The organism is Ruegeria lacuscaerulensis, assembly GCF_013031245.1.
Classification (GTDB): Bacteria; Pseudomonadota; Alphaproteobacteria; order Rhodobacterales; family Rhodobacteraceae; genus Ruegeria; species Ruegeria lacuscaerulensis_C.
The window spans coordinates 57,672-115,342 of sequence record NZ_WPZL01000012.1 but is presented as its reverse complement, the minus strand read 5'-3'; the positions used below and the strand labels follow the sequence as shown (position 1 = coordinate 115,342).

45 protein-coding genes and 1 tRNA gene (2 of these 46 cut by a window edge) are annotated in these 57,671 nt (G+C 56.0%); 21 read left to right on the top strand and 25 right to left on the bottom strand.

All coding sequences use genetic code 11. From position 1 onward, the window contains the following. From GOX66_RS15200 to GOX66_RS15175, 6 genes are all read right to left on the bottom strand, one after another. Positions 1 to 692, bottom strand: partial view of an SDR family NAD(P)-dependent oxidoreductase gene (locus tag GOX66_RS15200; protein ID WP_170763582.1) — the 5' portion only. 76 nt of this gene lie to the left of the window's left edge; only the first 692 of its 768 coding nucleotides appear in the window; its start codon is at positions 690 to 692; its stop codon lies off the left edge, out of view. After that, positions 692 to 2,398 (bottom strand): IlvD/Edd family dehydratase, encoded by a 1,707-nt coding sequence (locus tag GOX66_RS15195; RefSeq protein WP_170763581.1) that lies wholly within the window; start codon positions 2,396 to 2,398, stop codon positions 692 to 694. Before GOX66_RS15195 ends, GOX66_RS15200 begins: the two co-directional genes overlap by 1 nt. Before the next feature lie 58 nt (positions 2,399 to 2,456). Then, positions 2,457 to 3,797 carry an alpha-glucosidase/alpha-galactosidase gene (melA, locus tag GOX66_RS15190; RefSeq protein WP_170763580.1) on the bottom strand — a complete coding sequence of 447 codons (1,341 nt, stop codon included), beginning with the start codon at positions 3,795 to 3,797 and terminating at the stop codon, positions 2,457 to 2,459. A 21-nt stretch (positions 3,798 to 3,818) separates the two neighbouring features. After that, a complete protein-coding gene (locus tag GOX66_RS15185; protein ID WP_170763579.1) occupies positions 3,819 to 4,667 on the bottom strand; it encodes a carbohydrate ABC transporter permease in 849 nt (282 codons plus the stop codon). Position 4,668: 1 nt separating this feature from the next. After that, positions 4,669 to 5,595: a carbohydrate ABC transporter permease gene (locus tag GOX66_RS15180; RefSeq protein WP_170763578.1), complete on the bottom strand. Its 927-nt coding sequence runs from the start codon at positions 5,593 to 5,595 to the stop codon at positions 4,669 to 4,671. A 92-nt stretch (positions 5,596 to 5,687) separates the two neighbouring features. Beyond that, positions 5,688 to 6,947, bottom strand: a complete 1,260-nt coding sequence (locus GOX66_RS15175; RefSeq protein WP_170763577.1) for an ABC transporter substrate-binding protein — start codon at positions 6,945 to 6,947, stop codon at positions 5,688 to 5,690. A gap of 139 nt (positions 6,948 to 7,086) precedes the next feature. Here GOX66_RS15175 and GOX66_RS15170 point away from each other — a divergent pair, with 139 nt between their 5' ends. The 8 genes from GOX66_RS15170 (at position 7,087) to GOX66_RS15135 (ending at position 16,974) form a co-directional block, all read left to right on the top strand. Continuing rightward, complete coding sequence (locus tag GOX66_RS15170; protein WP_170763576.1) at positions 7,087 to 7,893, top strand: IclR family transcriptional regulator domain-containing protein; 807 nt, start codon at positions 7,087 to 7,089, stop codon at positions 7,891 to 7,893. After that, positions 7,890 to 8,948, top strand: coding sequence for an ABC transporter ATP-binding protein (locus GOX66_RS15165; RefSeq protein ID WP_170763575.1), 1,059 nt, complete (start codon positions 7,890 to 7,892; stop codon positions 8,946 to 8,948). The genes GOX66_RS15170 and GOX66_RS15165 overlap by 4 nt, the downstream gene beginning before the upstream one ends. A gap of 157 nt (positions 8,949 to 9,105) precedes the next feature. Continuing rightward, positions 9,106 to 10,065 (top strand): dihydrodipicolinate synthase family protein, encoded by a 960-nt coding sequence (locus GOX66_RS15160; protein WP_170763574.1) that lies wholly within the window; start codon positions 9,106 to 9,108, stop codon positions 10,063 to 10,065. After that, positions 10,056 to 10,988, top strand: coding sequence for a 4-hydroxyproline epimerase (locus GOX66_RS15155; protein WP_170763573.1), 933 nt, complete (start codon positions 10,056 to 10,058; stop codon positions 10,986 to 10,988). Before GOX66_RS15160 ends, GOX66_RS15155 begins: the two co-directional genes overlap by 10 nt. Next, entirely contained in the window at positions 10,985 to 12,223 is a 1,239-nt protein-coding gene (locus GOX66_RS15150; RefSeq protein WP_170763572.1) for an FAD-dependent oxidoreductase, read from the top strand. Before GOX66_RS15155 ends, GOX66_RS15150 begins: the two co-directional genes overlap by 4 nt. Before the next feature lie 9 nt (positions 12,224 to 12,232). Beyond that, positions 12,233 to 13,258, top strand: coding sequence for a trans-3-hydroxy-L-proline dehydratase (locus tag GOX66_RS15145; protein ID WP_170763571.1), 1,026 nt, complete (start codon positions 12,233 to 12,235; stop codon positions 13,256 to 13,258). Positions 13,259 to 13,383: 125 nt separating this feature from the next. Next, positions 13,384 to 14,526 carry a tetratricopeptide repeat protein gene (locus GOX66_RS15140; protein ID WP_170763570.1) on the top strand — a complete coding sequence of 381 codons (1,143 nt, stop codon included), beginning with the start codon at positions 13,384 to 13,386 and terminating at the stop codon, positions 14,524 to 14,526. 234 nt (positions 14,527 to 14,760) lie between these two features. Next, a complete protein-coding gene (locus GOX66_RS15135) occupies positions 14,761 to 16,974 on the top strand; it encodes an NADP-dependent isocitrate dehydrogenase (RefSeq protein ID WP_170763569.1) in 2,214 nt (737 codons plus the stop codon). A gap of 334 nt (positions 16,975 to 17,308) precedes the next feature. Here GOX66_RS15135 and GOX66_RS15130 read toward each other — a convergent pair whose 3' ends face one another. The 12 genes from GOX66_RS15130 to GOX66_RS15075 all read right to left on the bottom strand — a co-directional run bounded on the left by GOX66_RS15130 (position 17,309) and on the right by GOX66_RS15075 (position 33,081). Continuing rightward, positions 17,309 to 18,418: a transporter substrate-binding domain-containing protein gene (locus GOX66_RS15130; RefSeq protein WP_170763568.1), complete on the bottom strand. Its 1,110-nt coding sequence runs from the start codon at positions 18,416 to 18,418 to the stop codon at positions 17,309 to 17,311. A gap of 43 nt (positions 18,419 to 18,461) precedes the next feature. Continuing rightward, positions 18,462 to 19,724, bottom strand: a complete 1,263-nt coding sequence (locus GOX66_RS15125; protein ID WP_170763567.1) for a transporter substrate-binding domain-containing protein — start codon at positions 19,722 to 19,724, stop codon at positions 18,462 to 18,464. 22 nt (positions 19,725 to 19,746) lie between these two features. Next, positions 19,747 to 20,532, bottom strand: a complete 786-nt coding sequence (locus GOX66_RS15120; protein ID WP_170763566.1) for a PP2C family protein-serine/threonine phosphatase — start codon at positions 20,530 to 20,532, stop codon at positions 19,747 to 19,749. 3 nt (positions 20,533 to 20,535) lie between these two features. Then, positions 20,536 to 21,537: an FHA domain-containing protein gene (locus GOX66_RS15115; RefSeq protein WP_170763565.1), complete on the bottom strand. Its 1,002-nt coding sequence runs from the start codon at positions 21,535 to 21,537 to the stop codon at positions 20,536 to 20,538. 188 nt (positions 21,538 to 21,725) lie between these two features. Beyond that, positions 21,726 to 23,873 carry a serine/threonine protein kinase gene (locus GOX66_RS15110; protein ID WP_170763564.1) on the bottom strand — a complete coding sequence of 716 codons (2,148 nt, stop codon included), beginning with the start codon at positions 23,871 to 23,873 and terminating at the stop codon, positions 21,726 to 21,728. Between the two features lie 337 nt (positions 23,874 to 24,210). Continuing rightward, positions 24,211 to 25,497 (bottom strand): dynamin family protein, encoded by a 1,287-nt coding sequence (locus GOX66_RS15105; protein ID WP_170763563.1) that lies wholly within the window; start codon positions 25,495 to 25,497, stop codon positions 24,211 to 24,213. Further along, positions 25,494 to 27,536 (bottom strand): dynamin family protein, encoded by a 2,043-nt coding sequence (locus GOX66_RS15100; protein ID WP_170763562.1) that lies wholly within the window; start codon positions 27,534 to 27,536, stop codon positions 25,494 to 25,496. The genes GOX66_RS15105 and GOX66_RS15100 overlap by 4 nt, the downstream gene beginning before the upstream one ends. Positions 27,537 to 27,606: 70 nt before the next feature. Next, positions 27,607 to 28,467, bottom strand: a complete 861-nt coding sequence (locus tag GOX66_RS15095) for a hypothetical protein (RefSeq protein WP_170763561.1) — start codon at positions 28,465 to 28,467, stop codon at positions 27,607 to 27,609. A 23-nt stretch (positions 28,468 to 28,490) separates the two neighbouring features. Next, positions 28,491 to 28,892 (bottom strand): hypothetical protein, encoded by a 402-nt coding sequence (locus GOX66_RS15090; protein WP_170763560.1) that lies wholly within the window; start codon positions 28,890 to 28,892, stop codon positions 28,491 to 28,493. 21 nt (positions 28,893 to 28,913) lie between these two features. Further along, entirely contained in the window at positions 28,914 to 30,653 is a 1,740-nt protein-coding gene (locus tag GOX66_RS15085; RefSeq protein ID WP_170763559.1) for a dynamin family protein, read from the bottom strand. An 8-nt stretch (positions 30,654 to 30,661) separates the two neighbouring features. After that, complete coding sequence (locus tag GOX66_RS15080) at positions 30,662 to 32,671, bottom strand: dynamin family protein (protein WP_170763558.1); 2,010 nt, start codon at positions 32,669 to 32,671, stop codon at positions 30,662 to 30,664. A gap of 2 nt (positions 32,672 to 32,673) precedes the next feature. Further along, positions 32,674 to 33,081 (bottom strand): hypothetical protein, encoded by a 408-nt coding sequence (locus GOX66_RS15075; protein WP_174822755.1) that lies wholly within the window; start codon positions 33,079 to 33,081, stop codon positions 32,674 to 32,676. Positions 33,082 to 33,845: 764 nt separating this feature from the next. On the opposite strand from GOX66_RS15075, the gene GOX66_RS15070 reads away from it, so the two are divergent. From GOX66_RS15070 to GOX66_RS15025, 10 genes are all read left to right on the top strand, one after another. After that, positions 33,846 to 33,930 (top strand) — tRNA-Leu (locus GOX66_RS15070). Between the two features lie 550 nt (positions 33,931 to 34,480). Then, positions 34,481 to 36,631, top strand: a complete 2,151-nt coding sequence (locus GOX66_RS15065) for a hypothetical protein (protein WP_170763556.1) — start codon at positions 34,481 to 34,483, stop codon at positions 36,629 to 36,631. A gap of 75 nt (positions 36,632 to 36,706) precedes the next feature. Then, positions 36,707 to 37,027, top strand: coding sequence for a hypothetical protein (locus tag GOX66_RS15060; protein WP_170763555.1), 321 nt, complete (start codon positions 36,707 to 36,709; stop codon positions 37,025 to 37,027). Positions 37,028 to 37,188: 161 nt separating this feature from the next. Beyond that, positions 37,189 to 38,115 carry a glycosyltransferase gene (locus tag GOX66_RS15055; protein ID WP_170763554.1) on the top strand — a complete coding sequence of 309 codons (927 nt, stop codon included), beginning with the start codon at positions 37,189 to 37,191 and terminating at the stop codon, positions 38,113 to 38,115. After that, complete coding sequence (locus GOX66_RS15050; protein WP_170763553.1) at positions 38,112 to 40,163, top strand: glycosyltransferase; 2,052 nt, start codon at positions 38,112 to 38,114, stop codon at positions 40,161 to 40,163. Before GOX66_RS15055 ends, GOX66_RS15050 begins: the two co-directional genes overlap by 4 nt. 4 nt (positions 40,164 to 40,167) lie before the next feature. Further along, positions 40,168 to 40,602, top strand: a complete 435-nt coding sequence (locus GOX66_RS15045) for a hypothetical protein (RefSeq protein WP_170763552.1) — start codon at positions 40,168 to 40,170, stop codon at positions 40,600 to 40,602. Between the two features lie 190 nt (positions 40,603 to 40,792). Then, positions 40,793 to 42,298 carry a trimethylamine methyltransferase family protein gene (locus GOX66_RS15040; RefSeq protein WP_170763551.1) on the top strand — a complete coding sequence of 502 codons (1,506 nt, stop codon included), beginning with the start codon at positions 40,793 to 40,795 and terminating at the stop codon, positions 42,296 to 42,298. A gap of 11 nt (positions 42,299 to 42,309) precedes the next feature. Further along, a complete protein-coding gene (locus tag GOX66_RS15035; RefSeq protein WP_170763550.1) occupies positions 42,310 to 42,744 on the top strand; it encodes an SRPBCC family protein in 435 nt (144 codons plus the stop codon). A 2-nt stretch (positions 42,745 to 42,746) separates the two neighbouring features. Then, complete coding sequence (locus GOX66_RS26195; protein ID WP_170763549.1) at positions 42,747 to 43,451, top strand: aspartate racemase/maleate isomerase family protein; 705 nt, start codon at positions 42,747 to 42,749, stop codon at positions 43,449 to 43,451. After that, on the top strand, positions 43,452 to 45,860 hold the full coding sequence (locus GOX66_RS15025; protein ID WP_170763548.1) for a GcvT family protein: 2,409 nt from the start codon (positions 43,452 to 43,454) through the stop codon (positions 45,858 to 45,860). It abuts the gene before it with no gap. On the opposite strand, the gene GOX66_RS15020 is transcribed toward GOX66_RS15025, so the two are convergent. Both GOX66_RS15020 and GOX66_RS15015 read right to left on the bottom strand, forming a co-directional pair. Further along, positions 45,857 to 46,777 carry a LysR family transcriptional regulator gene (locus GOX66_RS15020; protein ID WP_170763547.1) on the bottom strand — a complete coding sequence of 307 codons (921 nt, stop codon included), beginning with the start codon at positions 46,775 to 46,777 and terminating at the stop codon, positions 45,857 to 45,859. The two genes, GOX66_RS15025 and GOX66_RS15020, sit on opposite strands and share 4 nt — an antisense overlap. A 257-nt stretch (positions 46,778 to 47,034) precedes the next feature. Beyond that, positions 47,035 to 48,069, bottom strand: coding sequence for a zinc ABC transporter substrate-binding protein (locus GOX66_RS15015; protein ID WP_170763546.1), 1,035 nt, complete (start codon positions 48,067 to 48,069; stop codon positions 47,035 to 47,037). Positions 48,070 to 48,125: 56 nt separating this feature from the next. Between GOX66_RS15015 and GOX66_RS15010 the strand changes: the two genes are divergently transcribed. Genes GOX66_RS15010 through GOX66_RS15000 form a run of 3 tightly spaced genes read left to right on the top strand, consistent with a single transcriptional unit; the run spans position 48,126 to position 50,178 of the window. Then, positions 48,126 to 48,638 carry a transcriptional repressor gene (locus tag GOX66_RS15010; RefSeq protein WP_170763545.1) on the top strand — a complete coding sequence of 171 codons (513 nt, stop codon included), beginning with the start codon at positions 48,126 to 48,128 and terminating at the stop codon, positions 48,636 to 48,638. A gap of 2 nt (positions 48,639 to 48,640) precedes the next feature. Further along, positions 48,641 to 49,381 carry a metal ABC transporter ATP-binding protein gene (locus tag GOX66_RS15005; protein WP_170763544.1) on the top strand — a complete coding sequence of 247 codons (741 nt, stop codon included), beginning with the start codon at positions 48,641 to 48,643 and terminating at the stop codon, positions 49,379 to 49,381. After that, positions 49,381 to 50,178 carry an iron chelate uptake ABC transporter family permease subunit gene (locus tag GOX66_RS15000; protein ID WP_170763543.1) on the top strand — a complete coding sequence of 266 codons (798 nt, stop codon included), beginning with the start codon at positions 49,381 to 49,383 and terminating at the stop codon, positions 50,176 to 50,178. The genes GOX66_RS15005 and GOX66_RS15000 overlap by 1 nt, the downstream gene beginning before the upstream one ends. 115 nt (positions 50,179 to 50,293) lie before the next feature. Here the strand turns inward: GOX66_RS15000 and trhA are convergent, their stop codons facing one another. The 5 genes from trhA to GOX66_RS14975 all read right to left on the bottom strand — a co-directional run. Next, complete coding sequence (gene trhA, locus GOX66_RS14995) at positions 50,294 to 50,968, bottom strand: PAQR family membrane homeostasis protein TrhA (protein WP_170763542.1); 675 nt, start codon at positions 50,966 to 50,968, stop codon at positions 50,294 to 50,296. A 70-nt stretch (positions 50,969 to 51,038) separates the two neighbouring features. Further along, entirely contained in the window at positions 51,039 to 53,429 is a 2,391-nt protein-coding gene (locus GOX66_RS14990) for a fatty acid cis/trans isomerase (RefSeq protein WP_170763541.1), read from the bottom strand. Between the two features lie 191 nt (positions 53,430 to 53,620). After that, entirely contained in the window at positions 53,621 to 55,477 is a 1,857-nt protein-coding gene (locus GOX66_RS14985; RefSeq protein WP_170763589.1) for an SLC13 family permease, read from the bottom strand. Between the two features lie 436 nt (positions 55,478 to 55,913). Next, on the bottom strand, positions 55,914 to 56,702 hold the full coding sequence (locus GOX66_RS14980) for an SDR family NAD(P)-dependent oxidoreductase (protein ID WP_170763540.1): 789 nt from the start codon (positions 56,700 to 56,702) through the stop codon (positions 55,914 to 55,916). A 12-nt stretch (positions 56,703 to 56,714) separates the two neighbouring features. After that, on the bottom strand, positions 56,715 to 57,671 hold the 3' portion of the coding sequence (locus GOX66_RS14975; RefSeq protein ID WP_170763539.1) for a TIGR03571 family LLM class oxidoreductase. It continues 12 nt past the right edge of the window; the window shows 957 of its 969 coding nt (coding positions 13–969); the start codon falls outside the window, past its right edge — the gene reads right to left on this strand; its stop codon occupies positions 56,715 to 56,717.

Below are 57,671 nucleotides of genomic sequence, written 5' to 3'. Positions count from 1 at the left end.
AACAGGGTCGGTGCGATCATGTCCTCGGGCGTCAAATGTTCCTTGAGACACTGGCGCTCCATATGAGAGGCCAGATCTTCCGGCGTCGCCCACATATCCAGCTGCTTCTGTGTCAGAACCCAACCAGGGGCCAGTGCATTCACGCGGATGTTCTGCGGACCCAGTTCGCGCGCCAGCGAACGGGTCATTCCCGTGATCCCGGCATTCGACGTCGTGTAGATCGGATAGCCGGAGTTACCCATCATGTAGCTGATTGAGCTGAAGTTCACGATCGAACCGCCGGTGCCCTGCATTTGGCGCGCCGCCTCCTGACAGGCGAAGTAATAGGCCTTTAGATTAACCTCGATCATCCAGTCCCAGAACTCGGTAGTGGTTTCCTTGAGCGAATGGCGCTGGTCATTGGCAGCGTTGTTGATCAGAACGTTCAAAGATCCATGCGCCTCGGCTGCTTTCGCCATCGTCGCATGGAGCAATTCAGTGTCCGTCATGTCACCCTGCATGAACAGCGGCGTGCGACCATGTTTGTCGCGCATCTCATCGACAAAGGCGGTGGCGTCCGACCGACCTATAAAGGCGACATTCGCGCCCTGAGCCAGGAACCCGTCGGTTAACGCAGCCCCGACACCTGACCCTCCGCCGGTGATATAGACGGACGCACCTTTCAGGTCGTGGAATGTGGCTGGCTGATCCATCAATGGCTCTCTCTGGTCACAAGGCGGGTGTCTTTGCCGACAAGGAAATCAAGGTCTGCGCCCTGATCGGCCTGCAGCACGTGGTCGATGTAAAGTTTGGCGTAGCCGCGTGTATAGTGCGGGTCATCCGGTTGCCATGCGGCACGGCGGGCGTCCAGTTCCTTTTCATCGACCAGCAACTCCAGTTCACCTTTGCCGGCTGAGACGCGGATGCGATCGCCGGTTTTTACCAGCGCCAGCGGACCACCCGCCTGCGCCTCGGGGCTGACATGTAGGATGACGGTGCCGAACGCGGTGCCGGACATGCGCGCGTCCGAAATCCGGATCATGTCGCGCACGCCCTCCTTCACCAGCCGGGCCGGGATTGGCATGTTGCCGACCTCTGGCATGCCGGGATAGCCTTTGGGACCGCAGCCTTTGAGCACCAGGATGGTTTCTGGCGTCACTGGCAGGTCGTCGCGGTCGATATTGGCTTTCAGATCTTCTATATTTTCGAAGACATAAGCCTCGGCCTCGGTTTCCAGCAAGGCGTCGGTTGCAGCCGAAGGTTTAACAATGGCACCGTTCGGCGCAAGATTGCCGCGAAGAACACGCAAGCCGGCAGCGGGTTTCACCGGGTTACTGATACCGTGAATGACATTGCCGTTGAAGCACTCGGCACCGTCATAGTAGGCCGAGATATCTTTGTTCAGAACGGTTCTGGCCGGGCGCAGAAAGGGTTTGAGTTCGGACAGAACGACCGGCATGCCGCCTGCATAGCAGAAATCCTCCATCAGGTATTGGCCCGAAGGCATGCAGTTTACCAGAAGGGGAATTTCCGACCCGATTTCGAAATCTTTGAGCGTCAGATCAATGCCAATGCGTCCCGCCAGCGCCAGCAGGTGCACAACCGCATTGGTGGACCCGCCGACAGCCGCATTGGCCAGAATGGCGTTTTCAAAGGCTTCTTTGGTCAGAATGTCGGAAGGTTTCAGGTCTTCGTCCACCATCTCGACGATCCGTTTGCCGGTCAGATGCGCCAATGCCATCCGTCGGGCGTCGACGGCGGGCAGGGCGGCGTTGGTGGGCAGGCTCATACCCATCGCCTCGACCAGTGAGGCCATGGTGCTGGCGGTGCCCATGGTCATGCAGACCCCGGCGCTGCGCGACATGCCGGATTCTGCGTTCATGAAGTCCTGCAGAGTCATCTCGCCCGCGCGCACGGCTTCGGAGAATTTCCAGACATCCGTGCCCGAACCGATATCCTGACCGCGATACTTGCCGTTCAGCATTGGGCCGGAACTTACTACGATGGTCGGCAGATCGACCGATGCCGCGCCCATCAACTGCCCCGGCGTGGTCTTGTCGCAGCCTCCCAGCAACACAACGCCGTCGATGCCATAGGCGCGGATCGATTCCTCGACATCCATCGCCAGCAGGTTGCGGAACAGCATAGCGGTGGGTTTCATCTGTGTTTCGCCCAACGACATGACCGGGAATTCAACCGGGAAGCCTCCAGCCTCCCAGACACCGCGTTTGACGCCCTCGGCAAGGTCGCGCAGGCCCGAGTTGCAGGGGGTCAGTTCCGACCAGGTATTGCAGATGCCAATGATGGGGCGCCCATCAAAAGCGTGATCTGGAAAGCCCTGATTTTTCATCCACGACCGGTGGATAAACCCGTCCTTGTCGAGTTTACCATACCAATGCTGAGAACGTCGTTTTGTCATATGCGGCGGTGCTTTTCGTAGTTGGTGTTGGAATTGAGTATTTTTGAAAAGATGAAGATCAGGCGGCGCGGGCCGGGACGCACCAGTTCGGCAGCCAGTCGGCATGCGCGATGAGCAGGTCATCAACAAGACTGCGGATTTGGCGCAGGTCCAGTTCGGCGGCGGTGTGCGGATCCATCATGGCAGCATGATAGATGTATTCCGGGTTTTGATCGACCAATGCACGCACGGTCAGTTCCTGCACGTTGATCTGTGTGCGCATCAACGCGATTAGTTGCGGTGGGATGTCGGTGACGACCGAGGGCTGCACGCCGTTGTTGTCCACCAGACAGGGGGTTTCGACTGCGGCGCCCGGAGGCAGTTGCGGGATCTGGCCGGTATTGGGCAGGTTGCCATAGGCCACGTAAGGCGTGTCTGTGACGATGGCATTCATCAGGTCAGCCGCAAATTCGTGACTACGAGTGACTTCGATTTCACGCCCGTCGGTCAGGGTTTTGGCCTGTTCCTTCCAACTGTTGAACTGTTCTTCGCACCGGGTTGGGTATTCATCCAGAGGGATGTTGAACTGATCAATCAGGTCCTGCCGCCCGTCCTTGATGAACCAGGGCACGTACTCCGCCAGATGCTCGGAACTCTCTGTGCAGAAGTAACCCAGGTGGTCCATAACTTCGTACCGGACTTTGTTCGGACAACGCAGCATCAGCTGCGGTGGTTTGGGAAAGCGCCCGCTGGCGTATCCCCGACGAAGCGCAGGGTAGAGATCACGCCCCTCGTGATTCAGTCGCAGGAAGAATGCGACGTGATTCACACCGGCGACTTTGTAATCGATTTTTTCTTTTGGCAGATTCAGATCATGGGCCAGTTCCTCGACCGTATTCTGTACAGAGTGGCATAGCCCCACGTGTCTCAAAGCCGGAAACTGTTCGGCCAATGCCCAGGTGTTAATGGCCATCGGGTTTACATATTGCAGCAGGGTTGCGTTTGGGCAGAGTTGCATCATGTCCTGCGCCACATCCCATAGCACCGGCACCGTTCGCAGGCCGCGCATGATGCCGCCGACCCCCAGTGTGTCGGCAATGGTTTGGCGCAGGCCGTATTGCTTGGGGATCTCAAAATCCGTCACAGTGCAAGGTTTGTAACCACCAACCTGAAACGCCGTGATAACAAAATCGGCCCCGTCCAACGCGGCGCGACGCTCTGTATGAGTTGACACAGTGGCACCGGCCCCGACCGAGCGGATCATCGCCTTTGCAACAGCCTCGCTTTCGGCCAGACGCACCGGGTCGATATCCATCAACGCGAAATGGCTGTCGGCCAGGGCAGGCTTTAGCAAGGCATCCCCCACGATGTTCTGCATGAAAATCGTGGAACCCGCACCAATAAAGGTGATCTTGGTCATGTAACGAACTCCGGTTCGAAGTTATTTGACGGCACCGAGGGTCAGACCCGCGATGAAGTGTTTCTGCATCAGGAAGAACATGGCCACCGGCGGCAAGGCCGCAACGATGGAGCCTGCGCTCATTAACTGATAGGCGGCCCGGAACTGGGCGTTAAAGCTGGTGATCCCTGCGGTGACAGGCTGGCTTTCAGCGCCCTGGGTCAGGACAACGGCCCAGAAATAATCGTTCCAGATGAAGGTAAAGATCAACACGCTGAGCGCGGCGATTGCCGGCTTCATCAGCGGCAGAACCACGTACCAGAAGATACGCCATTCGGTGATCCCTTCGACCCGTGCGGCCTCGATCAGTTCGAAAGGTAGGGCGCGAATGAAGTTGCGCATGAACAGAGTGCAGAACCCGGTCTGGAACGCGATGTGGAACAGGACCAGTCCGGTTTTGGTATTATAAAGCCCCAGTTGTAGGGTCAGATCCCGCACTGGCACCATCAGGATCTGGAAGGGCACGAAGTTGCCCGCTACAAACATGAAGAAGATCCAGAGGTTTGATTTAAACTTGTAGATCCCCAGCGCAAAACCGGTCATGCAGCTGATTGCGACCGCCCCGATCACCGTGGGAACAGTGATCAGGAACGAGTTCATCAGGTAACGCGGCATGTCCGAGTTAAAGAACACCTGACCGTAGTTGAACGCGCCCTCAAAGCTGGACGGCATGCCCCAGTAGTTCGCATTGGTGAAGTCTGCTGCTGGTTTAACCGAGAACAGGGCGACCGCCAGCAACGGACCCAGCCACAGCAGCAGCGCCAGAGGCAGCATAGCCTGATAGGTGATCTGAGCTGCTCGGGGTTGTTTTTCGATGGGTTTGGGAAACATCTCAGTGCCCCCTTTCTTCGCGGTACATCGACCAAAGGAAATAGGCGATGAAGCAGAGCATGATCAGGAACAGGATCACCGCGATGGCGGCACCATATCCCATGCGGAAGCCGTATTCTGAGAGGGCGACCTCGAACATGTAATAGGCCAGCACGCGTGACGAACCGAACGGGCCGCCTTGGGTCATGATTGAGATCAGGTCAAAGGACCGAAGTGCGCCGATAATAGTCACGACAAAGGCGATGAAGGTGGCCGGGCGCAGTTGTGGCAAGATGATATGCCACAGCATCCGCGCGCCTTTTGCGCCATCCAGGCGCCCGGCCTCGATCTGTTCGGGGTCCACAGCGTTTAGTCCGGTCAGATACAGGATCATGCAATAGGCCGTTTGCGGCCAGAGACCGGCAAAAATGATGCCATAGGTGACGAACCGCTCGTCGCCCAAAACGTTCAGAGGCTCCACCCCAAACAGCCCGAGAAACTCATTCAGCAGGCCAAACGTTGGGTCATAGAACCACGTAAACACAAGGCCCACGACCACCTGTGAGATGACAAAGGGGAAGAAAAACAGAGATTTGTACAGGCGGATGCCCCAGACTGTCTGGTTCAGGAACAGCGCGATGAACAAACCTGCCGGAATCGCAAGAAGATACAGGATCAACCAGATCAGGTTGTTTTTGAGCGACACATAGAAGGCGTCCCTGTCAACCCATTCCCAATACAGGTCTTCGTAGTTGCGAAAGCCGATGTATTCGGCCGCCCCCAGTCCATCCCATTCGTAGAGAGAGAGGTTGAAGGACTGAAACACCGGGATGATCACATAGACCATAAAGAACAGCAGACCCGGGGCCAGAAACAGCCAGGGGGCAATGCGCTGTTGGTTTCGGTGGAACCAGCTTTCCTGTTCCGGGGCGTCTATGGCGACTGTCATGGCAAAACTCTGGTTTTGAAGGGCAGGCGGACCGTAGCCCACCTGACATTTGTCTTAAGCGCGGTCCGGGAGGCCCGGGCCGCAGCCTTTGATCAGTTTTCGTAGATCCGCTGACGTGCGCGTTCCAGCTTGGACAAGATGCGGTCAACGTTGTCCGGCTTGACCATGAATTCCTGAAAACCTTCCATCGACACCTTGGCCATTTCAGCAGGCGAATCACGGTCCCAGAACTGGGCCACGCCGCCGGGGCTGTTTGACGACAGCATGGTGAAACCTTGCTGCAGGAACTTGTCATCATCCACTGAGGACTGTGCATTGACCGGCAACTGACCGAGGTTCTTACCATTGTTGATCTCGGTCTGTTCGCCCGGAGAAACCACAAAGCGCAGGAACTCACGCGCGGCTTCCTTGTTCGACGCGTTGGCCGGGATATGGAACGTGTCGGTCGGTGCGTCTTCGGCCAGTTCAACGTCGGGGTTGATGGCGACGAACTGGTAGAAATCCAGCTGGTCGTCGCTCAGTCCGGCCTCGCGCAGCGGCGCAACGGCGAAGTTGCCCATCAGATAGGCTGCGGCCTCACCATTGACCATGAAAGGTAGGGCTTCCTGCCAGCTATAGGTCTGGTGGTTGTCGATGAACGCGCCCATGTCGATCAACTGTTTCCAGTTGGCAAAGGTCTGCTTGACCCGGTCATCCTCCCAACTGACCTCGCCATTTGCCAGTTGCTGGTGGAAGTCAAATCCGTTGGTGCGCATGTTAAGGTAGTCGAACCAGCCGCCCGCGGTCCAAAGGAACTTGGTCCCGATTGTATAGCAGGCCCGGCCGGAATCGACGATCTTCTGACAATTTGCCAGCTCTTCCTCCCAGGTGGTGGGCTCGCTCAGGCCCAGTTCGTCAAAGATGTCTTTGCGGTAGTAGACGCCCCATTGATAGTAGCTGTAGGGCACACCCCACTGCTTGCCGTCGATGGTCATGGCGCCTTTGGTCGAGCCAAGATTGTCGGCAATTGCGGGCTCGGCCCACAGGTCGGACACGTCTTCGAATAGGCCCGCCTCGACATAGGGCTTCATCCGGTTGGCGGCGTACCAGGTTGCGACGTCCGGTGTGTCTGCCGTCAGGAAATTGCGGATTTGCGTCTTGTACGCCTCGCGGTCGATCACAGTAGTTTCAATATCCAGCCCGGGGTGCTGTTCCGCGAACCGGTCGATCATCGCCTCCATCGTCGCGCGCGGCGCCGGGTTCGATGTGTCGAGGAATATTCTTAACTCGCCGGTGAGTTCGGCAGCAACAGGTGCAGCAAGTGCCACACTGGCCGCCAAAGCCGCTGCAGAGCGCTTGAAGATGGAATGCATGGTTTCCTCCCTTAGCTTCCATTTCAGTTCCAATTATTGAAACTAAGTTTTATATATTGAAAACTACACATCGACTCGGTTAGTCTTGTCAAGACCCTCGTGCAAACTGCCGTGGGAAAACGGAGGAGAACACACGCCCGTGTCTGGTGACGGAACAATAGGAAAGGCATGTGATGTACTGGATCAGGTAGCAGCATTTGCGCGCCCGGTCCGGTTTGCTGAGTTGCTGGACAGCAGCAACTTTCCCAAGGCAACGCTGTACCGGTTTCTGCAAACCCTGACCAATCAGGGTATGCTGTCATACGATCCCGAACGGCAGACCTATACCCCTGGTCTGCGGCTGGTCCGGCTGGCCCATGCAGCGTGGACGCAAAGCTCGCTGGCGCCTATTGCGCGGCCTTTTCTGGATGCGCTCAGTCAGGAAACCGGGGAAACGGTGCATCTAGCGCAGCTCGATTCCAATCAGGTGTTGTATGTCGACAAACGCAATGCAGCACGGCCGGTTGAAATGTACTCTCAGGCGGGCAAGGTTGGCCCGGCCTATTGCACCGGGGTCGGCAAAGCGATGATGGCGTTTCTGGACGATGCCGCGCTGAACAAAGCAGTTTCGCAGCAAAGCTACCACCGGTTCACGGACAAAACGTTGACTTCGGAAGAAGCGTTGCGAGCAGATCTCGAGCTGATCCGCAGCCGCGGTTACGCCATCGACGATGAAGAGCACGAGCCCGGCATCATCTGCATCGCCTGCCCGATCCTGACGTCAGGCGGGCGGATGCTTGGGGCAATTTCCGTGACCGGATCGACCGAACGTATGAATTTCGAACAACTGGAAACCTGGATTCCCCGCGTTCGCCGAGTGGCCGAACAGATCGGAGCCGAAGCACAGACGTGGCGGTTCCCGGAGGCTCGCCGGAACGCCAATAACGACAGGATACAAGCGACATGACGGGTGTGACACTGAACCAGGCGATAAAGCGATATGGCCAGACGCAGGTTATTCATGGCATTGATCTTCAAATCGAGGACGGCGAGTTTTGCGTGTTTGTCGGACCGTCGGGCTGTGGAAAATCCACCTTGCTGCGGATGATTGCAGGGTTGGAAGAAACCACGGAGGGCCAAATCCACATCGGATCGCGCGAGGTGACTCATGTGGACCCGGCAAAGCGGGGGGTGGCGATGGTGTTCCAGACCTACGCGTTGTACCCGCATATGTCGGTGGCTGAAAACATGGGTTTCGGCCTGCGTATGAATGGCGTCGCCAAAGGCGAGATCGACAAAAAGGTACAGCAGGCATCAAACATCCTGAAGCTGGACCAGTACCTGAAGCGCAAGCCCAAGGCGCTGTCAGGTGGTCAGCGTCAGCGCGTTGCCATTGGGCGGGCTATCGTGCGTGGGCCCGAAGTGTTCCTGTTCGACGAACCTCTGTCCAACCTTGACGCCGAGTTGCGGGTCGAAATGCGGGTCGAGATCGCGCGACTGCATAATGAGATCGGTGCTACGATGATCTATGTGACTCACGATCAGGTCGAGGCGATGACCATGGCCGACAAGATTGTTGTGTTACGCGACGGCCGCATCGAACAGGTTGGTGCGCCGATGGACTTGTATCGCGATCCGGACAATCGCTTTGTGGCCGGGTTCATCGGCTCTCCGGCTATGAACTTTCTGGAATGCGACATTGTGGGCGGGAAGATCTCGCATCCTGCGCTCAGTACGCCCTTGGCGATTACGGCGAGTGTTCCATCGGGCATGACCAAAGTGACGCTGGGCATTCGCCCGGAGCATATCGAGGTTGATCGAGCAGGCGACGCCTGCACAGTTGATCTGACTGAGGCGCTCGGAGGTGTAAGTTATTCCTACCTGCTGACTCCGAACGGCGACAAGTTGATCGTTGAAGAGCGCGACGACCAGCGTAGCAAGCAGGGCGAGCGCATCGGCATCGTCGTACGCCCCGAACGGGCCATGCTGTTTGATCCGGATACGGGGCAACGGTTCCGGTAGGCCAAAACCCGATGCCAAAGCAGGCGCGCCGATCCATCGATCCGGCGCGTTTTTTTGGCGTGCGTTTCTTCTGGATTTTGTATCCAATATCCGTTATGGCGATTCGAGACGGCCTGGCCGGGCCGCCCTTGACCCTGCTTTTTGAAGGATGACACCGATGTCGACTAATGTTTTCACCGGCACCATGCCTGCGCTGATGACTCCTTGCACTGCCGACCGCACACCGGATTTCGATGCGCTTGTTCGCAAGGGCAAGCAGATGATCGACGCGGGTATGTCGGCCGTTGTCTATTGTGGCTCGATGGGTGACTGGCCCCTGTTGACTGATGAACAGCGGATGGAAGGGGTCGAGCGGTTGATCGAGGCAGGTTTGCCCGTTGTGGTCGGCACCGGGGCCATCAACACCAAATCAGCTGTGGCGCATGCCGCACATGCACAGAAGATGGGCGCCGTAGGTCTGATGGTTATCCCGCGTGTTCTGTCGCGTGGCACTTCTCCGGGTGCGCAAAGGAACCATTTCAAGGCAATCCTGTCCGCAGCACCCGATGTTCCGGCGATTATTTACAACAGCCCCTATTACGGTTTCGCCACGCGGGCAGATCTGTTCTTTGCTCTGCGGGCCAAGCATTCCAATCTGATCGGCTTCAAGGAGTTCGGCGGCAAGGATGACCTGCGTTACGCTGCCGAAAATATCACCAGCCAGGATGGTCAGGTGACCCTGATGGTTGGTGTGGATACCGAGGTTTACCACGGTTTCGTCAACTGTGGCGCGACGGGGTCGATTACAGGGATCGGCACCGCTTTGCCACGTGAGGCGTTGCTGCTGGCGGCGCTGTCCAAAAAGGCGGCGCAAGGGAGTGCCGAAGCCCGTCTGCGCGCTCAGGAACTGACCGAAGCTATCCAAGTTCTGTCCAGCTTTGACGAAGGCCCGGATCTGGTGCTGTATTACAAGCATCTTCTGGTGCTGAACGGTGAACAAGAATACCGCCTGCACTTCAATGAGACAGACGAACTGACCGATGCGCAGCGTAATTATTGCGAACAACAATACGACCTGTTCCGCACATGGTTTGCGGACTGGTCCAAACAGGGCGGAGTGATCGCTGAATGCATGTGATCGACAGCCACACCGGAGGGGAGCCTACACGGGTCATCCTGGATGGTGCGCCGGACCTGGGCTCTGGTCCTCTGTCACAGCGCGCCCACCGGCTTGCCACCGAACATGAGGCTTTCTACCGGTCCGTGATGTTGGAGCCGCGGGGCCAACCCGCCATGGTCGGCGCGCTGCTAGTTGAGCCGGTTGATCCGACCTGCGTGGCCGGTGTGATCTATTTCGATGCGGATGCCGTTCTGGGCATGTGCGGCCATGGAACCATTGGCCTGACGGTGACGCTTGCACATTTGGGTCGGATCGAACTGGGCCGCCATAGGATTGAGACGCCCGCAGGGGTGGTGACAGTTGAGCTGCTCGACGAAAACACTGTCACTGTGACAAACATCGAAAGCCGCCGGGTCCATTGCGGCATAACGCTTGATGTTCCGGGCTATGGCGCGGTTACGGGGGATGTTGCATATGGCGGCAACTGGTTTTTTATCGTCGATCCAAGCCCGATCCCGATTGAAACCGACAATATCCGTCAACTGACAGATATGACGATCGCCATCCGCGAAGCATCGATCGCGCAAGGTATCGGCGGCGAAAAGGGCGAGCCGATTGATCACGTGATCCTTCAGGGCGGGACGCCAGAGCCTGATGTCCACAGTCGCAACTATGTTTTATGTCCGGATGACAATTACGACCGTTCACCTTGCGGCACGGGAAGTTCGGCGCGGCTTGCGTGTCTGGCCGCTGATGGACGGCTGGCGCCCGGAGAAGAAATCGTTCAGCAGAGTGTCATCGGCAGCTCGTACCGCTTGTCTTACCGGCCGGGTCCAAACGGCGGCGTCATCCCTTCGATCACCGGGCAGGCGCATGTCATTGCCGAAGCGAAACTGATCTTTGCTGAAAATGACCCATATAAAGCCGGGATAGAGTTGTGACACATCAGGTCGTTGTCATCGGGGCTGGTGTGATTGGCATTACAATCGCGTTGGAGCTTCAGCGCCGCGGACACTCTGTTATGGTTCTGGATCGTGAAGGCGTTGCTGCGCAGGCCTCGGCGGGTAATGCGGGGGCCTTTGCGTTCGGCGAAATCGAACCATTGGCGACCCCTGGAATCATGCGCAAGGCTCCTAGATGGTTGCTGGATCCATTGGGCCCGTTGTCCATTCCACCTGCCTACGTGCTGAAAATAGCACCCTGGATGTTTCGGTTCTGGCGGGCCAGCCGTCCGGGTCGGTACAATGACCTGCTGGGCGCTCAAGCCAGTCTGATGGAGTTGTCCAGTGCCGCCCTGACCCGATTGATTGACGTTGTTGACGGTGAGCCCATGATGCAGCGCGACGGGCAGATGCAACTGTATGAAAGCGAAGCGGAATACCGTGCCAGCCTGCCTTCGTGGGAGTTGCGCCGCGAGCATGGCATCACGTTCGAATTGCTGGAAGACCGTGAAGCAATCGCGGAAAGACAGCCCGGGCTCAGCCCTCGGTTCACTCATGCAGGGTTTACGCCGAACTGGCTGAATACCACTGATCCAAAGAAGTGGGTTGAACATCTGGCTGAAACATTCCGCAACCGCGGAGGTCGGATTGAGCGCCAGGATATCCGGGCGCTGACACCGGCAGATGACGGGGTACGGGTCTCGCTGTCAGACGGTGTACTGGATGCGAGCAAGGTTGTGGTCTGCGCAGGGGCATGGTCACACCACATTGCGCGAACACTCGGTGACCACATACCGCTTGAGACGGAACGCGGCTATAACACCACTCTGCCCGACGGGGCATTTGATCTGCGCATGCACCTGACATTCTCGCGCCACGGGTTCGTCGCCAGCCGGATCAATGGCGGGGTAAGAATCGGTGGAGCGGTCGAGTTGGGTGGTCTGGCTCTGCCCCCGAACTATAGTCGGGCTGAGACCTTGTTGAAAAAGGCCGAACAGTTCCTGCCCGGATTAAACACGACAGGCGGCACTCAATGGATGGGGTTTCGCCCGTCTCTGCCCGACAGTCTCCCAGTAATCGGCGCTTCACCGCACGCATCAAACGTCTACTATGCATTTGGTCACGGCCATCTGGGCCTTACCCAGTCCGCCGGAACCGCTGAACTAGTTGGGGCATTGATCGAAGGACAGACCGCTCCGATCTCGTTGTCACCTTTTTCAGCCACGCGATTTTAAGGAGGGGCAATGCGCAGCGTCAAAACTATCCACGTTATCTCAGCCCATGCGGAAGGCGAGGTGGGTGACGTCATTGTCGGAGGTGTTCAACCACCACCTGGTGAAACCGTCTGGGATCAACGCTCATTTATTGCGCAGGATGAAACCCTGCGCAATTTCGTGCTGAATGAGCCGCGCGGCGGCGTGATCCGTCATGTGAATCTGCTGGTTCCACCCAAAAATCCCGAGGCGGACGCTGCGTTTATCATCATGGAGCCCGAAGATACGCCACCCATGTCGGGATCGAATTCGATCTGCGTGTCTACCGTGTTGCTGGATAGTGGGATCATTCCGATGCAGGAACCGGAAACCCGGATGACGCTAGAGGCGCCGGGTGGCCTCGTGCGCGTACGCGCCGACTGCCGGAACGGCAAGGCCGAACGTATCTTCGTACAAAACCTGCCAAGCTTTGCTGACAAGATTTCGGTTCCTTTGGATGTTCCGGGTATCGGTACGCTGACCGTAGATACAGCCTATGGCGGAGATAGTTTTGTTGTGGTCGATGCCGCAGAGCTGGGGTTTAACATCGTCGAGGATGAAGCCCGTGACATCGCACGCCTTGGCGTGTCGATCACAAATGCAGCCAATGATCAGCTTGGCTTTTCCCACCCGGGCAATCCGGATTGGAACCACATCTCGTTCTGTGCTTTTTGCGGACCGTTAGAGAAAACCGAAACCGGCCTGACCGGCAATTCTGCCGTTGCCATCCAGCCGGGCAAAGTGGACCGCTCACCCACTGGCACTGCCGTCTCGGCGCGAATGGCCCTGATGGCGGCAAAGGGGCAGATGGCGGTCGGGCAGACATTCGAAGCGGTCTCGATCATCGGATCGCGATTCACCGGCCGGATCGTTGAGGCAACCCATGTCGGAGACCGCCCAGCTATTGTCCCCGAGATCAGCGGTCGCGGCTGGATCACCGGCACCCATCAGCACATGCTGGACCCGGATGACCCGTGGCCGGGCGGTTATCGGTTGAGCGACACGTGGGGAGTCTAATCAATCATCGCGATTACCCATGTAGCTTTTTTGTATCACTTACATTGAGTTAGGGCGAGAATCTCTTGAGTATTGATGGCGAGTTACCACCTTAAGGTGAGTAATTTCGGGCAATAGGAGCCTCGATGCGCATACGTCTTGCTGCCCTGATCATTGTGATTGCCACACTTTTGCTTTCGTTCAATTCAGTGTCGAAACCTACGACGAATTACACAGAACTGGCTTCATCATGCCTGGGCAATAAAGGCGGTATGTCCAATGTGGTCGTGGCCTGCACGACGCTGATGAAAGCCGAGGAGATCACTCCGGCAAGCGAAGCTAGGCTTCTGAGAGCCCGCGGATGGGCTTACTACTGCGGCGAACAGTATGACAGAGCGGTTTCGGACTATACCAGCGCTTTGGCATTGCATCCGAACGACCCACACTCGATTTTGAGGCGCGCTTTTGCTCATGATCTTTCGGGTAACGTTCAGGCGGCGGAAGGCGACTATGCCAAAGCATTGTTACTCGACTCTAACAGTACCTATGCGCTTTACAACAAGGCCAAATTCGACTGGCGCCAAGAAAAAATACCTGCTGCCATTCAGGGATTGGAGCGCGTCCTAGAGATTGATCCCGGATACGACGGAGCGGGTTTGGTTCTGGCAGATGCGCACTACGATTTAGATGGGGTTGACGGAGCTGATCAATTTTTACAGCAAGCCAAGCGGCGCTGGCCCGATCAAAAATGGGTATATGACGCGCAAATGAACCTTACTCTGATGTACACCGGCGATCATGAAAGCGCACTGCAAGCTTCTTCGGTGTATGCGCGATTAAGTCCCGGCATAATCAATGAATTATTTATTCCTGCCATGATTCACCTGAAGATCGGCGACGAAGACAAAGGTATCGACTACGTTTCGGAATATGCAGATCGTTCCGTTCAACAAGGATTGGAGGATTTGAGATTCTACAAAAGATGGTACCGCAAAACCACAAATTGGTGGGTTTTGGGGCAAGATGAAGAATGGCTGTATCGCTTTATGTCATATGCGATGCTTGGCAGAACGGATCTTGCTAAGGCAGAGATTGATGACTTTCTTCGTGATGCCGGAGAAAATGGTCGCAAAATAGTGGTGTCTGTAATCCGCCGAGCAGGAGTGCCGGTTTCGCAAGAGGCTCAGGCAGGCTCATCTGGTCCATTGAACGATGCAATTGCGGATTACGTTGATCATCTCGCAAAAACGAGTGGTTTCAGAGAGTTTGGACCACCAAAAGAAGGTTAGAACAATAATCGACACAACGGGCGCAGCTTGTCTCAATCCGACAGCTTCCCCCAGCCCGTGGCAATATGCGCCCCCTCTAAACGATTGATCCCAAGCCAAACCTCATTTATGGGAAGCCCTGTCAAATCAGAGTCACCCTTGGGGCGGTCGCATATACACGCCCCTTAAGCGCCACGCGGATGTGGCACACTCTTGGATCGCACGCCCCGAAAGGCTTAAAAAAGGTAAAAGAATATGGCAGATAAATCGAACTTCGACATATTGTATACCATTGTAGACGAAGCGCCGGAGCTGGCCAGCGCCTCGTTCCTGCCCATCATTCGCAAGTTCGCCAGCGCCGCGGGTGTCAGCGTTGGAACCAAGGACATTTCGCTGGCGGGCCGCATCCTCGCGACCTTCCCGGAGAACCTGACCGACGCGCAGCGCATCACCGATGATCTGGCCGCTTTGGGCGAGCTGGTGAAGACGCCCGAAGCAAACGTGATCAAACTGCCGAACATCTCTGCTTCGGTTCCCCAGCTGGTAGCGGCCATCGAAGAGCTGCAGTCGCAGGGCTACGACATCCCGAACTACCCCGAGGAGCCCTCGACCGACGAGGAAAAAGCGATCCGCGCGCGGTATGATGCCATCAAGGGCTCGGCGGTGAACCCGGTTCTGCGCGAAGGCAACAGCGACCGCCGCGCGGCGCGAGCTGTGAAGAATTACGCTCAGAAAAACCCGCATTCGATGGGCGAATGGTCCGCAGACAGCAAGACCAAAGTATCGTCCATGCCTGGCAGCGACTTCTACGCCAATGAGAAATCAGCCACCATCACCGCTGCACAAGCGGGTGACGCCAAGATCGAATTCGTTGGAAAAGATGGCGGCGTAACCGTTCTGAAAGACGGCTGGCCGCTGGCCGAAGGTACCGTAGCCGACGCCACGTTCATGTCGGTCAAGGCCCTGTCTTCTTTCCTGGCGGATGCCATCGAAGACACCAAGAAAGACGGCACCATGTTCTCGCTGCACATGAAGGCCACGATGATGAAGGTCTCGGACCCGATCATTTTCGGCTATGCGGTCAAGGCGTGGCTGGCCCCGGTGTTCGAGAAATTCGGTGCGGAATTGGACGCGCTGGGTGTGAACCCAAACTCGGGTATGGGCGACCTGCTGGAGCGCGTGAAGGGCAACGCCGATATCATGGCGGCCATTGATGCAATCAAAGGCGACCGTCCGTCGATGTATATGGTCGACAGCGACAAGGGCATCACCAACCTGCATGTTCCTTCCGACGTGATCATCGATGCCTCGATGCCCGCTGTGATCCGTGCAGGCGGCAAGGGCTGGGACGAAACCGGTGCCAAGGGTGATACCAACTGTGTAATCCCCGACCGGTGCTATGCGACCGTCTATGACGAGAGCATCAGTTTCTTCAAAGCCAATGGCGCGCTGGACCCGGCGACTGCCGGCGCCGTCGCCAACGTGGGTCTGATGGCGCAGAAGGCCGAGGAATACGGCTCGCACCCGACCACCTTCGAAGCACCCGCCGACGGTACGATCCGCATCGTTCTGGCCAATGGCGAGACGCTGCATTCGCACGACGTCGAAAAGGGCGACATCTGGCGCGCCTGCACCGTCAAGAAAGCGCCGATCGAGAACTGGATCCAGCTGGCTATGGACCGTCAGCGCCTGACCGGGTCCGAGGCGATTTTCTGGCTGGATGCAAACCGCGCTCATGACGCCGAGTTGATCAAATACGTGAAGCCGGCGCTCGAGGCCGCAGGTGTAGCAGGCAAGTTCCGGATCCTGGCCCCACGCGAGGCGACCCGACAGTCGCTGGAGACGATCACGGCAGGCAAGGACAGCATCGCCATCACCGGCAACGTTTTACGCGATTACCTGACCGACCTGTTCCCGATCCTCGAATTGGGCACCTCGGCCAAGATGCTGTCGATCGTCAAATTGATGAACGGTGGCGGTCTGTTCGAAACCGGTGCGGGCGGCTCAGCTCCGAAACACGTGCAGCAGCTGGTTGAGGAAAACCATTTGCGCTGGGACTCGATGGGTGAGTTCTGCGCGCTGGGGGAATCGCTGAACTTCCTCGCCGATAGCAAGGGCAACGCCAAAGCAGGTGTTCTGGGTGCCGCGGCCGAAGCGGCTACACAGGGCATTCTGGACAACAACAAATCACCCAGCCGCAAGGTCGGGCAGCCCGATAACCGTGACAGCCACTACTGGTTTGCGCGCTACTGGGCAGAAGCTTTGGCCGCTCAGTCGGACGATGCTGAACTGGCGGCCGAGTTTGCACCGGTTGCGGCGGAACTGGCGGCGAAGCAAGAGCAGATTCTGGGCGAACTGGCTGCAGCTCAGGGCGCACCTGCTGATCTGGGTGGCTACTTTCACACTGACCCGGTCAAGGCGGCTGCGGTCATGCGCCCAAGCGTGACACTGAACGCGATTATCGACTGAACGTGGTAGGCCACGCCAACAGGCGTGGCTTTATCCGTTTGAATACAGGATGTTAAAATGAAAAGGAGCCGACGCCCAAAAGTCGGCTCCTTTTTGAGTGAGTGGGAGGGAGAACCCTCACCGGTATAGTTAATTAAAGATTAGCAGCTTTGGTATCTTTTAGTATTAGGGGTATCCCGTACTTCTTGGGCGCTGCGCCGGAATATGTTCATTACATCCCCTCAATTAAGACCATGTTTTGCTCCAACCGAACGAACCCGGTTGATCCAGGCCGTTGGACAAAAAAAGGGCCAGTTCAATGACTGGCCCCAGAAAGATCACGTGAACCGAAGGATCAGTTCGACGCTGCCATCAGCTTTTCATTGTGTTCACGCAATGTGTCCGAAACAATCGCGTACCACTCGCCGGATTCACGCATCTCGTTCAGACCTTTGTTCAACATCGCCAGGTATTGCTTGCCGAACGGGTTGCTGCGGTGGCTGATGAAGCGCAGCGACGATAGCGAGGTCACGAAGGGGTTTTCAACCAGATCTTTCTGATTCAGACCCATTTCAACCATGGTGTCCGAGAAAAGCTGAACTTCGAAGGTCGCAACATCAGCGGTACCGGTTAGAACCGCGTCGAGGCATTCGCGCGCGGTGATCGGCTGCATCAGGGTCATGGTATCGCCGTTATGCAGACCTTCCTGCTCCAAATCGTGGATGAACCAGCCGTCCATACGGCAGATCGTGGCGCCTTTCAGCTGCTCAAATGTGGTTGCGCCTGCATAGTCGCTTTCGGGAATGGTGTAGAAACCGACCACAATGTCATAGACCGGAACGGATGAGTCGAACTGAGTGCAGCGCACTTCGGTTTCCCAGGACCATTCATAGGTACGGTTGGTGCAGTCAGGCATGTTCCACGCCATCGACACGTCGAAGGCACCCAGAGGCAGCAAAGTTTCCAGGTGCGAGTTCCAGTCATCCACGAAGCTGACCGAATAGTCGCGGGCGTTGCCGCCACGCTGCAGCGCGGTGGTGCCCAGACGGGTGATCGCACCACCGCCGTTCAGCGATTCATCGGCGAAGGGCGCCCAGCCGTTACCGGTGACCAGTTTTATCGGCGGCTGATAAACGCTTGAACGTTTGACGCTTGCAGCGCGTTGCTCCTCTGCCGCGATGATTTCCTGAGCGGACTGACCGTTCGGCAGGCTTCCATCCTCACAGGGCAGAGCCAGAACCAGACCAGGTTCCAGCGCGTTCGGGTTGGTGATGACGTTGCGGTTCGCGTTGAAGATCGGCTGATAGTTCGAAGTGCCATAGGCCGCGATGGCAATGGTGGCCATCGTGTCGCCGTCTTCGACGGTGTAGTTGGTACAAGCCTCCTGTGCGGCGGCGGCTCCGGCGCTCAGAGCGGTGACGGCGGTGGCCGACATCACGGCTTTCTTCAGGTTGAAATTAAACATGTCCACTTCCTCCAGACTTTTTTGTTTTCAGGCTGCTCGGGCCTTAGCCATTTTCCATTTGATGACGCAGAGCCGTCGACACGATGTCGCGCCACTCTCCGGATTGCTGCATGATTGCCAGACCCTGGTTGAGCGTCTCAAGGATCGCTTCCCCATCCGGATTATCTTTGTGGGTCATGACATTAAGCGGTTTGATCGCCGCCAGGTTAGGGTTTTCGAGAATACGGTGTTCGTAGCCCAGACGCCGGATCGCCTCGACAGCCAGGTGGGCTTCAACGGCGACGATATCGGTCCTGCCTTCCATCAGCGCATGAAAGCAATCATCGGGCGAAACCGGGCGCATTAGTGTGATTGCGGGCTCGTAAAGGCCCACCGCATCCATATGGGACAGTGACCAGCCCTCGGGTCGGCAGATCGTCGCGCCGGCAAAATCGGCATAGGTCAGTGTCTGCTCATAACCCGAGCCTTCGCGGGCAAAGAACGTGTCTACAACTTCGTAGAACGGATTGGAAAAGTTATAGGTCTCACACCGCGTCCGGTCTTTTTCCGACAGCGCCTCGGCTACTTCGCAATTAGGGCGCGACCAGGGGAAGGTCGCATCGAAGGCCAGTGTCGGCATCAGCAGGTCCAGGTGAGAGGACCAGTCGTTGACGAACTGAATCTTATACGACTGCTCCGGCGCGGCACGCAGCATCGCTGTTTCAACCAGGTTGGTGTACAGGCCACGATGGGGCAGGGCTTCGTCAGTAAACGGTGCGTAGCTGCCGCCTGTGATTATAAGCAATTGGCGGTCGCGGACTTCTGGCCGTTCACCTGTATCTGCATTACGGATCAGCGCGGCACCTTCGGCGCGGGCGGCTTCGATTTCTTTTTTGGCAGCAGCTTTGGCCGCAATCACAGCGTCTTCGCTGGCCTTTTTGGCCTCGGCCTCGGCGTCCGCGACACGTGCCTCGGCTTCAGCGATGGCCTTGGCGGCCCGATCCTCGGCAGCCTTGACCAATTCGGCGGCCATTTCAGCAGCCATGGCTTCAGCTTCGGTTTTCGGGACGATTGCGGCGCGCCCGACGTCCTCCAGACAAGGGAGGGTCAACACGTCGCCCACCCGGATAATGTTCGGGTTATTGCCGATCACATCGCGGTTGGCGTCGAATATGATGCGGAAATCCTCAGTCGAATAGACCTCGATGGTCAAATCGCGAAGGCTGTCACCGCGCTGGATTTCGTAGGTCGAGCAAGCCTCTTGCGCCGAAGCTGCTCCTGCCGCGGCCGCAAGTGCCAGGCTGGATATGAACAGATGAGGTTTCATGGGTCCTGTTGCTTTGCGTTGATTAGTTTCTTGTTAGTTTCACAACACCGATCGAGGCATTGTCCTGATCCGGGTCGCCCTTGGCTTGCAGTGCCTGCAGCAGCGCGTCGGCGATGTCCCGCGCCAAGGCGTCCTCATTGTTCTGCAAGATGGTCTGAATTTCCGGGTCGCTGAGGTATTGAAGCCCGTCACTGCCCAGGACCAGCACATCGGACGTGGCCAGGTCGAGAGGTTCTTCGGGACAATCGACCTTGGGGATCGCCGCGCCCATGACCACCGACGTCAACTGATTGCGGTCGGGGTGAGCCAATGCCTCGGCTTCGGTCAGAATGCCTTCGGCCACCTGAGCATCAATGACGGGCGCCATGGAGTGATCTTCATTGATCTGATGCAGCACCCCGTCCCGGAACAGGTACAACGGGCTGTCACCAATCGAGATCCAGTACACGCGCTGTCCAAGAAGCAACACCCCCATCAAGGTCGAGCCCATATTGAAGTTGCCGCCCTGTTCCTCGCAATGGTTTGAAATTGCGGCATTGGCCTGAATGGCAGCCAGTGGCAGGGCGTCGATCAATGCAGTTTCGGACGGTGTGGCACTCTCAAGCTCAGCATCCAGCGCGCTGCGCCATGCCGAGATTACCAGTTCCGAGGCTACTTCGCCGGCCGCATGGCCGCCCATTCCGTCGGCAACGACGACATAGCCTGCATTTACAGAATCGAACATGCGCGCCGCAATCGCGTCTTCCTGCGTGTCACGCTGGCCCTTATCCAGGATCAGCGCAATATCATATGCCGGAGTCGCCAGCATCTATCAGGCGTCCCGCCAGTCAAAGCCGTCATCACAGAAGGCGGCAAAGCGGATCGAAGTTTCGCTGATCCGGATCAGATCACCGCTGGTCAGTGCAACGGTGCTGAGCACCGGCTTGCCGTTCAGGCGCACGAGATTGGCCTTGCCGCCATGACCGAGATAGCATTTGCGATCTTCGGGGTCATAGGCGATCACAGCATGGTTGCTGCGGGAAATGCCCGTGTCTCCAAAATCAAGCTGGATTGCCTGATCATCGTTCCTGCCGATTTGCATCAGGCCTTCGGTCAGTGTGATGCATGCGCCACGGCCGGGTCCGGCCGTCACAACCAGCCAGCCAACTGGGAAGGTTTCCTGTGCTGTCTTCGTCTTTTCGACGGGTTCAGACGTTTCGATCAGGTCCTGTACATGGGTATCGGCGCGTTCGAACCCCAGAAAGGTGGTTTTAACGCGGCTGCGACGGTCCACAGCAGGCGTAGGCACAGGCGCAGTCTGTTGTGGCTCCGGTAGCACTTCCGGCGCTGCCGCGGCTTCCGCCTGCGGTTCCTCGACAGTTTCCACGATGACTTCGACAACAGGCTCGTCCTGATGTGCGTCGGGTTCCGAAGACTCTTCGTCCACCGTTTCATCTTCAGTGGCAACATGCAGAGTGACCACAGGCTCTTCAGGCTCCGGCTGAGTTTCGGGTGCCTCAGAAATGTTGTCCTGCGCGTCGACCGCGGTTTTGGCCACCGCAGCCTCGTCCTCAGCTTCTACCGCGTCGTCGCCTTCCGAAAATTCCGGCATTTCCTGCTCGGGGATAAGTTCGTCCGTTTCCTCGAAGCTTTCCGAGGACATGTTTCCGCCCGCCAAGGCTGCGCGCAGAGCGTTGAAATCCGCAATCGGCTGGGGTTTGTCGGCGTCGGGTGCTGCGAGTTCCTGAACTTCTGCCTCATCCTCAGCTTCGGGTTCTTTGGCTTTGCCGGCACCTTCGAGAAGCCGGCTGAGAGGGCTTTTATATTTGAACATGGTGTCGACACCTTTGTTTCTCGGCACAGGACTTTTGTCCCATGGGGCTGCTACTCACCTCTGCGCCAAGTGGCGCAACGGCACTTTTGGTCCGGAAACCAATCTGTTGTTTACCTTCGGCGACGGTCAGTTTCCCGTCAGGGTGGCGGGTTTCCGGGCGCCACCCTCAGTGATAACTTTCCGCCTGATCACTCCTGCGCCAGTTGCATGACGGCGTTTTTCTCAGCCCCGTTGCGCAATATGGTAAACTGCGCCTGAGTTTGATTTTCCGAAACAAGACTTTCCAGCACGCCATCCAGGCTTTCGGGACCATCTATGGCCGAACCTGTTTGTGCCTCCGAAATCAGGACATCACCTTTCTGAAGGCCCCCAACCGCGTCAGCGGGCATGCTGGTTACGACCGCCTTCCAGCTTTCGCCATCCGGATTACGCACTGTGAAGCCATAGCCGTTTGCCAGCCCGATCATGCGGATGGCAGGCAAGGCCAGCAATCCGTTCTGGGCACGGGTCTTGCCAAGTGGGCGATAACGCGCGGTCACACGGGTGTAGCCATCGGGGTCTACCGCCAGGTCGTCGAGTACCTGCGCAGCAAAGCTTGCATTCTCGCGTACTGGCTCGCCGTTCAGCGTGTAGATTGCTGCACCCCGTTTGACCCACTCACCGATAACGGTCATGTCCTGCGCCGGATCAATGCCGGTTACGGCAATTGTGCTGCCCGTAGATGCCCGGCGTTTGGAAGTCTGGAATGGGATTTCCACGTCCCAATGCGAGAAAGCAATCTGGGTTTCCGCTAGGTTTACCTGCGCCGCCGAGGCAACCGGTGCAGGCTCGGCGGGTGACGTCTCGGCTGTCTGGGCTTTTGCCTCTTCTGCGACAGCCGGTTCGGCCTGTGTCTGCTCGACAGGCTCTGGCGTTGGTTCATCCTGTACCGCTTTCGGGTCGGCTGAGCCCTCGGCAACTTGCGTGGCGGGCTCTTCAGATTTGGTTGCTGGTGCAATCTCGGGTTCAGCCACTCGCGTTGCTTCGGACGCCGCAGGCACCGAAACAGCTGCGATGTCCTGGTCAGACCCTTTTTCCTCGCCGGACATCAAAAAGAACCCGCCAGCAGCCAAACCTGCAATAACAACCGCAATGCCCGCGACCATCTTGCCGCTTCCGCCCGAGCCGCTTTTGACAATTGTATCAACCGTGACCGTAGGTTCTTCTTTCGGCGTGAACTTGGCGAGTTCGTCGTCTTTTTTGTCTTCGTTGCCCAACGCAAGATCCGCGTTGCCAGCCAAAAGGGCGGTCACAACCGCTTCGGCGTTTTCGCTTTCGGCCTTGATCCGCGCCTTCTCGGCGTCTTCGTCCTGGCGGTCCATGGCAACGATGACCGAAACCGGGCGATAGTCAAAGGTGTCGAACATGACACCGGGGCCGCGAAACATGCGCAGCCAGTCCAACGCGCTCTGCAGGCGGTCGGTGGCGTGAACTTCCATCGCCTTGTCAATCGCCTCAAGAAAGCCTTCGGGGTAGCCATTGTAGCGCCCGGCCAGCGGGGTATAGGGATCATCCAGGCCGTTGTTGAAAGCGTTCAGTCGGGTTTGGCCGTCGATTGGACGCTCGCCGCTAATGGCGTGATACAAGGTAGCCGCCAGAACATAAAGATCGCTGCTTGGACCCTGATCGGCACCGCGAACATAGAATTCATGCGGAGAATACCCATCCTTGATAACTCGCAGTGTCAAAAGCGCCGCAGATTGGTTGGCGGCCTGTTCCCGTGCGGCTCCAAAGTCGATCAGAACAGGGTCGCCGTTCTCGTCGACCAGGATGTTGTCGGGAGAGATGTCTCGGTGCAACATACCGCTCTGGTGAATGAAGGACACCGCCGACAACATCTTTTCGGTTACTTGAACAATGAAATCTGGACCGGTTTTGTTGTCGGGATTTTCGACGTAGTCCAGCAGATCGCACCCCTGGATGAAGTCCATTGCGATATAGGCGGTGTTATTGTCTTCGAACACCTGATGAACATCGACAATGTTTGGATGTACCAGCCGAGCGTGGTTTCGTGCTTCCTGAATGAACAGGTCTATGATGGCGCGCAGATCGTCCTTGTGGCTGGAATCGGCGGGTTCGACCAAGTCCCCGTTACGGCGACAAAGGGCTGTCGGATAGCACTCTTTGATCACTACGTCGCGCTCCAGACTGTCTCGGGCGAGGTAGGTTATTCCGAACCCGCCGTTGCTGAGGAAGCGCAGTATTTCATACTGACCGCGCAACAGCTTGGCGCCGGGTTGAAGTCCTTCAATTTTCGGTTCGTCGTGCGTAGCACCGACAGCCTGGTTGTGGCTCATTTCTTTCCGCCCGTTCTAATCATTTTGCGGTATTTCAACTGGGCCAATCACCCCCGAACTCACAACCAAACACAACCGCAGGACACTTGAGACGGTTAGACGTTTCAAATTTGACTTTATTGGGGCCGCCTGATGGCTTCACTAAGAACCGATTTTACTCAACATCAATATATAGGTAATGATGTGTTTTCACCTACAATATGTGGAATTCTGGCAGGTGAAAAATGCGGACTGAATGCCGGTTTCCACTTTATTGGTCATCAGATTCGAAACAATCGAGGCCCGATTCCGCGGGCCTCGAATCGCCGCACTGCGGCTCAATTTTAACAAGAAATTATCAGGTTCCGGTTTTCGGCTGCACTGAATCCACGCGACTGCCCGCCCAGGCAAGATTGTCGCTGAGCTGCGCCAGTATGCTGATTGCGTCTTTCACAGGGGCATCGCCGCTTTCGAATTGCAGCAGCAATAGCAGGTCAGTGGCCTTTTCGAACTCGCCGGGAATCCAATCTGCCGAAGGGTCGATCTCATCACCCTGTTCCAGACGCTCGGCAAAGTCTTCGACGATTTCCTGGCAAGAGTGCAGGAACGCTGCAGGTTCGATATCCGACAACTCGCGGAGGTCCTCATAAATGCTTGCAATTGCAGCAAGCCAGTCTTCAAGGATCGGGTTTTCCAGCGGAGGCATCGCGGATTCGAGTGTGGCATGCATCGAAAGGGCGTTTGACTGGAGTGCTTCGTCCTCGGGGCCTTCCAGCGTTTCAAGGAAAGGCAGGAAATCCTGTTCCAGATCGGCGCGCGCGGCTTCCAGATCGCTCAGGCGGCGGTCGGATGCGATCTGCAGAACCTGTTCCGCCAGATCCTGACCGCCACAGGTCTGCCAAAGGGCGAAATCAGGCTCAGGCTCCTGCGCCATTGCGCGAACAGCGACCGGAGTACCGATAGGAACGACTGACCGGAATAAGTCGCCTTTTTCCTTGTTGAGTCGGGACAATACACGATCCAGCGCATCGCGAACCGGTGGCAGGTCTGAATGGGTGACCGCCAGCAAACTGTTGGCGCGCAGCTCTGGCGGGACCTGCGCCCAGAGATGACGCTCGGTCTCGCGCCAGGCATTGGTGCCGTTAGTGCACCAGATTGCGCAATCAACGAATTTCAACAGATCAAGCGTCGATTTGTACGTATCGTCCAGCGCGCCGGTTCCCGGCAGATCGAACAGTGAGATTTCTTGCAGGGCAGGGGTGTTCAATCCCACGGAAATGAAATCGGGCTCATCGGCAGCTGCCTTTTCCAGCGCGATACCTGAATACACTTTGGGTTCCTTGCCCCACCAGCCAACAGTCGTTTCCGGGGTCTCGGAATATGCAACGATAACCAACGGCAATTTCAGGTGCTGTGGTCCGGTTGGCAGAATATCGGCCCCGGCCAGCATGTTGGCGAGGCTGGATTTGCCAGCCCCAAATTCCCCGGCAAAACCGATATTCACCGCGTTTGACAGTCGCTCGGCATGGGCAAGTGCGCGTTCCCGCATCTCGTCCAGCGCCGCGTCTGTGGGCAGGTTTTCGGTCGCGGTCAGAAAGCGCTCGAGCTGTCTCACTTCCTGTTCGGTTCCGGGAAATTCAATCATTCAGCGGCCTCTGTCAGTCTTTTTTCTATGTCGCCGGCATCAAAAACGGCGCCCAACTCATCAGTGATGCGCTGTGCCAGGTCAAAGGCAACTTGCGCTTCGGCTCTGGCATTGGTTTCGCCGCTTCCGGCCCTATGTTCAAGGTGACCGGCCAGCAGGGCGAGGTAATGATCCAGAACTGTGTTCAGACGCTCCGTCAGATCGCTGCGTGCGGTATCCACAAGATCGTCACCAATCATTTCGAATTCCTGCACAATCATGCGTTCGGCCCGCGCCACCACGCTTTTGCGCGAAATCAGCCGCGACAGCCAATTGACCCGAAGTTCAACGGTAATGCCACGGGTCAGGGCGGTCGTATCCGGTCGGAACCAACGCACCGCGCTGGTGTTCATCCGGTTGTCCGACGGTTCCTGCCAGCCAGGCAGGGCGCGCAGGGCGGCGTTGCTTTGCATGTCGATAGTGTATAGCTCGCTGAGCATGCGTTGGCGCACCACCTGAGTTGCACCCTGAACCAGCTCGCGCATACGATCCCGCAGTGGAGTAAAATTCAATTCGGTCTCACCGCCTTTGGCCAACAAGGGCGAGTCTCCGTTCTGCCCCCGAACCACAGCCGAAACAGCTTCGGCCACGGTGTCGTCCATGACGCCGCGCAAGTTCGCCAGAACATCGTCCATGTCACTGACGATTTCAGTTGTCTTTTGGGTGACCAGTGTCCGCAGATCCGTCAGAGTTTTGTCGTTTTCATTGGCGCTTTCAGCCGCAGGGGTGCTTTCATCCTCGATTGCTCGCAAATGGGCTTTGGTCCGTTCCAACTCGCCTTGAGCGAAACTGTTGAGGTGCTGCCACGCCATCCGCAACTGTTCGTCTCGCGGTCCTTCGGTCAGGGCGCGGGTGACGTGACGGCGCAGGTCGGGCAGGCCGGACGCGATCATGGCGGCAAAGCGCAGAACACCCTCGCGGCTGATCGGTCCTGGGCCCTGTTTTATCTCTTCCACACCGTCCAGATATTGCTTCATCTGCTCCGGGTGCGCGCGCAGCCAGGCCAGAACCTCGTCGTGATTGATACCGGTTTCGTCACCGGTCAGAGCATAGTGCGCCCACTGCGCGCTGCCCATCAGGACATCAATGTCCGAATTCCCGAGCGCCCTTTCCAGACCCTCCATGACATCGGCTCGTACTTTGCTTGCGTCCTCGGCACCGCCACCCAGTTCGTCCACACGGTTGATGAACACCACGATCTGACCCAGTTCTAGCGCCTGCATGAGACGGAACAGCTTCAGATCGGCCCGAGAAAGGGCCTGATGGGCCGACAAGACCACCACAAAGAAATCGGATTCCTTGAGGTATTGGCGCGAGATTTCTTCGCGGATCAAAAGCGGGTCGTTGACGCCCGGTGTGTCCGTAACCGTCAGCGGGAAGGGGAAATGACCGATGTCGAAATACACTTCGGCCTTGCGGGTAATGTCACTGTAAAGGCCGCGATCAGAACCGGGATCGTGCGCGTTTTCTTCGGTTGGGTCGTCACCTGCGCAGACATAGCGTGCCAGATCGTCCGTTGTCAGCTTTTCCAGATCGTGATGCTGTCCCAACAGGTGCTTGTAGCTTTCGCCCAGGCGCAGCTTGGCGCGGGTCTTCATGGCCTCGACCTGCTCTTCGATCATTTCGCGCTTATAGCTGTCCTCGTCATCGGGGAACATGTTGCGAAGCTCTTCGCCCTCGGCGATCAGCGACTGCCACTGGCGGTTGTCGAAAAAGTGGAACTCAGCCCCTTCGGTCCGGCCCGAAGGGTGCCCAAAGTGCATATCCGTTATCACCGTTGTCCATGGGTTTACGTCTGACGGCAGGTATTCAGCCTGACCGGTAAACCCGTTGATCAAACGGGACTTGCCTGCCTTGATCTGTCCGACAAAGGCGATGGATGGTTTCAGATTGGAAAGATCGCGGACAATGCGCGAGATGAAATGACGGGTTTCCTCATTGCTGGCCCCGTTCATGTCATCGGCAATACGAATTAACTCGCGACGGTTATTTTCACTCATAAACCTTACCCTGGTAACTTGTAATCACGGATTGAATTAGTCGAAAAATTGAATGTTATGGGCGTATAAGTCATCCGTCCGGCCCCGTAAGAGCTGCCCACAGATTAACGACCGAACCCAGTTTGCGCGCCTCATGCACGGCCATTGCGAACTGTTCGCCATCTCGCAGGATGGCTAGCCCTGCGCCTTTTCCACCGGATGGTCGCATAACGATCAGTTGGGGTTGATCCGGGTCTGACACGGAGTCACTACTCCAACCCGTCAGATCGCGAGCGAACCGGGTCAGCAGATCTTGTTCGGGATGAAGTGGTTCGTCTTGCGCGCAAGTGCCATCTGAACGCAGCGCCGCACCTCCGGAGGCTTGAGCAAGAACACGCCCCTGTGCAAATCGTTCCGCTCCTTCGTAAAAGCTGTTTGCCAGCCCATCCTGAGTGTTTTCGCGGATCTCCACTTCCTCGGGTGCGTCGTCATTTGCTACGATGGAAATGACATGATCCGCAGGCAGTTCGATGCCTTCGCAGGCGGCCTCTATCTCGCTGAAGGTGATGCCGACGTCATCGACTTCAAGCATTGTGTCCGGTTGCAGAGAGACCAGCTCAAGCGGGGCAGGAGCCGATGCGATGTCCGATACCAGGTGAGCAAGCCTACCTGCCAGATCTTCACGTGATTCAGTTTCGAAATCGGGTGCAACACCGGACTGAACCCGGAAAACATCAGTTACCCGGGAACTGTTGACCTCGATCGCAAGGCAGTCCCCGTTGGCGGCGGTAAATTCCAACCGGCGCGGCAGGATAGTGCCGCGAATGGTGCGCAGCACTTTCTCACGCCGTATGCTGGCCGTTTCACCCAAAACAGTGACCGCCGGGCTGAGGCGAGCGACAGAAGAACGCCCGATTTCATCGAGCATTTCGAGTATGTCCGTATCCATCATGCCGTGACCCCCTCTGGTCCTGTCTAAACCGCGGCCGCGACCGGCCCCAGGCTGAGATGCGATTTTGTCAGCGCCAACCCAACATTGGCACTGTTGCGACAGATGTAGCAGACCACATGATCAGGATATTCCCGGGTCCGCAGAAAAATGTTCAGCCGATCGTTCGAAAACACAGCGATTTCGCCAAATCCCGGGTTTTCCGTATCCTCCGCTCCTGCTTGGCGTAACAATTCTTCGAAGGCTTTAACACCTCGTCCCTGAAACAGGTTAGCTACGGCGATGGCTAAAGTGTCCAGAACATCCGCATCGTCAGGATCAGTCGTGTTGGTCCCCAGCAACATTCCTGTTTCCATATCGACATACCCGGCTGCAACACAGTCGGGTATGTTTTCCATTGCGGTTTTGAGTGCTGCTTGGATAGACATCGTCTCTACCTGTATTTCGTTTTACGACACATGCCATTCTGCCCCGCCACTTTTGGAGGTATTGGGAACAGGACGGACCGCCCCCTTGGCCTGGCGTGCGAAGTGCTCGGCGGAAATCTGGTCGAATTCCTCAAGGAATGCTTTGAAGACTTTTTTCATACCCTCGGCATCGTCCGGCAGGTCTTCATCATCGGTAATCTCGCGCCACATCGACGCTGCGCTCAGTGGCGTGCCAGCGGGCACGTTCAGCAAACCTTCCAGCGCTTCATTCTTCTCTCCGGCCGCGGCAGGAACGTCAGAGCCGTTACCGTTGGACAACGGCACCACATGCATGTCCACGAGACCACTCGACTCCGGCTCGGGTTCGAACTCGTCATCCGTGACCTTCGATTGTTCAGCCATCAGTGCGGTAATTGAGGATACCGACAATTCCGCACGCTGCTCGTCGGGTTGGCCAGTTTCGGGTTGATCCTGTCCCAATGTCGAAGCCAACCTGTCTGCCGGCGGTGCCATGATTATGTCGGAACCTTCGAAGGGGTGATCGGCAACGTCGCCAGACAAAAGGCTGTCGTCATCAATCAAGTCGCCGTCTTCCAGGTCGTCCTCGTCCAGCAGGCTGAATTCGTCCTCGTCCATCGTCAGGCCCGTGTGTTCGGCCAAGTTCAGAGATTGGTTTGGCGAGTCACGGAAAAACGCACGCAGCTCGTCCTCTTCGGTTTCCGACACAGGGTCTTTCGCGTCGGGTTGCGGCGTCATTTCTGCCCGCAGACGTTCGGCCTCTTCAGCTTTAATGCGTTCCGCGCGTTCGGTATCCTCTGTGCGACGTTCCACACGTGCGGGGCGAACGGGGAAGCTGGTGACGACTTCGTCACCCGTACTCGGCTCGGAGTCCTGGACTGGATTTACAAGTTTGAGAGGGGCCGGCTCAACTGCTGCACCTGCATTGCGTACTGGGCGCACGGGTTGTGCGTGTGCGGCCCCGGACAGGCTGTTATCGATCTGATACCGGGCCAGCTGATCGGCGCGGCTGTCCATAATCTGTTCAGTGATTTCAAGAAAGCTGTCGACCATCTTGCCGCCACCGCTGCGAGCCCAAAGCTCTGCGTCACCACTTTTGTCCCGTGCGATGATCGCGTCACGGGCCGAAAACAGGATAGACCGATTGAACAGGTGGCCAGCTTCACGGTTGACGCGGCGCAACACCTTTTGGCGATCTTTCGCCCCAAGCACATCGGCTCGAGTTACCAACAACAACGAGTTATGTTGCAACCGCTCGGGCAGAGAGACCCATGTCGCCCTTTCGGTCTCCCGCCAGGCCTGAGTTGCGTGGGTGCACCACAACACGCCATTGGCCTGTCCAACCGCGCGCCGCCAGACGTCGCTAGAAATCTTCGGATCTGAAATGCCAGGCGTGTCGATCAGATCCACCGCTTCCAGGATGTCCGCTTCCAGGAATATACGAACGAACTGGGCGTCATTGACTCCGACGCAATCAAGCTGTTCCAGAGTGATATTTTCGCGGGTGCCGTCGTGCCGTTGAATATATGCCGACTGCTTGCCCCAGCTAAACCAGACAGGCGGCAGCTGCGTGGCGGTCACCTGTGTTGGCAGCGCCTGCGAGCGCAACAGAAAGTTCATCAGCGTCGATTTCCCGGCACTGAATTCCCCCATAAGCGCAAAGATAGGTTTGCGGCGGGACCACTGCTCGATGCGTTCCCATGCCTTAGGAGATACGAAGCGGGTTTGTGTATCTTTTGCCATATCGCTACTTATGCTGCCTCGTTACTAAGATCTTTCAGGATGTCGCCCAGAATATCGTCTCGTGATTTCTTAGGCGTCATACCCGCCATCAGGGCGGCTTGGTTCGGGTCCTGCTCGGCCGAAGCCGAAATATTCAGCAGGGTCTCGTTCTGCTCACGCAGGAAATCCGACAAACCGGCCCGGACGTTTTCCAGCACTGCCGCGATTTGGTTTTCCTCGATGTCTTTGGTGATCGAGTTCGCCTCAGACGCGATCAGGCGTGTGTAATCGGCGGCATAAGCCTCAAACCCTTTGCGGCGCTGCCACCAGCGGCGCCACCACGTGCTTTGAAGGTCCAGCGCGATGGTGCGGCCGATGCCCAGGGGTGGCGGAACCCGTGGCACGATCGGCGCTTCGATGCTGAACTCACCCAGATGGTTGCCCAGCAGTTTTTGATACAGCGCCTCGACATCCGTTGCTGCGGCGGCATAGAGCGCACCGGCTTCTTTGCGCATGGAACGGGCAAAGCTGAAATAGGCCGCTTTTTGCAGAGTACGCAGGCCCGCCGGGTCATATTGCCAGGTGCCTTGCTCACCATTCTGTTCCAAATGCGCGATCAGAGAATCCGTTGCGCGTTTGACAAAGTTGGATTCGGCTGTCTTCAACCGCTCCAACACTTTTTCGCGCAGCGAAGCGGTCAGTTCAGAAACCTTCGCTTCGTATTGCTCGGTCACTGTGCCGATGGCCTCATCCGGCGCAACTCCGTCCAGATCGCGAACGACGCCTTCACCACTGGACAGGTTCTTTGCTACAGCAGTCGCGCGAATTTGACTCGCGATATTGCGAGCGCGGTGGCGCACGCGGTCCAGCAAACGGTTACCTGCGCCTTCGGCGATGCGCTCATTCATGGCCAGCAACAGATCGGGCAGACCGGACAATGCCCAAATCTTGTCGAGCGACGGTGCCTGATCGCCAAACCCGGCTGCCAGATAGAAGGTGTTCAGTGCCTGACGTGACTCCTCGGTCAGGATATCGGGATTGCCGGTAATGGCAGCCTCAGCCCACAATGCGCTGCCGAATACGACACTTGTGTTGGTGTCGATATTGTTCTGTTTCAGCGTGTCCTGAATCCGGTCGCGGATCTCGGGAACCTGATTGACCGGATCGGCCAGTTCGTCGATCCGGTTCACGAACAGGATGATCTGACGGTTTTCGAACTGGGCGATAATTCGCATCAGCGCCATGTCCATCGTCGTCAGCGCCTGACTGGCAGCCAAGACAACCACACAGACCTCGGATCCGCGCAGGCTGCGCAGGGTGATCTGCTCGCGCACCATAAAGGTATCATTCACACCCGGTGTGTCGCAGAGTTTCAGTGAGATTGGGTATTGCGGAATGTCCATGTACAATTCCGCGGACTTGGTGACATCAGCAAAGCGCCCGGTCTTCGGATTGATATCCGGGTCGTCCTGATCGCCCAGACAGACATAGCGTTGAATCAGCTCTTCATCGAAGTAGTCGTACTGGTGGCTTTGCCCCAAAATCAGGTCGAAATGCTGGCCCAGCCGGGCCTCGGACTTGGCTTTCATCTCACCGATCTGGCGGCGAATATCTTCCATCTCGTCATCTGCACCAGCCCGGTTGGCCAGTTCGCCGAGACGACCGCCGCCCACCATCAGGTTGTCCCATTCTTCCTGCTCAAAGAATGTGAACTTGGATTTTGTGTCGCCCTCGGTGCGGGTGTTGATGTTCAGCGTGGTCACCACCGAGGTCCACGGGTTTACGTCTGATGGCAACAGAGCAGGGCGTCCGGCAAGAATATTCACAATTGAGGATTTACCGGCTTTTACCTGCCCGACCAGCGTTACACTGGCCGTAAAGTTTTCCATGCGCGTCTTGAGCGTTGCCAGTCGGGCCGAGGACCGTGCGTCCGCCACCTCTGTCAGTTGGTCGATCTGCGTGGTCAGCGAAGCCATGGCCGCCGTCATTGGCGTCAGCGCTTCGTTGCCTACGGACAGAAGATGGTCGTTGCGGGCCATTGTCAGCCTCCGGTTCCAGTGGCAGCGATATGTTGGTGATCCTGACCATCAGGGGAACTGGTCAGTGTGTCGATCCGGGCGATCAGGTTCAAAGCGTTGCCCAGAATAGCGGCTTCGTCGCGCGGCGAGATCTTTTCATAAGTACGGGAATCGGCGAGCACTTCGATCGAGCTGAATCGCTCACTGTTTTCCAGCAGAGCAAGACGGCGCCCGGTCGGAAACCCCTGCGACTTAGTCTCCGGCAGCGGCATCCGGGAATTGGCAAGCAAATAGCGACCCCCGGTATGTGTGCGCAGCGAAACGCCAAAGCCAGTGTTCGGATGGTTACGGTTCAGGGATTTGAGTTCACCAAGAAAACTTTCGCGGGCAAGACCAACGGCGTCTTGCTCGGCAGCGGCGGAGTTCATCATATTGGTCACGGCAAAGACCCTTGTACTGGAGTTGAGCAAAAAACTCGTACTGTGCCCGGAGGCAGAAAAAGACTCATTAACTCCCGATGCACATCAACTACTGGCAAGGCGGTGTTATTTTGACGTGAATAAGATTTTTTGGCGTTTGAATTGTGGCGCAATTATGGTTGTCCGCCCGCATGTGGGCCTCAACCCTTGAGGGTGTGATCCGTGTCGTCTCACCTCGCGGTACCGGATAAGGCCTGAGAATTGCCGGATGGGACATGCCCGAACATAGGTCGAGTTTCCTTACACTAATCAATAAAACATACGCTAAGCGCCGATTAGTTTGGGTCTGCGACGCGCAAAGACCATCTTCCAGTTTGGTCACTTGGCTTAGTTGCAATGGTGTGTCGCAAATCTATCGCCTCAGTCCTTGCAGGTACTCAACGTAGGGGTGTTTAAAAATTTGGCCCATTTTGCTTCAATGTCCGCAAATGGAGAACAATCGCGCGATCACGATTTGGTAATAAGGACGCGCACATTGTGCCCCTTTACGAAGTCCACAAGACAGAAGGCCAACATTTTAGAGTGGCAGGCGGGATCTTCTTTGGAATTCTCAGGCGATCCTGCTTTGTGGCTCCAAATAATGACTGGCTCTGTGGTTGATGTGAACCGGTGCGATGCGGTGGTCAAAAATCTTCTGTGTATGCAAATTTTCCCTCTCGCACTTGGCGACGAGCTTTGCTATTGAGCGCGTCATCCCGGCATATAGATCCGGACGTGCGGGTGTGGCGAAATTGGTAGACGCACCAGATTTAGGTTCTGGCGCCGCAAGGCGTGGGGGTTCAAGTCCCTCCACCCGCACCACATTGTTTTCACATATTTTTCCTGCGTTTGATCGCCATGCCTGTACTCGGCACTTCCGGATCATCTCCAATGTCTTGTGACCCGCGACGACCCAGCGACACGTCACGACCCGCCGTAGTAGATGGGGAGTGCTGTTCCTGTCGTCCGCAAGCGTCTTGCTTCGGCCATCGTCTGGTCGTGAAGTGAGAGCTGTGCCTCAGAATGCGGTAGAAAACAGGTCCGACCTGGACAGCTTGTGCGAACGAAAGTGGCACCTGGATACAGTCTCGGCGACCACCATGGAATTGCCCCGCTACCTATGCCGCACTTGCGGCATAGTCTGATAATAGCGACATGAAGGCAGTCATGCCGGTCGACCAGAGGCTGTTCACCATTGTCTTGCAGCACGTTTCCGACAACGAAGGTCAAGGCTACTTACTTGTCTTCGGGATATATTTTTTTATAATCAGAACCCAATTTGAAAAAAATATTCGACGTGAGGGAAAGTGTTAGTTTCGCTCTTGTTTCAATAACGTAGAGCATATTGTAGTGGCCAGTTTGGGGGTAAAGCATGTCAAAGGCTAGCGACGCAAAGACGCTACCTGAAGTTGCCAACAAAGGCAGCGGTGACTCGTCGCAAGTCTATGATTTTCTGCAATCCGATGACTGGCAGCAGATGCTTGAAAAGGCTCGGATACAGCGAGAAAAAAACCTTTCGGCGCGAAAGCAGGGCGGCAAGGAAAACCCGCTACCTGAAGCGAACCAGCACAAAACTGATCACTCAACCAATAGGGAGCGCACAGCTGGGCCAAGGCACCCGTTGGATCGGCTGGAAGCAGCGCGTCAGCAAAGAGAGAGAGTGCTTGCCAGCCGCGCGGCTAAGGCAGAAGAGCGCGAAAGAAGTGAGTCGGATGCTGATGGCGGTGAAAAACCCGGCACGCCCCTTGAAACGCAGCAACAGGAAAAAAAGCCCTCTGGGGCTCGTCGGCAAAACCAGAAGCAAATTGCGCCAGAGGCGGTGCCGTTGCATGCGAAAAGGTCAAGCGAAGACAGTAAGGTGTCTGTCAAATGGCCGCCCGTTGGCATTCCTGTCAGGGACAGTACGTCTAAAGGCGATCAACAGGATCAGAGTAATTCCGGTCAGGGTGCAAGCTTACCGTCTGTTGAGGCAAACAAAAAACTTCGCAGAAAGCTTCTTCGCAGTTGGGTCAATCGACAACAACCGCTCAAGGCCAGGGTAGGCTCAGTAGTACTTGGATGTGCCATCGGTGTGATCGCTTCGTCTTCAACCTTTTATGTTTTGTCCGCATGGGGGCCAGGGGTCACACGTGAAAGTGTTGGTTTGGGGAGTTCAGATGCGGAACTTGCCGAATCCGCTGCGTTGCAGGGCAAGGAAATTGTGCAATCGGAGCCCTTGCAACCTGACGCGCCGACAATTGCAGAAAGTAGATTGGCCAATACGCCGAACCTGTCCGAACCATCAGCCGTTTCGATCGCGCCCGATGGCAATTTGGAAGGCGGCACAATACTCGCTGCGCCAAGAACGCAACCGGTTGCACCAGACGTTCGCTCGGATCTTTTAGCCTTTGATCACCTATGGTTGCCGACCATCGACCTCCATCCGCAAGCTGAGCCGATCCCGAGTTTTGTCCGGTATAACATGGCGCCAAAGATCATTACCGCAGCATCGCTCCTTCCACCCGAACTGACAGAGAGTCCCGCGCAGGTCCAGCCAAATATCCGGCGGGTTGCGCCTAATGTTCGCTCAAGTCTCGCATCCATTGAACAACCGCAGACGTCTGTTGTAACTTCCGGAGTTCAAACCCGTCAGGAAGCAGCCCCCGGTTTTGCGCTGAATCACAAGTCGCCAGAATTGTCAGGTACGGCAATGGCATCATCCGATGAGGTTGCGATCAAAGCTGATCGAAGTGATTTCCTGGCCGCCGCGATTGCAAAATCACCGCGTCCACCGGACGTTACAATTCAGCTTGCCTCGTTAACGTCCGGCGAAGAACACAAGCCACTGCAGAAACAGGCTCCGTCACCAAATGCAAATTATGTTACTCCGGCAAGACCGGGTTTTTCGACCACAGTGCCTCTGGCGGTCTTGGGCTATGTGGATCCGCCGAAAGTGTCTAATCCGGCTGATAGCATCTCGACAGGTCTAACGACGGCTGCAATCGACCCGCTGATAGAGACTGAAGACGTGGCACCTACCGCGGAGGGAACGTTACCGGGCCAATTGAACCCAATGGCGAAGCCTGCAGAGGCAATAAGCAGCGCAACAACGCGGAACACGGATGTTGAGGCTATCGGGTCAGTCTCTGGCAGTGGCGGCGCAGAATTCAAGCTGTTTGCTCCCGGCAGCCTTTCGGTGGATGCCGTGGATTCAGTTGTCGCCAGTCTTGTATCGACAGGCCATGATTTTGGCGGAACCGCACGCGTTGGGTTTGGGATTAGTCAGTCCAACGTACGGTTCTATCACAAGCAGGACGCTGCTCAGGCAGCTGCGCTGGCGAAGGATGCCGGTGCTGTGTTGCGGGATTTCACCGGCTCGAAAACCAAAACCCCGAGCGGAATAGTAGAATTATGGTTGGCGGGGAAAAGCGTAACCAAACCAAAAGCAAAGGCAAAAACAGTTCGCCGCAGGGCTTCTCCTGAAAACCAGGTTAATCAGCTTAGGAGGCAGGTTTTAAGTAAGCTTAAGACAGCCAACCAGTGATATCCCAACTGCTTCTGTTGGTAAAAGCTGAAACGACTTGCGTAGTGTTAACAATTAGCGATCGGGTACCGAATGATGACTGACAGTAAACTTGTTGCCATAGTAACTGCCCTTTTGTTCTTGATGACGTCGCACGGCGCGAGGGCCGAGATAACGCTGGAACACCTGCTGGTCATAGATCAGTATTTGTCTGCAAATAACACTCAGGAACTAAGGGCGTATCTTCAAAAAAACCCGGAGTTGCTTTTGGGTGATGACGAGTTGTCACGGGAGTTGCGCAACTTTAATGAAGCCGCGACACGTGGTCGCCTGGATTTTGATTTTAACGACTCGATTAGCGATCCGGACGTCGGTCGCGAAAGCAATCCCGCGTTTGCTAGTTCCTTGCAGCACTAAAGCCAATGGCTGTAGTTCGAACTGTTCAGTGTTTAGATAAACTGAAGATTGCCTATGTCATTGAGCCAAGATTCTCTGGTGGTACGTCTGCGGCGGTCGCTGCGGAATTGCGCATAGCCGCCGAACTCGGTCAATTGGTTGTGCATGCAAGGACATCGAAGATGTTCGGCGACACACAAAATGTCGCGCCAGTGCTGCGACGGGTGGTTGACGAACTATGTATCCCGGTAATTTGGGATTCCCCCCGCATAAGTGCTGACTTTGTTATCCTGCACAACCCGTCTTTTCTGAAGTTCCAAAACTCTTTGAACGCGCAAGTTATCGCTCGGGAACTGATTGTGGTAACCCATGAAAATTTCTTACGCCCCGGTGGCGAAGAAGGTTTCGATGTTTCAAACTGCCTTGGTCAGATTGATGCCTCAGCGATTGCGCTGAGAAAAACCCTTGCACCGGTTTCCGCGTATAATCGTGAGACCGTGACGAATTGGGTATCGAGATTTCGAGAGGCGCGGCATTGGCAGGTTCTGGAGGCGGACTGGTTCAATATTTTCTCCACCGATTTGTGCCATCCCTGCGATATGCCAGAAGACCGCCGCGGTCGGCATTCGCGTCCGGGGTTCGAAAAATTTCCACCTGTTGCCGAACTTGATATGTGTTTTCCGAAACATGCAAAGTCCAACGTTATTCTCGGCGCGAACGCATTGTTGGATGCCGGCGTCCATCGCGCGCATTGGAAGCTGCTGCCCTTTGATGCCATAAGTGTGGAAGATTTTTTTGAAATGATTGACTTTTTTGTCTATTTCACAGCGCCGACGTGGCAAGAGAGCTTTGGGCGCGTGGTCGCCGAAGCACTTGCAGCCGGCAAGGTGGTTCTGACGGATCCGAAAACCGGCAAAACGTTCGGAGAGGCCGTAATCACTTGCCACCCATCAGAGGTTGACGGGATCATCTCTGACTTCATTTTACACCCCCGCCGATACCATGAGCAGGTTTCCAGGTCGCAATCCGCGCTTGAACGCTATTCCGTTCAAAACTTCAGGGCTCACCTGTCGAAAGTTCTGACCCCGGAACGTGGGGTGCCGGCATGATTTTCGTTGAGGCTGGCACACGCTCAATACGGTCCTTTGATGCACAATTGATTTTTGCCCAGAAACTAACAGCGCGTGGTTTCGATGCGTGCATTGATGCAGATTATCTACCAGAGGACGCAGGGCGCGGCAGGCTTTACGAGGCGGCCAATTTTCTTACTGACCCGGAAGAGCACGTAGCGGAAGCTGTCTTTGTCCTCGGTGCCGAAGAAGTAGAAGACCTGCTGCTTGCCTCCTTAAGGCAAAAACAACTCGGGGCGGATGTTCCCGTGGTAGCGACTGGTCGGTTCAAGACTCAGCAAAGCTACGTTGGCGCCAAAGCACGCTTGGCGTTTGCACTTGGCCGTGAAGCCAGTGTTATCGATCTGACCGATACGCAGCCGCGATCAATGTTGCCTTCTGCTGTCAGCCCCCTGGTTGCTGAAACCCGACCCATTGTGCGGCCAATTGGTGAGGTAACTGACGTTACCGTTGTCCTGGGCTCTATGGAGTTGGACAATCCCGAAACTTTGTCCTGCTTGTCTCGGATGAGCAGTCAGGGTGACTATGGTCTGAAACTTGTCGTAAGCGGGGCTCAGAACGAGTTCATAACGGCATCGCATTTCAACGATCTTCCCAGAATTCTGTATACCGACCTTTCGCCGCTAACACTGGCAAAATCGACGGATATTCTTGTGATGTTCGGGCACGGCGTCGCCGGAGATCGAATGGCCGAGCTTGCAGTTGAGTTGATAGCGGCCGGTGGCGTCGTGATAGACTGCACCGAGGACGAAGTATTGATGTCCTCGGGAGCGCCCGCGTTACTTGGTCCAAAAACACTTTTTGCTTTGGACGGATACCTGACCGGGAAAATTCTTGGAAACACCTCGCAAATCGCTGAGCAGGCATTGAAGTCGCAATGGTTGCGTACAATAGAGATTTCCCGGCTGGAAACGGCGGCAGAACTGGTTGCCAAACCGCGCCGACCTGAGCGGACGACGCAAAGAACATTGTTTTTGCCTACGAATGGCGTTGGTTTAGGGCACGCGCAACGGTGCGCTGTGATCGCCAACGCGCTTCCAGACAATATATCCCCTATATTCGCGGCCTTCCCCAGTTGTGTTCCGATTGCGCGGCGCGAAGGGATGGATTGCATTCCGCTGGTCGCCCGAACGGACACAAAGGACAATTCCAACGCCAATGACATCCTGACTTATCGTCGGCTGAGCGCCGCGTTGCAGGAAGGCGACAGATTGGTGTTTGACGGTGGCTATGTATTCGATTCAGTCAATCGCGTGATCCTCGAACATGGGCTGTCTGCGGTTTGGATTCGGCGCGGCTTATGGCCCAAAGGTCGGTCAAGGCATACGATGCTCCATCGCGAGGGCATATTCGACCGGGTCATTGTTCCGTCAGAGGCTTTCGAAGAGCTCAATGACGCCTATAGTTACGGCGATCATATACACTATGTCGGCCCTGTTTTTCGCCGGGTCATCCAATCCGCAGAGGACATCAATCATCTCCGGGCCCGGTTGGCGGAACGGTTCGGGCGTGATTTTAAACAGTTGGTTGTGAGCATGCTGGGCGGCGGGGTCGCGTCCGACAGATCCGCTCAATTGCAGGCGATATCCGGGATGCTGGAAGCCCGGACTGACTGCCTGCATCTGGTTGTAACCTGGCCCGGAAGTAAGGTTCAGCCTGCCGTGTTTGGGTGGAAGAACACCCGGGTGGTTCACACTCTGGAAGCCACAAAGCTGTGTCTGGCTGCGGATTTAGTCATATCTGCCGCGGGGTACAATTCGGTCCATGAGATTCTGTACCACAATATCCCCTCAATTCTGATCCCACAGTCGGCGCCTTACCTGGACGATCAGGAGCGCCGTGCACGGGCTTTGTCTGACCGCGAACTCTGCGCGACCATTACCGAAACAGAATTCATGAAACTGGAGAGGACAGTGTTAGATTGTCTGGACGATGGCGGTGTGGAAGTCTTTCGCTCTGCGCTGAAGAAAATCAAATTGCCTGAGGCAGGCGCAGCCGCAGCCGCTGATTTACTAATCAAGACCTGAAAAAATGACAGAAAACTGCTGGTACAAAATCCTGAGCAACACGTCGCCGGAACAACCGGTTAATCTGGACGACGTCATTCCTTGCGATCGGGGAGTGAAGCCAATGGGTAATGTCCTGTTTCCCAAAATGGACCTGCTGCCATCATCCGCCCTCTGGGAGCGCGAAGCTGGGAACCACACCTATATCGGAATCAGAATCTATGAACCTCCTGAATCCTCTTATAAAGTTGCCCGACTCCTTGCCGCCGCTGCCATTGAAAGAAGTGTATTTCCAATAATTTTAAGTCGAACCGACTATTGCGGATTTGAACAGTTTGGTTTCCGCATCGAGCGTATCCCAGATGATGAACCGGCGGCGCGAGCCGCTGAAGAGGAAATCAGAAAGTTCTGGGACCTCGCGATCATCATCGACGGGCACGAAGTCGGCTTATTGGGTTAGACATTCACGGCACACATACGAAACACCCAGCAGGCGAAAGTGTTTTGTTTCAGTTGGTATGCAGGCGATCCAAGAAACGCATAATTGCAATTCCTCTTCCTATTTTGTGAAAAGTATTCACCATCTTCGCCGTCTTATTGAATTTCAAACGGCTAAGTTTTTAAGTCTAATCGCTCCATCAGGAGTGAGAATGGCAAGACGTAAAGTCAGGCGGCAAGTCAAAACACGCGGCTCTGACTTGGGGGCCGCGCAGGAATATTATGTAGGGGGTGATCTGCAACCGCTCTCGGAAACCGACGTCGTCAGGATCGTGACCCATGCCTTTGACATTCTCGCAACCGTTGGAATGGCCGGTCTTCCGGAGGGGGCAGCCAATCGCGCTCTGGCTGCAGGAGCAACGCGGCGCCGGGATGGCAGGCTGTGTTTTCCAAAGGACATGATCCAGCGTGCCTTGGCACGTGCTCCGGGGCAGGTCGTTTTGCCGGGGTTCACTCCTGAACGCAACCTGCGAATTGGCGGGGGAACGGTTCACATTGGCACCGGCGGAGCAGCAGTTCAGGTGCTGGAGGCCGCAACCGGTAAATTTCGGGAATGCCATTTAGGCGACCTTTATGATCTGATGCGGGTATTGGAAGCTTCGCCAAACATCCATTACGGACTGCGCCCGGTCGTCGCCCGGAACCTTTCTGACCCCTTTGAGCTGGACGTGAATTCAGCCTTTGCTTGTTTGAAAGCGACGTCCAAGCCAATTGGCATCAGCTTTTGCGAAGCCAGTCACATAGATCCAATCATCGACATGTTCGACATCGCGCTTGGGTACGAGGGAGCGTTTCGCACACAGCCGTTTTGCATGGCGGTCATAGTGCATGTCGTTCCGCCACTCACCTATGCGGCTGAAGGCATTCAAATGCTCGAGAAAGCGGTGAGTGCGGGCATGATCCCGCAGATTTGCTCAGCCGGGCAGGCAGGCGCGACCAGCCCCGTCACTTTGGCAGGGGCACTCGCGCAAGGGTTGGCTGAATGCCTTGCGGGTTTGGTTGTGATTGACGGAATTCAGAGCGGCGCGCCCTGCATTTACGCCTTGATGCCCTTCATTTCCGATTTGAGGACAGGCGCGATGAGCGGCGGTGGTGGAGAGGCTGCCATAGCAAATGCGGCAGCGGCCCAACTGCTGGCCCATGTCGGGCTGCCATCGACTGTGTCGGCCGGCATGACGGATTCCAAGCTGGTGGATGCGCAGGCGGGTTATGAGAAAGGCTATTCTGTTGCTCTGGCAGGTCATGCAGGTGCCGATATGATCAACCTTTCGGTCGGGATGCTGGGGTCAATCATGGTGGCCAGCCCCGAGGCGATGGTCATCGATGACGACATGTGCGGGGCCATCCTGCGGTCCGTCAAAGGCATAGAAGTGTCGGATGCCACGCTGGATCTGGCTGCCGTGGAACGCGTAGTTACGCAGGACGGGCATTATCTGGGCGCGGCCGAAACCCTCAAGCGAATGAAATCCGACTACTACTATCCCACACTCGCTGACCGTCAAAGTGTTGATGACTGGATAGATACTGGTTCGCACAGCATCTGGGACCGTGCGCAGAGCCGTGTTCAGGAAATACTGAAAGCCCCACCCTCTACGCATCTGACTGAAGCGGCCGAGGCCCGTATTCGCGCCCGCTTCCCCATCCGTCTTGAGCATTGAAAGGAACCGAGATGCATGTATTTCGCAGCATGGTCATCGAAGCAGAAATAGACAAAGTCTGGTCCGCTGTACGCGCATTTGACAGTGTATCGGCATGGAACCCGGGCGTGGAACTGGCCGAGTTGGAGACCGGTACAAAAACCGCGATCGGTACTATCCGAAAACTCCATATCCCTGATGGGTCGGTCTTTCGCGAGACCCTGCTGGCGCATTCCGATCTGGATCATTTCTACACCTACGACATTCTTGAAAGCCCGCTTCCAGTGAACGGATACGTGGCCACCCACCGGTTCATTCCGATCACCCACACTCGCCAGACGCTGGGAATTTGGGAAAGCCGGTTTGAATGCGCCCCAAGTGATTGTGCTGAGTTGGAGCGGATTGTCGGCGATGTGATCTACATTGGCGGCATGACCGGATTGAACACATTTCTGAAGGGAGAATGACAGTGGCTGATACGCTTGCCCCCCGTGCTGTCATCGGCGTCATGACACCGGCAATGAACACTGTTGTTCAGCCGGAACTCGAACTGTTGCGGCCTGATGGCGTGACCAACCAAATGCAACGGTTTCGTCTGGGTGGAGACAATATCTCGGATGACTTGCCGGACGAGGCTGCTAAACTGATGGATTGCAAACCTTCCGCTATTGCCGTGGGGTTGACCACGGATGCGGGACCGGGTGGTCCGGGCAAGTTAAAGGTCCGTTGCGATGAGATGGCAAAACAGGTGGGCGTTGCGGTTCTGGGGGCTTCCGGTGCGGACTACCAGGCATTGCGAGCTCTGGATGCGAAACGCGTGGGTATTGTAACCCCATTCAACGCCAAAATGGATGCGGTGGTAAAGGCCAACACCGAGGCGGCAGGGTTTGAAGTGGTGGCGATCAAGGGCACCCAGGCGCCATCTTTGCCTGAGATATGCGAGACACCTTTGGGTGATATTCGGGACGTATTCGCTCAGGTGGCCACATCGGACTGCGACGCTATCCTTCAGGTGGGGACAGCATTGCCAGTGGTGGCATTGATCGCCGAGCTTGAGCAAGCTCACGGCAAGCCCATCGTGGCCTGCAATGCGGCGGTCTACTGGCGGACTCTACGCGCCATTGGGATCACCGATCCGGTTTTGGGCTTTGGTAAATTATTGGAGCAACACTAGATGCGCACACATGCTCAGGTCGCTGTCATTGGCGGCGGTGCGGTCGGGACGGCCATCCTGTTTCATCTGGCCAAAGCAGGTATCACAGATACTGTCCTGCTCGAGAAGAACGAGCTGACCGCCGGGTCAACCTGGCATGCAGCGGGTAATATTCCGACTTATGCAAATTCATGGCTTGGGATGCGGGCAGGCAATTATGCCTGGTCGCTCTATAAAGAACTTGCGAAGGATCCTGAGGCTCCGATCACATACCGGCACACTTCGGCAATCTGGCCTGCGCATACACCGCAACGCATGCAACTTTTCCAACATCTCTGCGGGGTATCACGTTCGGCCGGGTTTGAGTTATCCATGCTCACACCATCCGAGATTGAACAGATGCACCCTTACTGGCAGGCGGACGACACTGTTCTTGGTGGCATTCTCGACCCGTACGAAGGTGACATCGACCCCAGTCAGTTGACTCAGGCACTTGCCAGGCATGCGCGTAAGCTTGGCGCCGAAGTGCGCCGGTTCACCCGCGTGACAGGTTTGAAGCAACGCCCAAACGGCGAATGGGACATCCATACCCCGGATGGGGTTCTTGTTGCCGGGACCGTGATCAATGCGGCCGGGTCCAGTGGCGCTGTAATCGCTGCGATGGCAGGGTTGAATCTGCCTGTCGTCACGCTTGAACATCAATACATGGTGACAACAGCGTTGCCTCAACTGGAGGAAGATACCTCTCTTTTCCCGCTCATCCGTGACCCGGATATTCGGTTCTATTTGCGCCGTGAACGCAATGCCCTGCTACTGGGGTCCTATGCGCACGAAGGCCGCCCGGTTTGGCAAGATGGCGTGCCTTCGGACTTTGATCACCAGCTTTTCGCTGATGATATCGATGGGATGATGGCCGTGTTCGAAGCGGCTGCAACGCATGTGCCGCTGTTGGCTGAGGCGGGCGCGCAGCGCTTTGTGAACGGTCCGATCCCTTACGCCCCGGACGCGCTGCCACTGGTCGGGCCAGCGGGCGGCGTGCCCAATTTCTATCATGCGACGGGGGTCCAGATCGGCATCACCCATTCTGCCGCGATCGGCAAAGCCATGGCTGAGTGGCTGACGGCGGGTGAGACCGAGTGGGATCTGTCAACCTGGGATCCACGCCGTTTTGGCAAATGGGCAACTCAGGACTATGCTGCGGCCCGCGCCTCTGAACACTATGACCTGCAATACGCTATTTCGTATCCACATCGGATCATGTCGTCCGGGCGACCCGTGAACCAAACTCCGCTCTATGACCACTTGCGGGAACAAGGGGCGGTGATGGGGCAGATCGGTGGATGGGAGCGGGCGTTCTGGTTCAAAAGGAAAGGCGTGTCGGACGCCACCGAGCTTAGCTTTGGACATGAGCCCTGGCAGGATGCCGTTCGGCTAGAATGCGAAACCGTGCGTGATGCCGTTGGAGTGATGGACCATGGCGGGTTCACGAAATTCGTTTTGGAAGGGCCGGATGCCTTTGGTGTTCTGAACCGGTTGGTTTGTAGCACGCTGCCTTCCGTCGGGCGGGTTCGCCTGTCCTACATGCTAACGCCGCAGGGTCGTATCTGGTCCGAAGCGACGATTGCGCGATTGGCCGAGGATCGGTTTTTACTCTGCGGACCGACCCTTGCTGTGGATCGGGATTTTGACTGGATTTTGCAGAGCATCGGTTCGGCGAATGCGATACTGAGCAAAGGTTATGTCCATGACGGCGCCTTGTTGGTAATGGGGCCGAAGTCTCGTGCCCTTCTGCAGTCACTGACTGACGCCGATCTGAATGCGCCATGGATGAGCCTGGCAGAAATCGACGTCGCAGGCATTTCCGTCACGGCCCTGCGTGTCAGCTATGTCGGGGAGCTGGGGTGGGAATTGCATGTTGCGTCTGGTGATCTGCCTTTGCTCTATCACGCGATCTGGAAGGCCGGGATCGAACATGACATCTGCAATTTCGGGTCCTATGCGCTGAACGCGATGCGGATTGAAAAAGGCTATCACGGTTGGAGTGCCGATTTTGGCACTGAATACACGTTGTTTGACGCCGGTCTGTCGAAGTTTGCCAACCTGTCCAACGGAACATTCATCGGACGAGATGCGGTGGTGCAGCAGGGGCAGTCAGATCCCGAATGGGAGTTCGTCGGGCTTGAGATCACCGATCCGGGCCCGGAACCCCTGCCTTCGGATCCGATCATCAAGGGAGGCGAAGTTGTTGGGTATCTTACTTCGGTTACAAGTGGTTACCGGACAGGAAAGTTGTTGGCCCTGGGCTATTCTGAACATGGGGCACTGACAATGGGAGAGGCATGCCACGTTCAAGCCTTCGGGGACATGCGTGCTGCCCTTCGCCATCAGCACCACGTCTACGATCCCGAAAACATCAAACTGCGCGCCTAGCCAAACCCGCCGTTGTGAGTAGTCCAATCCGCAAGCGCCTGACCGACCTCTATTGTCGGACCGGCGTCCTTGTCTTCCGATCGGATTAGGGCTTGCCAGGGAATTTCAATACCTTCTTTGCCTACGCGCGTGCCAACTATACGGCCTGCCTTAATTGCGGGACGCACGGCCCAACCCGCCAATACGCTGCTGCCCTGACCGGCGGCCACAAGCTCCACGATGGCCTCGGGAAGCTCGACCGTCGCGGTCCAGCGCGGGTAGCTTTCGGAAGGACGAAACAGACGTGCGAATTCCCGATCCGGTTCCGGCGTCAATGTGGTGGTAATGAACTCTTCGCCTTCGATATCTGCACCATCAACAAATGGCTTGTCTGCCAGAGGATGATCCGGTGGCACAATGAACAGCAATTCATCGGAGAACAGAGGCAACTGACAAGTGCCCATTGGCTGAGCGTTGCCGGAGGTGACGATAATATCGACATGCCGGTTTGTCAGTGCCCGAACAGGATCGCGCGTTACGTTGGCCATCACCTGCAATTCGACACCCGGCAAATGAGCCCGCAGGTACGTGTTGAATCCAGGCAGCCAGTGGTATGAGTTGTAGGCTTCAACACCGATGCGCACAACATGCTCAACCCCGCGGTCCATGCGACGCACGTCGCGTTCGGCCCGGTCCAATTCACTCAGGATACGCTCGGCAACCTCAGCCAGATACTCGGCGGCAGGTGTCATACGCAATCGCTTGTGCATGCGAGTGAACAGAACCAGGTCCAGCCGCCGCTCAGCCTCTTTGATGCGGTGGGATAGAGCAGAGGGTGTCACGCCCAACGCTTCGGCTGCGTCCGTCACACGCCCGTGTTTCGCAATCGCCTGGATCATCTTGAGATGCCGAAGATCAAGGAATGGGCCGTCCGCCATCAAGTCACCTGAAGAAAATTCACAATGCCGGTCAAATTCGATAGCCAGCTTTCAACAATGATCAAGATGAAACTTGCGTGGCAGCTTAAAGCTTTTCACGGGTCATCCGGAAATTTCGGATGATGAAGCGTGTAATAGTTTCAAATCAAAGACCGTCAGGGACAACAATCTACTAATAACTGAGCACAGTAATTACCTGCATTGCCCTGATGATGATCAGCCCAGCCGATGTTTCTACATTGACCGGGCTGACATCACTAATTTAGGCACTCGGCCAGTGTGTTGGCCATGTTGCGAATAACCTGTGCATAGAGGGCCTTACCGGGCTCGAGATCAGATCCAAGCGGATCGATCACACCTGTTTTGGCATCGGTTCCGTCCAGAACGGTGTTGACAATTCCCTGGTTGAATTGGGGTTCTGCCAGGACGCAATCGATGCCTTCTTCATGAATGCGACCTTGAATTTCTGCGATACGTGAGGGGCTTGGATCAGATGCGTCGCTGAGGGAAATCGCGCCCGAGGCGGGAAAGTCAAAAGCATCTTCGAAGTACTGATAGGCGTCGTGAAATACAATGAAGCTGCCGCCGCGGACAGGCTCAAGAATCCCGGCAACCTCGGCGGACAGCGCATCCATTTCGGCGCGTGCTGCTGCAGCGTTTGCAAAATAGGCACCCGCATTGTCCGGGTCAGCTGACGAAAGCTGAGCTGCGATCAGGTTTAGCCAGGTTTCCGCGTTATCGGGCGAGAGCCAGGCATGGGGGTCATGATCACCGTGGCCATGGTTGTCATGGTCGTCATGACCTTCATGCTCGGCGTGTTCTTCATGATTGTGGTCGTCGTCCTCGGCATGTTCTTCGTGGTCGTGTCCGTCATGATCCCTGTCTTCGGCGTGCTCATCATGGTCACCCTCTTCCCCATGTTCATGCGCCTCGAACAATGTACTTTCGCGGAAGTCGTGAAGGATCGTTCCATCGGTTTCCAGTAAGGTTGTAACGGTTGCACCGCTGGCGAGCGTCTCAATCGCGCCTTCCATCCATGGGGTCAGGTCTTCGCCCAGCCAGAACACCAGATCTGCCTCTTGCAGCGCAGCTGCCTCGGACGGGCGAAGGTTATGTTCGTGGGGGGAAGCACCCGGAGAAATAACCAGGGCAGGTGTTCCGACACCTTCCATAACCATTGCCACCAGCGAATGAACCGGTGCGATATCAGCCGCCACGTTGGGGACGTCTGCCAAAACCGTGCCACCCATCAGAGCAGCCGAGATCGAAACTGGGAGAAGCCTTCTGGACATCAGAACCTCTATGTGATTTTATAACGTTGCAAGCGGCATATATGATATGGAATAACATGACAAGTGATGTGCGACCTATGCCGGACGAGGAAACGGACGTCGTTGGGTTTCAGGACCATGACCATGAAAACTGCGTTGAAACAGCTCTGGCCACGGCCGAGGCGCGATGCAGGGACGAAGGGCTGCGCCTGACTCCGGTTCGGCGCAAAGTGCTGGAAATGCTGCTGCAGGAACACCGGGCGCTCGGGGCCTATGCCATTCTTGATCGTCTGCGCGAAGAAGGGTTTGGGTCCCAGCCACCAGTGGCCTATCGCGCACTCGATTTTCTCGTTGAAAACGGCTTTGTGCATAAGATTGAGCGGTTGAATGCGTTTGTTGCGTGTTCGCATCCGGGGGCCACGCACTCTCCCGCCTTCATGATCTGCAGGCTTTGTGATGCTGTTGCCGAGGCTCAATCCGCGCCAGCCGAGGGTGCACTTGATGTAGCCGCGCGAGCCGTGGGTTTCGAGATTGAACGGACCGTTGTAGAAGCCGAGGGACTCTGCCCCGACTGCACCGAGAAGGCTTAGCAATGGCCCTTATCACCGTTGAAGATCTCAGCGTGCGCTATGGCGCAAACACCGTTCTGCGTCATGTAGATATGTCAGTTGAACCCGGCGAGATTGTAACCATCGTCGGTCCCAATGGCTCGGGCAAGACCAGTTTGTTACGTGCTATTATTGGTGCTACATCACCGTCTGCCGGTCGGGTTTTGCTAAAGCCTGGATTGAAAATCGGGTATGTCCCGCAAAAACTGCACATTGATCCGACTCTGCCAATCACGGTGGAAAGGTTCATGCGTCTGACCAATCGCGTTTCCCGAAAAAGCTGCGCTGGGGCACTTGAATCCGCCGGTGCTCACGACCTTTTGAAACGTCAGATGTCACAACTGTCTGGTGGCCAGTTTCAGCGCGTGCTGCTCGCCCGTGCTTTAATCAACCGGCCAGACGTCTTGCTGCTGGACGAAGCCACGCAGGGGCTGGACCAGCGGGGATCGGCAGGGTTTTACCAGCAGATTGAGGCGGTGCGCCACAAAACAGGGTGCGCCATACTTATGATCAGCCACGAACTACATGTGGTTATGAGCGCCTCGGACCGCGTAATTTGCCTGAACGGTCATGTTTGCTGTGAAGGGTCGCCCGCCGTCGTTGCTTCGGCTCCGGAATACCGAGCATTGTTTGGAACAGGCACAGGTGGCGCGCTAGCGCTGTATCGGCACGAACACGATCACCACCATGATCACGGCGATAATTCACAGGAAGCGGCTGAATAATGCTTGACGATTTTATGACGCGGGCAACGCTCGCAGGTGTCGGCGTGGCCTTGGCAGCAGCTCCTCTTGGGTGTTTTGTTGTGTGGCGCCGGATGGCTTATTTCGGAGACGCCACGGCGCACGCTGCTATTCTGGGTGTTGCGTTGTCGTTAACGTTTCAGATGTCGATATTTGCAGGCGCACTGGCAGTTGCACTCTTGATGGCGTTCACTGTGACCCTTTTGGCAGGTCGTGGATACGCCATGGACACGCTTTTGGGCGTTCTGGCTCATTCCGCGCTTGCTTTTGGCCTTGTCGCGGTCTCGTTCCTGTCCGGTGTTCGTATCGACCTGATGGGTTATCTGTTCGGTGATATCCTGGCCGTTTCGCGCAGTGACTTGGCTGTGATCTGGGGTGGTGCGGCCCTTGTCGTTGTATTGGTCGTGTGGCGCTGGTCTCAACTCCTGACCGCGACACTCAATGAAGAGCTGGCATATGCAAGCGGCTTTGATCCAAAGCGTGAACAGTTGATCCTGACATTATCCCTGGCAGTTACTGTGGCGGTAGCGATCAAAGTTGTAGGGGTATTGCTGATTGCGGCAATGTTGATAATTCCCGCCGCCGCCGCCCGAAGCCTGGCGCGCTCGCCAGAAATGATGGCAGTAATAGCTGCGTTGATCGGCTCGGTTTCAGCCGTGACGGGTTTGCGGGCAGCCTATGTTTTCGATACACCAGCCGGCCCGTCGATAGTTTGTGTGGCCGCAATCTTATTTGCGTGTTTCAGCATTGTTGGCTGGCAAACTCAGCACAAGGCCTGAACATCAGCCTATCGAAAACTCGAAGTCTTCCCCCTCGACCTTCGGTTACCTTATCAGGTCCGCCGATTTCGGAACATAGTGGTGGCCCGTTCAGATAAGGCGGCCCACCATTGTATCAGAATTGAGGTTCGACTTGCGGCCAGTACAAAATGTGGACTGCGACAGCAATAAAAAACAAAACACTCCCGGTCAGAACAAATACGTGCCAGATCGTGTTGTGGAACGGTAACCAGTCAAGAAGATAAAAGGCGACACCAACTGTGTAGACCAATCCACCGGCAAACATCAGTTTCAGAACGGCGGGCGAAAGTTCGGCAAGGATAGAATGACCCGCCCAGACAATGGCCCAACCCATCATCAAATACAGCGCGAGTCCAAACCATCGAAATCGATTGGGATCAGTCATTTTCAAGACCGATCCGAGTGTTGCAGACGACCAAAGACCGATAAGCAGCCCGGTTAACTGGCTGCCGGAAAGTAAAAGGAATGGTGTGTAAGTGCCTGCGATTTTTACGTAAATACCAGAATGATCGAGGCGACGAAGAAGTTCAGACCATCTCTGGCTTTCCACCATGTTGTACATTGCGGATAAAGACAGCATCAGGACAAGGGTGAATCCGTAAACGGAAGCCCCTAGAATAGCGGCAGGGTCAGAGCGGTTGAGAACGGTTATCGAAATGAGAGCAGGGACCGCGACAAGCGCCGAAGTTACGCCCAGAACATGCACGAACCCGTCGCTGATGCGCTCGGCCCGGCTGTATGCCGGGCGAATATGTGCATAGGACTGCATAGTTTAGAATCTAGGGGCCGAAAGATGGCTCTACAAGTTAACAAGTCGGCAGGGCGTTCAATGCGCGATCTCAATTTGGGGAATCGTCCGGCTTTGGGTCGATGTACCTGTTCAGGTCGAATATTCCTGCTTGAACCGGATGCTGATTGGTAAAAACCTCACGAATTTGGTCGCTTGTCTGCCAAAACTCCGAACTCGTCCGGCGTATGCCATATTGTGCTACGACGTCCATGTAATCGCTTTGGGTTCGCATGGACTTTAGCGCGTCAATAAAGGAAGCCAACTGGCCCTGCTGTACCTTGAAGTAGAAATTTGGATAGCTGCCGATCAGTTCAGGTACGATTGTCAGAACATCCGCTTCCGGTTCCCGTCGCGCCTCTTCATCAAACAAAAAGGCCACATTGTAATGCGCCTTGTCGTGCACAAGCGTAAAGACCTCAGCCATACCGTCTGATTGTTCAATCAGGAGAACGGACAGATCGGGCAGGTATTTTACCCAATCACCGTTCTGGCTGGCCAGGTCACGAAGTACCGATGCGGTATTTTGAACATTAAACTGCGGGCAGCTTGCGTCAGAACACCTGTTGACTGGATCTGAAACTGGCCAAAGCCCGTCGCCACGATTCAGCAATGCCAAAAGGAATTCCTTTTTGGGTTTAGCTGTTTCAAAGGTGATACCCGTGGAGAAACTGTCATCGACACGGCGCCGATGCCAGTATGTATGAAGTTCAGCAAGTGCGCCTCGGTACCAATACTTATGCATCCGCTGGCGGACACCTCTTGGCATGAAAGTCAGGAAGGTATCCTCGCTCTCCATGCGCAGTTCGTCCATATACAACCGCGTTGCAAGCTGATGCTCAATGCGCCCGAAGACATCATATCCGGCCACCAGGTCGTAGTAGATGCGTTCAAAAATCGGGTAATCGATGACCCAGGCGGTTTCTGGAATCTCACCGTGAAATCCGGTCACGGCGGATGCGTTGTCAAAATGGCGAAAAACCGTGATCAATGCATTCGGATTTGTGCCGTCGCCATCCCATATCGCATCGTAACCAAACCCGGACTGGTGCGCCGGGCTGTTTCGGTATCTCGCGTCGCGAAATTCAAGATACTTGATCTGGTTCTTGTGCGAAACCCCGTGCAAATCGCCCAGTGTGCCGCGATCAACCTGAGATACGGGCAGTTCGAGGAAATCGGCTCCGTCTTTCAGGTAACTTGGGTCAGTGATCGACAAATCCGCATCCGGGTCCAGGAAGCTGACCCAGAACCGGTCTTCGATGACGTCGACTGCCGTTTGCCCGTGGCAAACGGGACCGCGGATAAAACTGCGGACGAAAAACAGCGCGTCATCCAAAAGAAACTGATAGCGACTTTTGGCGGGCAATGGCGCAAAGGTGCTGAATGGATTACCGCCTTCTGCGTCTCCGTAATCCGGCAATTTTGTCAGGCTCCAATTGGAGTCTAGGAACAGTTCCTTGAAACGCGCCATCCGATCCGGCCCAAGCACGTAAACAAGGTGTTCCTTGTGCACGATGGTTTCATCAACCAGGCGCAATCGATAGTAAAACGGCCTGTCCCCCGGATCGTCGAAAGGGCGCCGTGATGCGATGATGTCGATGGCTTCACCTGGTGGCGTGGCCGAACGCACAAGTTCAAAGAACCGTCTTGGAGCGTCTCCCTGAATATGCAGCCGACCCAGAAACAGGTGCTCATAGAGATACCGACTCATCAACTGGCTTCGCATGTCATTACTGTTCAGGAATGTTTCCCATTCCGTGACCTGTTGTTTGATCTCTTCGGGAATATCCTGGGGCGCGGATGGAACCGTTGCTCCGCCGCGTGCCCAGGTGATCAGCGTCTGAAACTCTGTGTCGTCAAGCGGCGCTGTCGCATACGGCATACCGGCAAGAGGGTGATTAACCCGGAACGTTCCGAACTCCTGTGACGAAGGGCAAACGAGAGGGCGATCAATAGCGAGACCAAGTTCATCCGGAACAGGAGCGTTCTCCGGCAAGCGGTTCATTCGCGCAAGGTCGAGATATCTTTCAAGCAGACTCTGAGAATTCGTAGGCTGCCCCGGATCGGGGACAACCGGGAAAAACCCGAGAGCCCTCCATTCCGAAATCGTATCAGCGTCTATACTAAGTCGGGTGGGTTGTGCGTCCTCTAATCGTTCGGTGTGATAGACTGCTTGTTTGCTGGCCCCGCGCAAAATTCCATCCGGCGAGGTGAGCTTTAGCTGGCACGGTGCATCATAGCAGCTGTGGCAGACGACACAGCGGGTGTCCAAGATTGTTTTAACCTCGGCCCAATTCTCATCAGTCGAAGTAACTTCCAGCTGCTCTGGGGTAATGGAATTCGTTTCTCCCCTGACTTCGACGGGGCAAAAAAACAAAGCTACAAACGTAGATGCAACGCTGATCCAGGTTACCCGGTCAAAACAAAGCCCTACGTCCAGCATCTATGTTCCTCTAACCGTTGAAAGATATCGAAACGACTATAATCCTGAACTCCGCAGCGTTCCAAGTCGAGGCCCAATGGGGGACAAAACTGCCAATGCGCCTGCGCGCGTGCCTGTGTTAGGTTCTCCTGAATATTCGAATTTCGAACACCTGACTTTTAGACAACACGGCTGCTTGCCTTTCAGGTCGTTCAGTACAAAAGGTTGAGCATCAGTAGTGAAACAACCAGGAACAGGATTGTCATGACCCCGCCTGAACGCACAAAGTCCATTACCTTGTAGCCGGCAGGACCCATTATCAGAGCGTTTACCTGATGTGTCGGAATGATGAAGCTGTTTGAGGTGGATATGGCAACCGTAAGCGCAAAGACGGCTGGGTTTCCCCCGGCGGCAACGGCAATCGACACGGCGAGTGGCACAAGTAACACGGTCGCTCCGACATTTGACATGACCAGCGAGAAGACGGTGGCCAGAATTGCGACACCGGCCTGAAGGGCCCAAATCGGCCAACCGTCCAGAATGATCAAAATTTGCTGCGCAATCCACGCCGCGGTCCCCGTATTTTGCACGGCTTGCCCCAATGGTATGAGGCACGCGAGCAGGAAAACGGTATTCCATCCGACCGCGCGATAAGCCTCGTCCACGCTGAGAACGCGCGAGAGCATCATACCTGCGGCCCCCGTCAACAGGCAAAGCGACAGGCGCACGTCCGTGAACAAAATCAGCGACAGGGAAATGGCGAAAAAGGCCAGAGCCCACCCGACCTTCTGCGGCCGCAATTCGTCCTGCGGAAAATCCGTCGTCACGACGACAAAGTCAGGGTCTCGCTTGATCCGCATCAGGTTGTCCCATCTGGTATGCGCAACAAGCATGTCGCCAGCCTGGAATTTTTCGAGACCGATCTGAGTGGACTCATGCGTTTCGGTCTCAACGTGGCTGAGTGTTTCCTCTCCTCGGTGGATCGCCAACAAGGACATGCCGTATGTTTTGCGAAACAGAAGTTCGCGGGGACATTTGCCGATCAGCTTGCTGTCCGGCGTCACAACAACTTCGGCTATTCCGGCATTGGTAGGCGCAAATTCTTCGACGAAGATGTCCAGTTCCGGCATGACAGTCAGGCCGTACTTCTCGGCGAATTCCTCTACAACCCAGCGCCGCCCAATGATAGCGAGCCTGCAGGGCGCGGCGATTTCGGCGGTCAGAACCTGAACCATCGATGTCTTGCCGCGGTAGAACGTGGAAATAATATAAAGATGGTTCTCGTGGTTGATATCGGCCAGAACCTGACCCACCAATGGGCTTTCCGCTGGCACAATCACCTCGAAAACATCCGCTTTAAGGCCGTAGACCCGTTGCAGGTATTCCTGTGTGCCCTGACTTGTTCCCGTGTTTTCAGAGCCTGCATCACCGGGCAGCACCCACCGACCCAAAAGCAGAAAATATGCTATACCGGTCAGGATTAAGACAAATCCGATGGGGGTTACCGAAAAAAGGCCGAACTGTTCCATTTCCTGACCTTCCGGCAAGCCCCGGTTCGCCGTTTGGATCAGGTCATTCAGCAAAATAAGCGGCGATGAGCCAACCATCGTCATCGTGCCGCCCAAAATGGCGCAGAATCCCATGGGCATCAGCAGGCGCGACAACGGAATCCCGGATCTGGAAGATATTCGGCTCACCACCGGCAGAAATAGTGCGGCAGCCCCCACATTTTGCATGAACGAAGAAATCACGCCAACGGTGCCCGATATGATCGGCAATACTCGGTTTTCGGATGTGCCGCCGTATTTCAGGATAACCGCCGCGACTTTGTTCATGATACCTGTTTTGTCCAACCCCGCACCAACGATCATGACCGCGATGATCGAAATCACAGCGTTTGAGGCAAAGCCATCGAACAGGTGTGGTACATCCGCGAGGTTTTCGAGCCCGGGCGCATAGCTGAGCAGGCCAATAACAACCAAAACCAGTATGGCAGAGAGGTCAATCCTGACGATTTCAGATACAAATAGGAATACAGTGAAGGCCAGTAATGCGCATACGACACCCATCTCAAAATTGAAGGCCACTTGTTCCACAATCACCACCCGAAATTTGATTAGTTTAAAAGGAACAATTAGCTTATTCGCGCAGGCTTGTCATGACGTTTCAAATTCCACAACGAATACGAAACATTGTTTCTCGTTCAAAATCCTCTCAGAGTTCCCGGCTCGACCGCCTCATGAAACCGCAGCATTAGATGGAAGAGCAATGAAACCGAACTTGCTGATAAAGATTGAGCCCGCCCCTGGCGGTTTCAAAGGTGCGTTGGGGTTTTCGGTTTAGCCCGCCATAGCCGGCTGACACCGACCAGGGAAGTCGCCCGAACTCTGGGTTTGGGTATAGGATGAGCGTTCGTTATTACCTCTGTACTCAGTCATATTTATTTGACGGAAGGTTGTAATTGCTTGAATCGGAACCTCTGAATTCCGGTTTAAAGTAAAACTATCATAAGTATTCCGAGACATATTTCCTGATCGCCAGCATCACGGCGGCGGAATGGTCTGCATCAAGCGCAGCGGCGTGCGGTTCGTTGAATTGGCCGCTGTCGTTGTCAAAATAGAGGCCTGAGGCGTTCGCAAAACGTGCCCCCAATGCTGCTTCGCACAGAATATCCGCTCCGATGCTCAGGTCATTGCCTTCGACTCCGAACCCTCCCTTGACCATATTGGACGCGAGTAGGGAACCCGGGTTAACGGCAATCAGTTGTGGCCCATCCGGCATCTCTTTCGCCATCTCGCGGGTCCAAATGGTGATAGCCAGTTTGCTTTGCGCGTAAGCTCCCATGTGGTCCAGTTGCCTATTGCCGAGCATGGCTTGGGTGTCGACAGGCGCCTGCGCCGCTGAAGAAAGATTTACCACCCGCCCGTCCTTGGGAATAATTGAAAGCAGGCGTAACGTGAGAATGTAGGGGGCAAAGGTATTCACGACAAAACGGGCATCTAATCCGGAATCAAGTATCGGGGCCGCCATTCTGAGTACGCCCGCATTGTTGATGAGCACGTCCAGCCTTTCGTGTTTGGCCAGGATGGCCTCTGCTAGTCCGGCGACATCTAATTCGGAGGTCAGATCGGCAACATAGGTTTCGGTATTGCCTTCGATTTGTCGCTCGGCCTTAGAAAGCTTTTCCGCGCTGCGCCCGTGCAGCAGGACCGTATGCCCCTCCGCCGCCAATTTTTTGGCTGTCAGTTGGCCTATGCCGTCCGTCGACCCCGTAATCAAGATTGTTTTGGACATTGGGTATTCCCTTTACTTGGTGAAGGCAGGCAACAGATCTTCTGCAAGCCGCTTCAGTGTGTCTTGGATGGGTGCCTGGTTAAAGCGCAGGTTTAACGCGACATGGTTCACACCAAGCGCCCGGACTTCCTCGAGATAGCGTTTCAAAAAGTCACTTCCCGACCGGAATACCAGATGGATCGGTCGCGGCTGAGCCGAAGGTTCCGCCAGCAGATCAATATAAAGCGATTGCATAACCGGTTTGTTTGGCAGGCTCGTACTGCGAACGCGACTACGATAATCTGCAATTACTCGCCCTTGCGATTCCGCTTCACGCGGGTAGGTAATCCAGCCGTCGCCGTTTTGTGCCACCCAGTCCGGGGACTGCTGGCTCCCACCGGTGATAAGCATCGGGATATGCCCGGCAACAGGCTTAGGCAGCATGTCGATATTGCCTGACAACGTACCATGGTCGCCGTGATGATGCGGGTAGGCCTTGGACATGTCGCGAATATAGACATAGCCGTCCCGGAACCGTGCTCCCCGTTCTGGATAGGACATAATGAGCGCAGGATACTCCTCGGGCCGATCACCGGAGGCATTACCCAAAAGCAGTCGTCCGTTTGACAAAACATCTGCCGATGCCGCCGCCTTGGCCACATGAGCCGGGTGGCGCAAGCGCAGGACAATGCCGGCGGTGCCGAGAGCGATTGTCTGAGTGACGGCCGACAGTGCGCCGAGATAGGCAAACGGATCAAAGATTTGCCCGGCATCCCCAAACGAAGGCACATCAAATGGGACACCGCGCAGCCACAGGGCCGAGAATCCCAGCCGTTCAGCAAGTTGAGCGATTTCAAGATGCCCTGCCATCGTTGGGGCTGATCCCACCGGGTACGCTTCAACCGGTAGAATTAACCCAATTCTCAGGCGATCTGATTTGAACACCGCATTGTAGGCGTTGTTCAGAGACGGAAAACCCTGTTGCTTTGG

Bases quoted from the DNA above. Each gene is read 5' to 3' on its own strand.
- GOX66_RS15185 (WP_170763579.1), bottom strand. From the start codon at position 4,667: ATGTTTCCCAAACCCATCGAAAAACAACCCCGAGCAGCTCAGATCACC.
- GOX66_RS15035 (WP_170763550.1), top strand. From the start codon at position 42,310: ATGCATGTATTTCGCAGCATGGTCATCGAAGCAGAAATAGACAAAGTC.
- GOX66_RS15160 (WP_170763574.1), top strand. From the start codon at position 9,106: ATGTCGACTAATGTTTTCACCGGCACCATGCCTGCGCTGATGACTCCT.
- GOX66_RS15110 (WP_170763564.1), bottom strand. From the start codon at position 23,873: ATGAGCCACAACCAGGCTGTCGGTGCTACGCACGACGAACCGAAAATT.
- GOX66_RS15080 (WP_170763558.1), bottom strand. From the start codon at position 32,671: ATGGCCCGCAACGACCATCTTCTGTCCGTAGGCAACGAAGCGCTGACG.
- GOX66_RS15100 (WP_170763562.1), bottom strand. From the start codon at position 27,536: ATGAGTGAAAATAACCGTCGCGAGTTAATTCGTATTGCCGATGACATG.
- GOX66_RS15130 (WP_170763568.1), bottom strand. From the start codon at position 18,418: ATGTTTAATTTCAACCTGAAGAAAGCCGTGATGTCGGCCACCGCCGTC.
- GOX66_RS15105 (WP_170763563.1), bottom strand. From the start codon at position 25,497: ATGATTGAATTTCCCGGAACCGAACAGGAAGTGAGACAGCTCGAGCGC.
- GOX66_RS15045 (WP_170763552.1), top strand. From the start codon at position 40,168: ATGACAGAAAACTGCTGGTACAAAATCCTGAGCAACACGTCGCCGGAA.
- GOX66_RS15090 (WP_170763560.1), bottom strand. From the start codon at position 28,892: ATGTCTATCCAAGCAGCACTCAAAACCGCAATGGAAAACATACCCGAC.
- GOX66_RS15055 (WP_170763554.1), top strand. From the start codon at position 37,189: ATGTTCGGCGACACACAAAATGTCGCGCCAGTGCTGCGACGGGTGGTT.
- GOX66_RS15120 (WP_170763566.1), bottom strand. From the start codon at position 20,532: ATGCTGGCGACTCCGGCATATGATATTGCGCTGATCCTGGATAAGGGC.
- GOX66_RS15165 (WP_170763575.1), top strand. From the start codon at position 7,890: ATGACGGGTGTGACACTGAACCAGGCGATAAAGCGATATGGCCAGACG.
- GOX66_RS15025 (WP_170763548.1), top strand. From the start codon at position 43,452: ATGCGCACACATGCTCAGGTCGCTGTCATTGGCGGCGGTGCGGTCGGG.
- GOX66_RS15180 (WP_170763578.1), bottom strand. From the start codon at position 5,595: ATGACAGTCGCCATAGACGCCCCGGAACAGGAAAGCTGGTTCCACCGA.
- GOX66_RS15195 (WP_170763581.1), bottom strand. From the start codon at position 2,398: ATGACAAAACGACGTTCTCAGCATTGGTATGGTAAACTCGACAAGGAC.
- GOX66_RS14985 (WP_170763589.1), bottom strand. From the start codon at position 55,477: ATGGGTGTCGTATGCGCATTACTGGCCTTCACTGTATTCCTATTTGTA.
- GOX66_RS14980 (WP_170763540.1), bottom strand. From the start codon at position 56,702: ATGTCCAAAACAATCTTGATTACGGGGTCGACGGACGGCATAGGCCAA.
- GOX66_RS15015 (WP_170763546.1), bottom strand. From the start codon at position 48,069: ATGTCCAGAAGGCTTCTCCCAGTTTCGATCTCGGCTGCTCTGATGGGT.
- GOX66_RS15175 (WP_170763577.1), bottom strand. From the start codon at position 6,947: ATGCATTCCATCTTCAAGCGCTCTGCAGCGGCTTTGGCGGCCAGTGTG.
- GOX66_RS15010 (WP_170763545.1), top strand. From the start codon at position 48,126: ATGACAAGTGATGTGCGACCTATGCCGGACGAGGAAACGGACGTCGTT.
- GOX66_RS15135 (WP_170763569.1), top strand. From the start codon at position 14,761: ATGGCAGATAAATCGAACTTCGACATATTGTATACCATTGTAGACGAA.
- GOX66_RS15075 (WP_174822755.1), bottom strand. From the start codon at position 33,081: ATGATGAACTCCGCCGCTGCCGAGCAAGACGCCGTTGGTCTTGCCCGC.
- GOX66_RS15005 (WP_170763544.1), top strand. From the start codon at position 48,641: ATGGCCCTTATCACCGTTGAAGATCTCAGCGTGCGCTATGGCGCAAAC.
- GOX66_RS15060 (WP_170763555.1), top strand. From the start codon at position 36,707: ATGACTGACAGTAAACTTGTTGCCATAGTAACTGCCCTTTTGTTCTTG.
- GOX66_RS15155 (WP_170763573.1), top strand. From the start codon at position 10,056: ATGCATGTGATCGACAGCCACACCGGAGGGGAGCCTACACGGGTCATC.
- GOX66_RS15115 (WP_170763565.1), bottom strand. From the start codon at position 21,537: ATGTTCAAATATAAAAGCCCTCTCAGCCGGCTTCTCGAAGGTGCCGGC.
- GOX66_RS15145 (WP_170763571.1), top strand. From the start codon at position 12,233: ATGCGCAGCGTCAAAACTATCCACGTTATCTCAGCCCATGCGGAAGGC.
- GOX66_RS15050 (WP_170763553.1), top strand. From the start codon at position 38,112: ATGATTTTCGTTGAGGCTGGCACACGCTCAATACGGTCCTTTGATGCA.
- GOX66_RS15140 (WP_170763570.1), top strand. From the start codon at position 13,384: ATGCGCATACGTCTTGCTGCCCTGATCATTGTGATTGCCACACTTTTG.
- trhA (WP_170763542.1), bottom strand. From the start codon at position 50,968: ATGCAGTCCTATGCACATATTCGCCCGGCATACAGCCGGGCCGAGCGC.
- GOX66_RS15000 (WP_170763543.1), top strand. From the start codon at position 49,381: ATGCTTGACGATTTTATGACGCGGGCAACGCTCGCAGGTGTCGGCGTG.
- GOX66_RS14990 (WP_170763541.1), bottom strand. From the start codon at position 53,429: ATGCTGGACGTAGGGCTTTGTTTTGACCGGGTAACCTGGATCAGCGTT.
- GOX66_RS15020 (WP_170763547.1), bottom strand. From the start codon at position 46,777: ATGGCGGACGGCCCATTCCTTGATCTTCGGCATCTCAAGATGATCCAG.
- GOX66_RS15095 (WP_170763561.1), bottom strand. From the start codon at position 28,467: ATGATGGATACGGACATACTCGAAATGCTCGATGAAATCGGGCGTTCT.
- GOX66_RS15125 (WP_170763567.1), bottom strand. From the start codon at position 19,724: ATGAAACCTCATCTGTTCATATCCAGCCTGGCACTTGCGGCCGCGGCA.
- melA (WP_170763580.1), bottom strand. From the start codon at position 3,797: ATGACCAAGATCACCTTTATTGGTGCGGGTTCCACGATTTTCATGCAG.
- GOX66_RS15040 (WP_170763551.1), top strand. From the start codon at position 40,793: ATGGCAAGACGTAAAGTCAGGCGGCAAGTCAAAACACGCGGCTCTGAC.
- GOX66_RS15085 (WP_170763559.1), bottom strand. From the start codon at position 30,653: ATGGCAAAAGATACACAAACCCGCTTCGTATCTCCTAAGGCATGGGAA.
- GOX66_RS15065 (WP_170763556.1), top strand. From the start codon at position 34,481: ATGTCAAAGGCTAGCGACGCAAAGACGCTACCTGAAGTTGCCAACAAA.